We start from the raw sequence: 55,715 nt of genomic DNA, 5'->3' as shown, positions 1-55,715 counted from the left end.
GGTCCTCCCGGTGCACCAGGAGGCCGTTCTCCGCGTGCACCACGGTGGTGCGCCACACCTCGTCACGATCGGTCACCTGGTCGATGACGGCCCAGTCCGCCAGACGGGGCACCACCAGGTGCACCAGTCGCCTCAGCGCCTCGTCCACGTCCAGGGTCGAGGTCAGCTGGGTGGTCGTCTCCGCCAGCAGGGCCAGGCGTTGCAGTTCGGAAAGCGGCGCCGTGGCCGGCTCCGGCTGGTTACGGGGGGCGTCGCCGTGGGCGGACGAGTGGAAGAGCACCAGCGTGCCCGGTCCCAGGTCACCGATGTCGTACGGGGTGACCAGCCACCGCACCGGCATCACGAAGCCGTCCCCGCGGGCGAACCAGACGTCTCCGGACTGCGCCGTCTGCCGGCCCAGAAAGGCCGGTCTCATCGCACACTGGGTTCTGGGCACCGGCTCCCCATGGCTGTTGCGGTGCAGCAGATCGTGGGCGTCGTGCCCGAGGAGTTCACCGGAAGGCCGGAGCAACAGGTGCTCGGCATGGTAGTTGACGGCGAGGATGCGTCCCTCCTCGTCGACGACGTAGGCGCCGGTACCCAGTGCGTCGAGCGCTCCTGTCAGCGACTCCCGAACGGTTCGCCGCCAGGGCCCGTCGACCGCGTCCGCCCCTTTGAGGTCCGCCACCCTGACCCTCCTCCGCCGTGCCGTGGCCAGCGATGCCGGCCCGGCCCACTCGGGCACGGACGGCTGTCGCACTTGCTGACCGATATTCTCACCGGCTTCCCGGCCGTCACGCCCGCATCGGTCACTCCTCGAGGTGAATTCTTCCGGGCCCGGCCCCGGGGCCGGGTGACGAAAGGCGGTGCCGGAGCGCGTAGGACTTCTGCCCATGGGTACCGGAGAGGGGTCGCGCTCCACGGCTCGCCGTGGAGGTCCCCGTGCAGCGGATGCCGGATACCGGATCCGGGACACCGGCCTCCGACCTCGCGACATCTGTCCGCGACGGCATACGAAGCGTCGGCCCGGGCGACAGCGGAATCCGGACACATGCGACCGGCGCCCCCCGTGCGGCTGCGAACCGCGAATCGGCGAGGGGTCACCTTCGGTCCTCGTTCGTGCCGGGCGATCGCCCCCGGCCGTGGACGCCCAACGGTCGCAAGCCCCGCCTCCCCCGCCTTCGGCGCTGCGATCGGATGAGGACGTCATGAACGCACACCAGGAATCCACGCCCCACCGCCTCGCCCGTGCCCTGGGCTGGGGCAGCCTCGCCCTGGGAGGGCTGCAACTCGCGGCTCCGGACACCGTCCGGAAGCTGGCGGGCGTCGACGACTCCCGGGCATCCCGGACCCTCGTGCCGATGGCCGGTGTCCGCGAACTCCTGCACGCCGGGCCCCTGCTGGTCAGCCGTGAGCCGGCCCCCTGGGTCTGGACCCGCGTCGCGGGGGATGTGATGGACCTGGCGGTCCTGGGCCGGGCCCTGGGCTCCCGCAGCGGTGGGCGCGGACTCCGGACGGGCGCCGTCACAGCCGCCGTGGCGGCCCTGACCGCGCTCGACGTGTACACCGCGGCCCGCGGAGCGGGCGCCACGGCGCACCGGCGGGACGAAGACAACGCGCTGGAGGCGCACGCGGCCATCACCATCAATCGCCCGCGGGCGCAGGTCTACCGCTTCTGGCACGACTTCAGCAATCTGCCGCGGTTCATGGACCACCTGGAGTCCGTCGAGCCACGCGGCCAGGGGCGCTCCCACTGGAGGACCCGGGGGCCGCTGAAGCGGACCGTGGAATGGGACGCCGACATCGTCGAGGACCGGCCCGGGAAGCTCATCGCCTGGCAGTCGGTCGGACGCACCGCGGTGGAGAACCACGGTTCGGTGTGGTTCTCGGACGCTCCCGGCGGGCGTGGCACCGAACTGCGGGTTCACCTGGCCTACGAACCCCGGGCCGGCCGGCTCGGCACCGCCGTCGCGAAGCTCCTCGGCGAGCACCCCGACCAGCAGGTCCACGACGACCTGCGCCGGCTCAAGCAGGTCCTGGAGGCAGGGGAAGTGGTCCGCTCCGAGGGCAGCCCCGAGGGCACGCGCGCCATGCGCCTGCTCAGGCAGCGCCCGGCCCAGCCGCTGGTCTCGGGCTGACCACGGCCACCACGCGTCGACAGCAGCCGGAGCCCGGCTGCGGAAAGGACATCCGATGAAGGCCACATGCTGGACCGGGCGCAACTCCGTCGAGGTGACCGAGGTTCCCGACCCCAAGATCCTCAACCCCAGGGACGCGATCGTCCGGATCACCTCCACGGCGATCTGCGGCTCCGATCTCCATCTCTACGACGGCTACATACCCACCATGGAGAAGGGCGACGTCCTCGGCCACGAGTTCATGGGCGAGATCGTCGAGGTGGGCCCGGAGGTGACCGACCTCAAGGTCGGCGACCGGGTCGTCGTGCCCTTCCCCATCGCCTGCGGCCACTGCTGGGCCTGCGAGCACCAGCTGTACTCGGTGTGCGAGAACTCCAATCCCAACGCGGGTCTCGCGGAGAAGTTCATGGGCCACAGTCCCGCCGGCATCTTCGGCTACTCCCATATGCTCGGCGGCTTCGCCGGCGGCCAGGCAGAGTACGCCCGAGTGCCGTTCGCGGACGTCGGTCCCATCAGGGTCGACGACGACCTGCCCGACGAGCAGGTCCTCTTCCTCTCCGACATCCTGCCCACCGGCTACATGGGCGCGGAGATGTGCGACATCAAGCCGGGCGACGTCGTCGCCGTCTGGGGTGCGGGCCCGGTCGGCCAGCTCGCCGTCGCCAGCGCCTATCTGCTGGGCGCCGAGCGGGTCATCACCATCGACCGCTTCCCCTACCGGCTCGACCGGGTCAGGGAGTACACCGGCAGCGAGACCCTCGACTACGAGGAGGTCGACGTGCTGGACGCCCTGGCGGACATGACGGCCGGCCGCGGCCCCGACGCGTGCATCGACGCGGTCGGCATGGAGGCTCACCACCCCACCGGTCCGCTCCACGCCTACGACCGCGCCAAGCAGGCCGCACGGCTGGAGACCGAGCGCCCGCACGCCCTGCGTGAGGCCATCCTGGCGTGCCGCAACGGCGGAACGATCTCCGTGATCGGCACCTACGGCGGGTTCCTCGACAAGTTCCCCATGGGCAGTCTGATGAACCGGTCGCTCACGTTGCGCGGCGCCCAGTGCCATGTGCACCGCTATCTGCGCCTGCTGCTCGACCGCATCCGCGACGGCGACATCGACCCCAGCTTCGTCATCTCGCACCGGTTGCCACTGGATCAGGCTCCCCAGGGCTACGAGATGTTCAAGCACAAGGAGAACGAGTGCAACAAGGTCGTCCTCCAGCCGTAGCCGGGGCAGGCGGGCGGCGACCGGAACAGCGGGCATGGCGGCCGGCGTTACCGTGACGGCGGCACAGGAACGGTCAAGGCGGTCGGCATGCACGGCGAGTACAAGGTGCCCGGGGGCAAGCTGGTGGTGGTCGATCTCGACGACCACGACGGCGTGCTCCGCAATGTCCGCGTCGCGGGCGACTTCTTCCTGGAACCCGACGAGGCGCTGCTCGCCATGGACCGTGCTCTCGAGGGAGCCCCCGTCACCACGGACGCCGCCGAACTCGCGGTGCGCATCCGAGCGGGCCTGCCCGAGGGCACCGTCATGTACGGCCTGACTCCCGACGGCGTCGCGACAGCGGTCCGCCGTGCGCTCGCCCAGGCCACGGACTGGACCGACTACGACTGGCAGCTGATCCACGAGGAGCCCCAGCCGCCGGCCCTGCACATGGCGCTGGACGAGGTCCTCACGGCGGAGGTGGCCGCCGGGCGCCGGCCGCCGACCCTGCGGGTGTGGGAGTGGGGCGGCCCGGCCGTCGTCATCGGCAGCTTCCAGTCTCTGGGCAACGAGGTCGACACCGAGGCCGCGCGCCGTCACGGGATCACCGTCGTACGCCGTATCTCCGGGGGAGGCGCCATGTTCGTGGAGCCCGGCAACACGATCACCTACTCGCTCTCCGTGCCCGCCTCCCTCGTGTCGGGGCTGTCCTTCGCCGACTCTTACGCCTACCTCGACGACTGGGTGCTGGGTGCCCTGGACGACATGGGCATCAAGGCCTGGTATCAGCCCCTCAACGACATCGCCACCGACGCCGGCAAGATTGCCGGAGCCGCGCAGAAGCGCATGGTCGGTCCGGACGGCGGCCAGGGCGCGATCCTGCACCACGTGACCATGTCCTACGACATCGACGCCGACAAGATGCTCCAGGTGCTCCGTATCGGCCGCGAGAAGCTGTCCGGCAAGGGCATCGGCAGCGCCCAGAAGCGGGTCGACCCGCTGCGGCGACAGACGGGGCTGCCCAGGGAGGCCGTCATCGACCGTATGATCCGCTCGTTCGGGACGCGTTACGGCCTCGCCAGGGGCCGGCTCACCCCGCAGGAGCTGGAGCGGGCAATGGAGCTGGCCGCCACCAAGTTCTCCGCTCCGCAGTGGACCGCCCGCGTGCCGTAGCGGCGCTGTCCGCCCGTGCGCACGCCGGCATCAGTTCCACAGCGAATAGGTCACCACGCGGTCGAACCCGTCGGGCCTGCCGTCGGTGTAGACGAGGCTCATCTGTGTGTAGTGCTGCACCCGCGGATTCTTCTTCCATGGCTGCGGGTGGTCGAGCCGCACGGTGACCGGATACGAGTGGAACCTGCCCGCCGCGCAGTACGGCTTGCAGTCGTTGACCACGTTGACGCCGCTGGCTGTCGCCGAGCCCTGATCCCAGTGCGACCAGCGGAGCGAGGACAGGCTGCTGTTGCCGTCACCGCAGGCGATCATGAAGTCGGCGGGACGCACCTGGGGGTGCCAGACGCAGTCGACGATCACGGGATGGGCGGGCTGCGGGTGGGGGGTGCGCCCGGCCGGTGGGGCGGCGGAGGCCGTTCCCATGGCTGCTGTGAGCAGGGCGACGGCACCCAGCGTAACCGCCGTGTTCACCTTGTGCATCCGCATGTCGACTCCCGGCCGTGAGTGCAGGCGCGTCTGTACCGACGCTACGACCCCGGCAGGCCAATGCACCACTCGTACGCGCAGTACCACTCGTACGCGCACCGGTCGGTCACCAGAGCTTGTCGACGTGCCCTGGAAACAGACCGACACGGCTGTCGTGGAACGACGTGCGGTGCTGCCGTGCCCTGGCCGAGAAGAAGTCGCCGAGGGTGACCTTGCCGAAGCCGGGCCGGTCGCTGGGGAACGGGTCCTGCGGTGTCCCGCCGATCAGCACCGTACCGGGAAGCACCTGCCACCCGGCACGCTCGTAGAAAGCCCGGAGCGGGCGGTCGCAGGTGAACAGCCCGAGATCCAGGTTTCGGGCGATCATCGTCTCCCTCGCCGCTGCCACCAGGCGCCCACCGTGTCCAAGGCCCCGGCTCTCCGGCCGCGTCACCACCGTGCTCAGTCCGCCGGCGGCATAGCGCTGCCCCGCGTGGGAGATCTCCTTGGACAGAATGTCCAGAGCGGCCAGCACCGTCCCCTCGTCCACGAGCAGCATCGACCACGGCCGCAGCAGGGGATCGTGGGTCGGAGCGTCGGCCGCGGCGAGAGGACCGTCAGCGGACGGCCATGCCTGCTCCTGGAGGTCGCGCACCTGTGTGCGCAGCTCGGGCGGGGTGGACTCTTCGGGAAACGACACGATCGGCACGCGCCGATTCTCTCGGCCCGGCACGGGAGCGCAAGCGGTTTAGTTCCGGGCCATGCCGCACGGAGGGGGAGGACGGTCTCCAGAGGCTCCCGAGGAGTCGAACCGTCCCGCCCAATTCACCCGATCGGATCATCCGAGACGAGTTGTCGAATATTCCACTATTGCGTCTGCATTCTTGTCCATGTCGCGCCGGAGGGGCTTGGGAAGCGGCGCCGAGAGAGCCGCAGGGCGCGTTTTCTTGTCGCGTCCGGGTCACGTTTTGCGCGGGTTCGGATTCGGTGCCCAGAAGCCGTGGTATGGCCGGTCGGCGCCTGCGTAAACCTCCCATCCGGGTGATTGTCGCCCACTTCCACGATGCAGTGAGCCCAGGAATACCGGTCCGTTGAGCGCTAGTGTCGAGTTGTCGAGATCGAGTTCGAGTGGCCACCGGATCGTGGCCGACCGACACTGAAGCGGCACGATTTTCGCGATCAGACGGGAGAGGCCGCGACGTCGGGGCTTCCCGGATCACCGGTCCGGTCGCTGCCGGCCGCGGGGACATGGGTCTGGCCGTCGCAGAGTGATGGTCAGCGATATTTCCGCAAGGAGTTAGCATGGGAGAGAAGTCTGCCGAGGTCGTGATACCCGGGCCGGACGAACCTCCGAGCACCAGGCGAAACAGCGCAGGCCCGTCAATCATGGAAACCGAGAGGAAGCTCGCCGAAGTACTGGCTGAGGTCGTGTGCGTCGAACGCGTATCGGCCGACAGTCACTTCTTCGAAGATCTCGGCGCCAACTCCTTGGTGATGGCCCAATTCTGCGCACGCGTCAGGAAGCGGTCGGACCTTCCCTCGGTGTCCATGAAGGACATCTATCGGAACCCCACGATCCGGCACCTGGCGGCGGCACTCGCGGACGCCATTCCCACCCCTGTCGACGGACAGCCCCTGACGCGGCCGGCGCCGCCGGCGGCGCTCGCTCAGCCCACCCGGGCCAGCACGACGAGTTATGTCCTGTGCGGAACACTCCAGTTGCTGGTCTTCCTGGCCTATTCCTTCCTCACCGGGCTCGCCACCGCCCGCGGCTACGAATGGGTCGCCGAGGGCAAGAGGCTGAGCGACATCTACGTCCGGTCGTTGTTGTTCGGGGGAGCGGGCTTGGTCGCCGTGTGTGCCTTCCCGATCCTGGCCAAGTGGATCCTCGTGGGGCGCTGGAAGCCCGGTGAATTCCCCATCTGGGGCCTGACCTATCTGCGGTTCTGGATCGTCAAGACGTTGCTCCACGCCAATCCGATGGTCTTCCTCGTCGGCAACCCGCTGTACGTGCTGTACCTACGGGCTCTCGGCGCGCGGATCGGCAAGAGAGTCACGATCCTCTCCCGCTCCGTCCCGGTCTGCACCGACCTGCTCACGATCGGCCCGGACACGCTCGTCCGCAAGGACTCGTTCTTCCTTTGCTACCGGGCGCACGCCGGGCGTATCCAGACGGGCCGGGTCACACTCGGCCGCGATGTGTACGTCGGTGAGAAGACCGTGCTCGACATCGACACGTCGATGGGCGACGGCGCCCAGCTCGGCCACGCATCCTCCCTGTACCGGGGCGAGTCCATCCCGGCCGGTGAGCATTGGCACGGATCTCCGGCGCAGCCCACGGACTTCGACTACATAAGGGTCGAGCGGGCCGAGTGCGGCACGCTGCGCCGGGTCTGCTTCGGCCTCGCCACCCTGCTCCAGCTCTTCCTCCTGTACATCCCGCTGGCCATCGGCGGTCTGTACATGGTGTTCATCGCGGTGCCCGCGCTCGGAAAGCGCGTGGAGCCGACCGACGTCAACTCCGTCTCCGAGCTTTTCGCCGACGCGCTGATCACGTCCCTGGTGCTGTTCTTCGGTATCGTCGTCATCGGTCTCGCCGCGCTGTTCATCGGGCCCCGGCTGCTCAACCTGGTCATCAAGCCCGACAAGGTGTATCCGCTCTACGGCTTCCAGTACGGGGCGCAGCGGGCCATCGCCCTGATGACGAACATCCATTTCTTCACCTGGCTTTTCGGGGACAGCTCCTACATCGTGCATTACCTGCGGGGCCTCGGATACGACCTGACGAATGTGGAGCAGACCGGCTCCAACTTCGGCACCGAAGTGGTGCAGGAATCCCCGTTTCAGGTGTCCATCGGCAGGGGCACGATGGTGGCCGACGGTCTCTCCATCGTCAACGCGGAGTTCTCCAGCACGTCCTTCCGGGTTTCCCGGGCGACGATCGGGCCGCACAACTTCATCGGCAACAACATCGCCTTCCCCGCAGGGGCGAGAACGGGCGACAACTGCCTGCTCGCGACCAAGGTGATGGTTCCCCTCGACGGCGAGATCCGCGAGGGCGTCGGGCTGCTCGGCTCGCCGAGCTTCGAGATTCCCCGGTCGGTCGAGCGCGACTCGCGGTTCGACCACCTCAGGAGCGGCGCTGAACTGCGCCGTCGACTCGCCGCGAAGAACCGCTACAACCTGCGCTCCATGGCCCTGCTCCTGGGCCTCCGGTGGCTGCACACCTTCGCTCTCACGGCGCTCGGCCTGGCCTTCCTCAATCTGTACGGGGCACTCGGGTACCTCCTGATCGCCGTATATCTGGCGTTCACGCTCGGGTTCACCGCCGTCTACTACGCCGTGGTGGAGCGCTGCATCGCGAGGTTCCGCAGGCTGCGGCCCCAGCTGTGCTCCATCTACGACCCGTACTTCTGGTGGCACGAGCGCATGTGGAAGGTGCCGGAACGGCATTTCATGGTATTCAACGGCACCCCCTTCAAGAACGTGCTCTGGCGGATGCTGGGCGTGCGCATCGGCCGCAGGGTCTTCGACGACGGCTGCCATGTGACGGAGCGGACGCTCACCGCCATCGGGGACGACTGCACCCTCAACGTCGGCACCAAGATCCAGTGCCACTCCCAGGAGGACGGCACCTTCAAGTCCGACCGCACCACCCTCGGTGCGGGCTGCACCCTCGGCGTCGCCGCACATGTCCACTACGGCGTGATCGTGGGAGACAACGCCGAGCTGGCACCCGATTCCTTCCTCATGAAGGGCGAGGAAGTGCCCCCGTACGCACGGTGGGGAGGGAACCCCGCCGCCGAGAACCCCGACGCCCCCGGCTGGCCCTTCGGCGTAGGTCCGGCGACGGCGACAGCGACGTCCCCGGCACCCGGTGCCGCGCCGACGGTGAGTTGAGGAAGGCCATGCGATGGAAGCGCACGTGAACGCGGACCGGGAGTTCTGGAGCCGTGTGCTGGCCGCCGGCGGCTCCACCGCGATTCCCCGGTGGGCGCCGGATCCGGCGGTGGGCGTCGCCGCGTACGAGACGGTGGTACCGGGAGACACCGCGGAGGCGGTGCACGCGCTGGCGGGGGAGCTGGAGGTGCCGGTCAGCGCGGTCCTGCTGGCCGCGCACGCGAAGGTGCTGGCCGCGCTGTCGGGTGAGCAGGAGGTGGTGACGGGCTACGCCTTCGGGGCGGACGGCGGCCCGCTGCCGTGCCGGCTGACCGTCGCTCCCCCCACCTGGCGTGAGCTGGTCTCGACCGTCCATCGCAGCGCGGCGGAGCTGCTCGCGCACCGAACGTACCCGGTGGAGGAACTGCGCCGTGAGCTGGGCGTGGCCGGTCCGTCCTACGAGGTGGTCCTCGACCCGGCGGGCGCCGGGAACGCACTCGCCGACACCACGGTGCTCGCGGTGGACTGGGAGGAGCGAGGCGGGCGGACGCTGCTGCGCCTCCGTTATCGCACGGAGGCACTGAGCGCCGACTGCGCGGCCCGGATCGGCGGCTATCACCTCACCGCGCTCAGGCTGATGACGGCCGATGCGGAGGCCGAGCACGCACGGCAGAGCCTGCTGTCGGAGGAGGAGGTGCGGCGTCAGATCGACGGACTGGCCGGGCCCCGGCGGACCCTGCCGGAGCATCGGGTGCACGAGCTGTTCGAGCAGCGGGTTCGGGCCCACCCCGAGGCGGTGGCCGCTGTGCACGGCGACCGTACATGGACGTACGCGGAGCTGAACTCCCGCGCGAACCGGCTGGCCCGGGCGCTGCTGGTCCGAGGGCTCGGCCGGGAGGGCGTCGTCGGTGTGGTCACCGAGCGCAACCTCGACTGGCTGGCCGCCGTGCTCGCGGTCTTCAAGGCAGGGGGCGTGTACCTGCCGATCGAGCCGCATTTCCCGGCCGGCCGTATCGAGGCGACACTGGCGCGTTCCGGATGCCGGCTGGTGCTGACCGAGTCCGGCAGCACGCACACGCTCGACAAGGCCCTGGCCCTGCTGCCCGACATCGAGAGGCTGCCGGTCGAGACGGCGTACGCGGAACAGCAGGCCGACAGCGATGTCTCGGTGAAGGTCACGCCCGACCAACTGGCCTACATCTACTTCACCTCCGGCTCCACCGGCGAGCCGAAGGGTGCGATGTGCGAACACGAGGGCATGCTCAACCACCTCTACGCCAAGATCGACGACCTGGGCATCGGCGAGGGGCGGGTGGTGGCGCAGACGGCCCCGCAGTGCTTCGACATCTCGCTGTGGCAGTTGCTCGCCGGGCTGCTGGTGGGCGGGCGGACCCTCCTGGTCCGGCAGGACGTGATCGTCGACGTCGAGCAGTTCGTCGACACGCTGGCCCGCGGCCGGGTCGGTGTCCTCCAGGTCGTTCCCTCCTACCTCGAGGTGGTGGTGTCGTACCTGGAGCAGCACCCCCGCGAACTGCCCGACCTGACGTGTGTGTCCGTGACCGGCGAGGCGCTGAAGCGGGAGCTGGTCCAGCGCTGGTTCACGATCCAGCCGGGGATCAAGCTGGTCAACGCCTACGGGCTGACCGAGACCTCCGACGACACCAACCACGAGGTCATGGACCGGGTGCCGGAACGCGTGCTCCTGGGACGGGCCGTCAACAACGTGCGCGTCTATGTCGTCGACGAGCATCTGTCACTGGTGCCGCTGGGCGCCCCGGGCGTGATCGCGTTCTCCGGGGTGTGTGTGGGCCGAGGGTACGTCAACGACCCCCAGCGGACCCGCGAGGCGTATCTGGACGATCCCTACCGGCCGGGCGAGCGGCTCTACCTGGGAGGCGACTGGGGACGCTGGCACCCGGGAGGCGCACTGGAATTCCTCGGCCGCCGGGACCACCAGGTCAAGATCCGGGGCTTCCGCATCGAGATCGGAGAGGTCGAGAACAACCTGCTCAGGGTGCCCGGAGTACGGGACGGTGCGGTGGTCGTCGCGGAGCTGGCGGGCCGCAGCGCGCACCTGATCGCGTTCTACACCGGCCGGTGCCAGCCCGCGGACGCGTTGCGGCAGGCGCTGAACGCCGTGCTGCCCGCCTACATGGTTCCCTCGGCCTTCCACTGGCGGCAGAGCCTGCCGCTGACGGCCAACGGCAAGATCGACAGGAAGGCCCTGACCGCGATCGCCCAGCAGACCGCCTCGGCCGCGGACGCCGGCCCCGCCGGGAAGCAATTCCAGGAACCGCGCACCTCCTCCGAGCGGAAGCTCGCCGCGGCCTGGGCGGAGTTGCTGGGCGTCCCCCAGGACCACATCGGCCGGCAGGACCACTTCTTCGACTCCGGCGGCACCTCCCTGTCGGCGGTGAAACTCACCATCGCCCTGGGCCGGGCGGTGTCCCTGAAGGACATCACCCGCAACCCGGTGCTCGCCGATCTCGCCGCGCTCCTCGACGGCGCGGCCCAGCGGCGCGCCGAGCTGCTTCAGCCACTGTCCGCGCCCGACGGTGCGCCGGACTGCGCCCTGGTGTGCTTCCCCTACGCGGGCGGCAACGCCGTCAACTTCCAGCCCATGGCCGGCGCCCTTGCCGGCAGCGGGACGGCGGTCTACGCCGTCGACCTGCCCGGCCATGACCTGGCCGCGCGGAACGAGCCGTTCGCGCCGATCACGCGGGTGGTGGAGCGGGTCAGCGCCGAGATCGAGGGACGGGGCCTCACCAGGGTCATGCTCTGGGGGCACTCCTCGGGCGCCGCTCCGGCGCTCGAGACGGCGAGGAGGCTGCTGGAGGCCGGGGTGGACGTCCCCCGGGTGTTCATCGGCGCCCAGCTGCTCGGCACCGCCGCCGAGCGGCGCTCGGCCATCGCCGAGCTGACGGGGCGGAGCAATACCGAGATCGCCGCCCGGCTGACCGCCGACAGCGGCTACACCGAACTGGGGGAGCTGACTGCGCAGCACGCCGAGCACGTCGGTGCCGCCTACCGGCACGACTGCGTGTCCGCACACCGCTACTTCGCCGACGTCCTGGAAAGTCCCCCGACGGCGAAACTGTCCGCGCCGGTCACCGTGGTCCTCGCCGCCGACGACCCGTACACGTCCGGGCCCCCCGACCGCCACCGGGGCTGGCAGCTCCTGGTGGACCGCGTCGACCTGCACGAACTCGCCGAAGGAGGCCACTACTTCCCGCGTACCCGACCGGCCGAAGCGGCACGGGCCGTCCTGGGCGTGGCGGAAGTGCTGACCTCCTCCTGATCCTCCCCGAGTCCGCGGGGGGCAATCGAAAGGAAACCGAGATGTCCTCCTCATCCCCGGCATCACTGCTCGAGGTGGAGCTGCCGCCGGACAGGCCCCCGATCCTGCACGTCGACCCGCCCGGCGATCCGGCCGGCTGGGCGGCCGGGCACCGCGACGCACTGCGCGGGCAGGTCACCGAGCACGGAGCGCTTCTCGTCCGCGGCCTCGGACTACGGGACACGGGCCAGGTGGGCGCCGTCTTCGCCGGACTCACCGACGGTCTGATGACGGAGAGGGAGGCGTTCGCCCCCCGGCAGAGCCACGGCCCCGGGCTGTACTCCTCCGCTGCCTGGCCGGACAACCAGCCCATGTGCATGCACCACGAACTGAGCTACCGGCTGGAGGTTCCCGGCCTGATGCTCTTCGCCTGTCTGAGCGCGCCCGACCAGGGCGGCGCGACCGCCGTCGCCGACGCGGAGCGCATGCTCCAGGCGCTGCCCGCCACGCTGACCGAACGCTTCGAACGCGAGGGCTGGCTGCTCACCCGCAGCTACAACGACGAGATCGGGGCGTCCCTGGAGGAGTCGTTCGGCACCGACGACCACGCCGCCGTGGAGCACTACTGCCTCACCCACGCCATCGAGTTCGCCTGGCAGCCGGACGGGTCACTGCGCACACGGCAGCGCCGCAGCGCAGTGGTGCGGCACCCGGGCACCGGCCGGCGTTGCTGGTTCAACCAGATCGCCTTCCTCAACGAGTGGACGCTGGCCCCGGAGGTGCGCGAGTACCTGGTGGACGTCTACGGCGCGGACGGGCTGCCGTTCAACACCCGCTTCGGCGACGGCAGCCCCATCGGCGAGGACGTCATCCAGCTGATCAACAGCACCTACGAGGAGCACACCCGGCGCGAGCCCTGGCAGCCCGGGGACCTGATGCTCGTCGACAACATCCGCACCGCGCACAGCCGCGAGGCCTTCTCCGGAGAGCGCCGGGTGCTGGTCGGCATGGCCGAACCGCAGCGCCTCCCCGACAGCGACCCCACCCCGGAGGTGAGCCAGCGATGACGACCCTGCCGTCCTCCGCCACCGAGGCCGCGCCGCCGCGGGGCCCCGCGCCGACCTTCGCGGTGATCTCCGGTGCCCAGGTCCAGCAGACACTCGCCGGACGCGAGAAACAGATCGTGGAACTGGTCGAGACCACCTACCGATTGCACGGCGCAGGGGACTCGGTCAACCCACCCTCGTACTTCCTGCGCTTCCGCGACCGCCCGACGGCCCGGATCATCGCCCTGCCGGCCTCCATCGGCGGGTCCGTGCGGGTCGACGGCGTGAAATGGATCTCCAGCTTCCCGGGCAATGTCTCCGCCGGGCTGCCCAGGGCCTCCGCGGTGCTGATCCTCAACGACCCGGAGACCGGCTACCCGCTGGCCTGCCTGGAAAGCTCCATCATCAGCGCCACCAGAACCGCGGCGTCCGCCGCGCTGGCAGCGGACTGGCTCAGCCGCACCCGGCCGCGCCCCGCCCGAGTCGGATTCTTCGGGGCGGGCCTGATCGCCCGGTACATCCACTCCTTCCTCATCGGCACCGGCTGGGCGTTCGACACGATCGGTGTGCACGACCTGTCCGCCGACAGCACCTCCGGCTTCTGCGGCTATCTGCGGCAGTCCCCGTCCACCGGGCAGGTCACCGTCCACGACAGCGCCGAGGACCTGATCCGCTCCAGCGACCTGGTGGTCTTCGCCACCGTCGCCGGCAAACCCCATGTCACCGACCCGGCGTGGTTCAGCCACAATCCGCTGGTCCTGCACGTGTCCCTGCGCGACCTCGACCCCCGGATCCTGCTCGCCTCGGCCAACTACGTGGACGACGTCGAGCACTGTCTGAAGGCCGACACCTCGCCCCATCTCGCGGAGCAGGCCACCGGCAACCGCGACTTCCTGGACGGCACTCTCAACGACGTCATGACCGGGCAGGCGACCCCGCCGGCCGACCGAACGGTGATCTTCTCGCCCTTCGGGCTCGGCGTCCTCGACCTCGCCGTCGGCAAGTACGTCTACGACGAAGCCGCCCGGGCCGGACACCTCCACCTCATCGACGACTTCTTCCACGAGCTGCGCCGATACGGCTGAAGGCGCCTTGCTTCAGCCCTGGCACCAGGAGGCCACCGTGCCCGTGATAACCGTTCCTCACGCCTTCAACGAAAGCCAGCTGTACGTCGACCTCGAGCCGATCTTCGGGCGTTCTCTCTACCTGAAGTGCGAGGGCTTCAACTTCGCGGGCTCGATCAAGCTGAAGGCCGCCATCGAGATGGTGGAGACGGCCGAACGGGAAGGAGTCCTGAAGCCGGACTCGATCCTCGTCGAGTCCTCGTCCGGCAACCTGGGCGTGGCGCTCAGCATGATCGCCGCCAGCAAGGGCTACCGGTTCCTGTGCGTCACGGACTCCCGATGCAATCTGTCGACCCGACTCCTGATGGAGGCGCTGGGCAGCCAGGTACACATCGTCGCCGACCTGGACGCCAACGGCGGCTTCCTCGGCGCGCGCATCGACTACGTCCGCGAGCTGTGCGCCTCCGACGACCGGTATGTGTGGCTCGGTCAGTACACCAACCCTGGCAACTGGCGGGCGCACTACCGCACCACGGCGCCGGAGATCGCCGAGCACTTCCCGGAGCTGGACGTGCTGTTCATCGGGGCGGGCACCACCGGGACGCTGATGGGCTGCGCGCGCTACTTCCGCCAGTGGCGCAGGCCCGTGCGGATCGTCGCCGTGGACAGCGTCGGCTCGGTGGCCTTCGGCGGCAAGCCGGGGCGCCGGATGATCCCCGGCCTGGGCATGAGCATGCGCCCGCCGCTGCTGGACGAGTCCTTCGTGGACGACGTGATGCGGGTGGAGGAGGCGGACACCATCCGTGCCTGCCACCGTCTGGCCCGGCGAGGGTTCCTGTTCGGTGGCTCCACCGGGACGGTGGTCAGCGGCGCGATGGACTGGCTGACCCGCCACGACCCGCACGGTCTGACCTCGGTGGCCATCGCCGCGGACCTCGGCGAGCGCTACCTCGACACCATCTACCAGAGCAACTGGCTGGAAGCCCTGTACGGCGACCGGATCCTCCTCGACTCCGAAGGGACCATGAAGGATCCCCGGGGAGGCCAGCCCATCCCGCGGGCCTCGCGCCGACGCCCGGAGACCTAGGTCTACGCCGGCCCACGAAGTGCTGCCCGACGACACCGGCCGTCGGATCTGTGACCAGCGGGGCTTACCGCCCCGCTGGACCAGACCTACGGCAAGGTCGAACGCCCCCACCGCATACTGCCGTGAAACGGCGGGGCAGGGATCGCGTCCCAGCCGTTCCCGAAGGCCTTCGGGACCTCGTCGCGGATGTGCGCCGGTCCCGGCGTCACTTCACGCAGCCCGCAGGGACCACAGGGCTGCGCTGGCAGTTGGTGTGCGTGTTGTTCACGATCCGCGAACGCAGCGTCCCGACCCGGGTGTCGGTCCATACACCGGCCGGCGCCTTGGCGGCGGAGTTACCGATGATCCGCGCGTTCGACAGGGTGACGTGGCCACCGAGGTTGTAGAGGCCCCCGCCTTGGGACGCGCTACCGGTGACCGTGTTGTTGCTGACCGATGTGTCCCGCAGGGACAGTGAACCGTCGTTGTAGATGCCTCCGCCCCCGGGCTGGGTCGAGATGATGCCGGCGCGATTGCGGTCGACGGTCGAGCGGAGGACCTGCAGGTCGGCTCCGCTGTAGATACCACCGCCGCCGTCGCCGGACGTCGCGGAGTTGTGATCCACGTGGCTGTCGCGGACGAGGGCGGTCCCGCCGCCGAACTCCAGGCCTCCGCCGTCGAAGCGCGCGACGTTGTACCGGATCTGGGATTTGATGATCGTGGTCCTGGAGATGGAGCCGAACTGGACGAGGCCGCCACCGAACGTGGCCGTGTTGGCCACCAGCTCGGAGTTGCTGATGGTCGCGGTGCCCATCACGGCCACCCCGCCGCCGTTGCGCCCGGAGGAGTTCTGGCTCACCCTGCTGCGGTACAGATTCAGATTGCCCATGGCCTGGACCAGGATCCCCGCACCGAGCTCTTGGGTCCCGGCGACCTTCCCGCCCCGGACGGTGACGTCCCGCACGTCCAGGCTCCCGCCCGAGGCCACGTGCAAGATCCGGAAGCGGCCGGATGCCGACGCGTCTCTCTGGATGGTGGCGCCGTTGCCGAGGACGGTGATCCGCTTGGTGATGGCCGGGAGGCCGTCCTGGCGGGAGTAGGCGGCGGTCAGGTGGTAGGTGCAGTGCGGGGCGAGCGCCAGCCTGCCGCCTGTGCCGCTGTTCGCGGTCTTGATCGCGGAGATCAGGGAGGCGGCGCTGCACCGAACCTGTGTGGCGCCGACCTGCCGGCCGGATCCCGGTGCGGCGGCAGCGTGTGGAACGGCGAGGGAGGCGACGACGGCGGCTCCACCGAGGTAGCAGGCGGCCTGCCGGGCGACGGCGGCACAGTTGGGCATGGGTGTGTTCCTTCCGGAATGGGGACGGTCGAGGAGGGGACGCGTGGTCGTCCAGCTTCCACGAGAGATGACGGCCTCAGGGCCGGGCCACACCCGGGCCCCGGTTGCCTGTCCCCCGCCGGGAGGACGGATGCCCGCCGCCGACTACTCCGCTCGGCCGACCGGCCTGGTGGCCGGTGTCCGGCGCGCGGACATCACGAGGAGGGCGCGTTGTGCCGTCCGTGTGCCTCCTCGGCGAGCACGCCGGCCGTGGGCGGCCCGTCCTGGGGGGTGTGCTCCGGCGTGGGAGTGTGCCCGCCGCGCAGGGCCGAGGCGGCCGCGGAGACCAGGGCCATGGCCGCGGCGACGCCGAAGACGATGGTCAGCCCGTGGTGGAACGGCCCGGAGACCAGCCGGGGGAAGAAGCCGTGGCCGGTCAGCGAGGCCTGCTGGGCCGCCGAAAGGTGGCTGAGCGTCCCGCCGGAGGCGAGCAGGTGCTCGACGGGGTTGTTGCCGAGGAACGTGGCGAACAGCGTGCTGACCGGCGGCAGGGACGCCGCGTGCCCGGCGGCGCCGGCCGGGACGCCGTGCGCCGTGAGTCCGGCCCGTAGGGACGCGGGCAGCGAGGAGGCCAGCCCGGAGACCATCAGCGAGAAGAACACGCCGATGGACAGGGCGGTGCCGGAGTTCTGGAAGGTCGAGCGCATCCCCGAGGCGACGCCCCGGTACTCCGGCGGCACACTGCCCATGACCGACGACGTGTTGGGCGAGGAGAACATGCCCTGGCCGAGCCCGTTGAGCAGCAGCAGCGCCGCGAACACCCCGTAGTCGAAATCGACCGGCAGGGTCAGCAGGCCCAGGAAGGAGGCAGCGACGACGACCAGACCCGCGGTGGAGAACACACGGGCGCCGAACCGGTCCGACAGATAGCCGGACAGGGGACCGGCGATCAGGAAGCCCAGCGTCAACGGCAGCATGAAGATGCCCGCCCACAGCGGGGTGTCCTCGAACGCGTAGCCGTGCAGGGGCAGCCATATCCCCTGCAACCAGATGATGAGCATGAACTGCAGCCCGCCGCGCGCGATCGCGGTCAGCAGAGCGGCCAGATTGCCCGCGGCGAACGCCCGCACCTTGAACAGGGCCAGCTGGAACATGGGCTCGGGGACCCGCGTCTCCGCGTAGCAGAAGAGCAGCAGCAGCGCCGCGCCCCCCAACAGACCCGTGAGCACCCAGGGGTTGGCCCAGCCGGTGGCGCTGGAACCGTAGGGCTGGATGCCGTACGTGATGCCGGCCAGCAGGATCCCCGCGCCCGCCGCGAAGGTGATGTTCCCCAGCCAGTCGATGCGGGCGCGCCGGCCCGCCGCGGTCTCGCGCAGACTCAGATACGACCAGATCGTCCCGGCGGCACTCACCGGCACGCTCACCCAGAACACGGCCCGCCAGTCGACGGCGGCGAGCAGACCGCCGGCCAGGAGTCCGAGGAACTGACCGGCGAGCGCGGTGATCTGGTTGATGCCCAGGGCCATGCCGCGTTGCCGGGTGGGGAAGGCGTCGGTGAGGATGGCGGCCGAGTTGGCGGTGAGCATGGAGCCACCGAAGGCCTGCACGATGCGCCACAGGATCAGCCACAGGGCTCCCGCGCCCGCCCGGAACGGGTCCAGGGACAGCGCGATCGACGCGCAGGCGAAGACGAGGAAGCCGAGGTTGTAGATCTTGACCCGGCCGTACATGTCGCCGAGCCGGCCGAGGACCACCACGAGTACGGCCGACACCAGCAGATAGCCCAGGATCATCCAGAGCAGATAGCCGATGTTTCCGGGCGCGAGCGGGTCGAGGCCGATCCCGCGGAAGATCGCGGGCAGCGAGATGATCACGATGGAGGCGTCCATCGTCGCGATCAGTACACCAAGCGTGGTGTTGGACAGGGCGACCCACTTGTAGCCCGGGCCCGGGGGCAGTTCCCGCCGGCGTGTGGTGCGCGCCGTACGGACGGCGGACGGCCGGCCGCCCACCGCGCGGTCCCCAGGCCGGTCGCCGGTGCCGGAGGCGCCCGCGCTCACAGCCGTGCCGCCAGTCGGTCGAGGAGGGGCAGCGCCGCGGCGAGCGTCTCGCGCTCCTGAGCCGTGAACTCCTCCAGGGCGGACGAGAGACGGTGGACGGACTCGGAGTGCCGCTCCGCCAGCATGGCCCGTCCCTCCTCGGTGATCGCCACGACGGCCCGCCGTCCGTCGGCCGCGTCGGGTGTACGACGCACCAGCCCCCGCTGTTCGAGCACGGTCAGCGTGCTCGCCATCGCCTGCGGCCGTACGCGCTCCAGGTCGGCGAGGGACCCCGGCGAGCCGGGACCTTCGGCCGCGAGCCGCGCGAGCACCGACACCCCGGAGAGCGACACATCCCCGACGGCGTGCGCCTGACGCAGCCGCCGGGTCATCCGGCCCACGGCCAGCCGCAGACCGGAGGCGAGGCGGGCGGTGTCCTCCGCGGTCGCGATGCGATCGGAAGCCGTGTCCTTGTTCACCATCACAGGTACTAACACTAGGTTTATCAGCCTGAGCTGTTCAACCCGATGTTATTAATTGTCGGGTCCTCCTGGGCTGATCCGGTAAACACACCCCGGACGCCTCAGCCCCTTCGTTCCCCTTCGCGCTCTTCGGCCCGTTTTGCTGGCTCCTGTCCTGGTTACCCGCCCGGTGAAACCGACGGCCGACATGGAGAGGAGGGCGCTGCCATGAGCGACGCGACGATGGAACGCGAGCAGGCGGCGCGGCTTCCGGAGGGCGACGTGGTCCGCATCCTGCTGTTGCAGCACGCCCGGATCCGCGACTTGTTCGCCGAGGTCAAGAGCGCGCAGGGGGAGCAGAAGAAGTCGATCTTCGACGAGCTGAGGGCTCTGCTGGCGGTCCACGAGACCGCGGAGGAGATGATCCTGCGGCCCACGGCCAAGAAGACCGCGGGGCAGGCGGAGGCCGACGCCCGCAACCATGAGGAGAAGGCGGCCAACAAGGTCCTCGCCCAGCTGGAGAAGATGGACGTCAGCAGCCCCGAGTTCGACGACAGGCTCGCCGCCTTCGAGCGGTCGGTGATCGCCCATGCCGAGCACGAGGAGCAGGAGGAGTTCCCCGCCGTGCGTCAGGGCTGCGACGAGGACCAGCTCAAGCGGATGGGCGCCCAGCTCCAGATGGTCGAGAAGATGGCACCGACCCACCCGCACCCGACCGCGGCGGGATCGCCCGCCGCCCAGTGGATCACCGGGCCCTTCGCCTCCCTGGTCGACCGGGTGAAGGACGCCGTCACCCGATCCCGCGGCGGCACCTGACACGGCGAGGCCGGCCGTGCGGCCGTACGACCGGCTGCGCTTCGACGGCTGGATCGCCGGCATCGGTACGTCGTCCGGGACCCGTGTGGTGGTGGGGCGCTGGGTACGCACGCCGTTCGGGCCCTTCGACGACGTCATGCTCGAGCGGCAGGACGGGCACCGCCTCCTGCTGGCCCCCTCCGCGCAGACGGCGGACTTCATCGCGGGCACCTACGCCTTCGACGAGGTACGGGTGACGCCGGTCAGGGTGGATATCGCCGGGCGTCACTGGACGGTGACCGCCCCGTGCCTGCATCTGCACTTCACCCTGGGCCGCCGGGGTGCCCTGGGACGTCTGCTCAGGGCCGTGCCCGGGCCGCTCTCCGCCCGTCCCGCCTGGGCCGCGGCGGTGGCCCTGCCGGCGCGGCTGCTGCTGGGCGCGCGGACCTGTGGCAGCGCGGGCGCCGGCCGGTACGAGTGGTACGGGGCGAAGGACCTGCATCCCGTCACCGCCGCCGCGGCCCGCTACGAGGGCGAGGACCTGGGCTCCCTCGCCCCGGTCGAACCGCCCGTGCGGTTCGGGTTCGGATCGACCCCCCGGGCCCCCTGCGTCGTACGCCTCACCACCACCGTTGCCATGGGCGCCCGGCACGAGCCCTGCGGTTCGCCGCCCGGCCTTGCCCGACCGTGAACAAGGTGTGGCCAAAGTTTGAGTCGTGCTCGGACCCCTCCTGCGGGAAGGTGGAAGGGTGACAGCGGGCACTACGGAACTGGCCCAGGAGTGCGAGCGGCTGCGGGTGGAGAATCGGCATCTGAAGCGCGCGGTGGTTTCGCACGCCCTGGTCGACCAGGCCATCGGCGCGGTGGTCGTACTGGGGCGGATCCCGCAGGACGAAGCCTGGGGGGTGCTGCGGGACGTCTCGCAGCACACGAACACCAAGCTGCGGCTCATCGCCGAACACGTCCTCAAGTTCGCCCAGGGCGGCGACCTGCCGCAGCCGGAGCTGGACGAGTTCAGAAGGGCCCTGGACCGCACCAGGATCGCTTCCCGCACCCGTCCCTGAACCCGGGACCGCGGCCCCCGGACCCTCCCCGTACGTCGAACGCCGGGGGCTGCATCAGTGGAAGATCGCAGCGGACGGGTCGGGCGAGCGGACCGGGACGGCCGCGGACCGCTCCGCCGGTTCGTCACGGCCCCGCGACACCACCGACGCGCCACAGCGGATTCCGCGCACCGACGGGCAGCGCGATGGCAGTATCCCTCCGGAGCAGGTGGAAGACGCGGCAGCCGCCCTGCTGCCCCGGCACGGCCGGCGGGCTCCGGGCGGTGATCAACGCAATCGGTCTCGTGCTGCACACCAACCTCGGCCGGGCCGACGGACTGCCGAGCTGGACCTGTGCACAGGCGTACGCGCCCGCCGAGGGCGCACGGCTCTGCGGGACCCTGCACGACCGGGCCCCGTCCGCCGCGGCGGTGCACGTCGTCGACAACGGTGCCGCCGCGCTCGTCCTCCTCGCCACCGCGCCGGCCGCCGGCAAGGACATCGTCGTCAGCCGGGGGAGATGGTGGTGGAGATCGGGGACGGTTTCCGGCTCCCGGACCTCGTATCCACCGGGGCCCGGCTCCGCGAGTTCTGCACCACCCACCGCACGACCGTCGCCGACTACGCCGCCGCGATCGGCCCGGACACCGGCTTGGTGCTGAAGGCGCGCCTCTCACAATCGCTCGGGGGAGCTGAACAACCGTCACAAGGTCACCGGCGGGCGGTTCGAACAGGCCGTGCCACGATCACGGTCCTCGGCCGTGGCCGCCGCGCAGACCTCCGGCCAGTTGCTCGTCGCCGGTGCTGCAGCCGTTGCGACCCCAGTGGCAGGGCAGGCCCACCAGGTGCAGGCTGCGCCCGTGCACCGGTCGGCGGTGACATCGGGTCGGTGACCGGCACCCGCGCCTGGATCACCCGTGCCGACCATCGTCGCCCATGCGGTGTGCGCAGGGCCCCGCTCGGGTGGGGGCGGTTGCAGGGGTTCGGGTGCATCAACTGCCGTACGGGGTGCGCCGCATGCAGTGGGCACAGGCTCATCCCCTTCCCCACGGCCGCTGGTGAGTACCCGTGACGTGCCCGGCCGAACCGGTGTCCGTCCCGGCGAGGAGGTGTGAACCCGGGCTGCCGGGGGACTCCGGCCTGCGGTGTGTCCCCTCGCGGAGCGCACACCGCGCCCGTAATGTCCGGGTGGCTCGGTGATCGGATTGCTTGCCGGTGACCGTGGTGAGTTGCCTGACGGTGGCGGTGACGGTGACGGTGGCGAGACGACGACGTGTGAAGAACTCCGGGGCCACAGGGTTCCGGGGTACCGGGGTGAGCGGCTCACCCGGAGGGCGGCGCGGTGACACAGCGACACATCTTCGGCGACGTGTTCGCCCTCTTCGGCTATGCGCTGATCGCCCGCCGGGCCGGCCGCGGGACGGGCGCCTCCAGACGGCCGGAACGCCCGAGGCTCGAGGCGTACTGCATCAGCGTGCTGACCGGGTTCGCGGTCTTCCTGGTGGCGTGGACCGCCTGGCAGAACCACCGGGAGCACCGGGCGGCCGGCGCCGCGCCCGTCCGGGTCGACGTGACCGGCTTCCAGTGGTGCTGGGACTTCCGCTACCCGCAGTCCCCCGACCGGCGCAGAGTCTCCGCGAACTGCCGGGCCGGGAAGCTGCCGACCCTGGTGGTCCCGACGGGGCGTCCCGTCCAGCTGCGGCTGACCTCCCGTGACGTCGCACTTCGTCTACGGCCGGTGGCTGCTGGCCCTGGCGATTCCACTGCTGGCCCTGGCGGGCGGACTGGCGCTGCGCGGCACCGCGCCCCGGGAGAGGTGAACCGGCGTGCACCACACGGCACACCCGGACTCTCTGGCCTCCGCGGCGGCGATGGCCTGTTCCGGCCTCGTCCTGGCCGCGCTGGTCCCCGGCGCGCTCTGGCTCGTGCGCCGCGCGCCGCTGTGGGAACGGGTGAGCCTGCCCGCGGGCGTCGCCCTGCCCCTGCTGGTGCTGACGCACGCCTGGGCGGTGCTCGGCGACATGGTGGGCCTGACGCCCCCCGGCGGGGCGTTCCTGACCGAACCGGCCCTGCTGGCGGCCGCAGTCGTCTTCCGGCTCCCCGTCCTTGCGCACACCCGGCACCGCCTGAGCGACCCGGGCCGCTGCCTCTGTCTGTTCCTGGCCGCTCCGCTGCTGGATCTGCCCGCGGTCGGAGTCGTGGCCGCCGGGCACTCCCTGGAGGGTCTGGCCATGATCGTCGCCATGCTGCCCGTCGGCGGCGCCGCGGTGGCCGTCACCTGGGCATGGGTCAACCGCGAGGAGCGGATGGCCGCGCACGCTCTCGCACTGCCGGCCGGGGACGGTGATCTGCGTGCTCCGTGACACACGACTGCCCCTTCTCGTCTTCGACGTCAACGAAACGCTCACGGACATGGGCCCGCTCGCCGCGCGCCTGGAGGACATCGGCCTGCCCGGGCGTCTGCTGCCGGTCTGGTTCGCCGGAGTGCTGCGCGACGGATTCGCCCTGACTCTCGCGGGCGGTCACGCCTCCTTCGCCGCTGTGGCCCGGGACGTGCTGCTGACCCTGCTCGCCCGGGAACGGCCCGGTGCACCGGACCCCGGAGCGGCCGTGGACCACGTCCTGGCCGCTCTGCCCGGGCTGCCCGTGCACCCGGACGTGCCCGACGGCGTACGGGCCCTGTACGCGGCCGGACATCGCCTGGTGACCCTGACGAACGGCTCGGCCGACACCACCCGCGCGGTCCTGGACCGGGCCGAACTCGGGGACTGTTTCGAGGAGCACCTCGACATCGAGGGCGCGGGCAGCTGGAAGCCGGCCAGGGCCGCCTATGCGTACGCGCTGCGCGCGGTGGACGTACCCGCCGCACAAGCCATGCTGGTCTCGGTGCACCCCTGGGACGTCGACGGCGCCGGACGGGCGGGTCTGTCCGCCGCCTGGCTGCGGCGGACACCCGTTCCCTACCCGGCGGCGCTGCGCCCCGCCGACCGGGAGGCCGCCGGGGTCGCCGATCTCGCGCGCCGACTGGCCGCCGGGTGAACCCGCGTCGGGCCGGCCGTCAGCGGAGAGCGCCTCTCCAGCCGCTCCCGTTGCGGCACGACGGTGTACTCGGGGTCCTCGGCGGACGCCACCCCGGCGTGGAACACCCCGAACCGCAGGGCCGCCGACCCGGTCATCAGGGACGGCCGGTGCCGTAGCAGGAGAAGAACTGCGCCTCGCGCGCCATGGGTTGCCCGCTGCGTCCGCGACGGCGCCGGCGGCGACCGGTGGACGCACCGGTGAGGGCTGCGCGTCCGGGCCGTGCCCCCTGCACCCCGTCGTGGGTGACATCCGATCCGCTCATCCCGGCGAGACGGTCGTAGCACAGGGTGCACCAACCCCTTGCTCGGCTTGCTCAGCTCTCATCGCCCTCGTCCGCCTCGCCCGGACCGGCCCGCACCACATCGATACGGCCGCGCTGCCACTCGGCGGCGGGCATCTCGACCCGCCGGCCGAAGTACCACCGGCTCAGCGCGTTGCGGATCCGGTGCTTGCGGAACCAGCGCCAGACTTCCGTCCCGTAGGCGAGCGGCCGGGGCTCGTCGCGCACGAGGACGCGGTACACCTCGGCCGCGGGCAGCAGCGTGCGTGCCTCCTGGTACCCGCCCCGGGCCGTGCGCCGGACTGGTACCCGCCCCGGGCCGTGCGCCGGAGTCCTCGGTGACCTGACTCTCCAGCAGACGGCGGCGGTCGGCCGCCTGCAGGCCCAGGCAGGCCCGCTTGGTGACGTGATAGGTCAGGAAGGGCACGACGAACAGCGCGCTGCGCTGCTCGGTCTGACCGGGGTCCGCTGTGCGCGCCCGGCCGCGGTGGGCGCGGTCTGGGACGAGGCCCTGGCGACGGCGGGGCCGACCGTACTCGAGTTCGTCGTGGACGGAGAGATACCGCCGGACTGGGCGGCGGCCGAGGGAGCACGGCGCGACGAGGACCGGTCGCTTCCCGGGATCTCCGGCGGGATTCTGCGCCGGAAGGTCCAGGCGGCGATCGGGGATCTCTTCCGTTCGCCGTAAACGGGCGGAGAGGGGCCGGCCGCGAGCATCACCCGAATGGCGTGCATGCCGCCGTTTCGGTACCGCGAGGCGGGAAACCCAGGAAGCGGCGCCGCGGCGGGATGGTCGCGGCGCCGCACGAACCCAAGGAGTTGGTCCCTTATGGCGGCGAAGTCAGGTCCCAAGCGGGAACGGCAGTACGAGCACATCAAGGAGAGCGCCCAGGAACGCGGGGCCTCGACCGGGCGGGCCAAGGAGATGGCGGCGCGAACGGTGAACAAGCAGCGAGCCCAGTCGGGCGAGACGAAGTCCTCCCGGTCCTCCTCGAGCAGAAGCGGCTCCTCGGGCGGATCGTCCCGGTCCTCGCGCGGCGGTTCGTCGCGGTCGGCCCCCACCCGCGACGAACTGTACGAAGAGGCCAAGCGCAAGGGCATCGAGGGGCGGTCCACGATGAACAAGGAACAGCTCTCCAGGGCCCTCGGGCGCTGAGCGGAAGGCGGGTCAGGGATCCATTCGCCGCTGCCGCCGCAGCCGTTCGTTGTGCCACGCGACGGCACGCCGGATCTCTGGCTCCTGCAACCCGGTGCGGCACGCGAGCTCCAGCAGGGACAGCACGGGCGGGCCGGTGGTCAGGGACCGGGTGATCTTGGCCGCCCAGAGCTCTTCCACCACGAAGGGGCGATGCAGATACGTCTCCCGAACCGCCTGGAAATGAGCCTCGCTGCACGCGGTGACGAGACGAAGACCGTCGAACCAGTCGTCACCCGGCTGCGCGGAGGAGGAGTCCGGAACGTAGCCCCGCACCGCGTCGCCGCCCGGGAAGGTCGCGGCGCACAGATCGCACAACTCCACAGGAAACGCCTCGGCGGGCGGTGCGCCCTTCTTCCGCTTTCTCATCGCGGCCTCCCAGGAAGGAGAACGACCCGGTGCGCACCGCCCGCCGTGGGGCCGCCGACTCCACGGATCGGTCGAGCTTACGAGTTGCCCGGCGCGCCGACGGTGAAACGGACCGGCCCACCCTCGGTGGGCGCTGATGGGCCGCACGGTCCGGCGTGAGAGGTCGCCTCGAGAATTCCCCATTTGCCTCATTTGATATGTCCAGGAGGAAGTCCATGGCCGAGGCCAACCCCGTCAAGCGTGCGGCGCGGAAGCTCACGGGCAGCGTGCACGGCAGCGACGGCGCTGGGCCGGAGGAGGGTATTCCGGGGAAGCCCGGCCCCGAATCGCCGCCGTTCGAGGAGCCGACGGAGCCCCGTGACCCCCTTCCGCCGAAGCCGGACCAGAGCGGTCCCGACACCATGTCTCCGACCGGCCGGCCCACGGGTGCCGACCAGGCGGCGATGGCCCAAGGCGGCAGCTATCTGACGACCGCGCAGGGCGCCCGGCTGTACGACACCGACCACTCGCTGAAGGCCGGACCCCGTGGTCCCGTGCTGCTTCAGGACCACCACCTGCGTGAGAAGGTCATGCACTTCGACCACGAGCGCATCCCCGAGCGGGTGGTGCACGCCCGTGGCGCGGCAGCGCACGGTGTCTTCCAGAGCTACGGCACGGCGGCCTCCGTGACCAAGGCCGCGTTCCTGGCCAAAGACGTCGAGACCCCGGTGTTCGTCCGGTTCTCCACGGTGCTGGGATCCCGCGGATCGTCCGACACCGTCCGCGACACCCGGGGATTCGCCACCAAGTTCTACACCGGCGAAGGCGTCTTCGACCTGGTCGGCAACAACATCCCGGTGTTCTTCATCCAGGACGCGATCAAGTTCCCGGACGTCATCCACGCCGGCAAGCCGCACCCCGATCGGGAGATCCCCCAGGCGCAGAGTGCTCACGACACGTTCTGGGACTTCGTCACCCTGCACACCGAGGCCACCCACCACACGCTCTGGAACATGTCCGACCGCGGCATCCCGCGCTCGTTCCGCATGATGGAGGGCTTCGGCGTTCACACCTTCCGCCTGGTGGACGCGAAGGGCGGGACGACACTGGTGAAGTTCCACTGGAAGCCGAAGCTCGGCGTGCACTCCCTGGTCTGGGAGGAGGCGCAGATCATCAACGGCGTCGACCCCGACTTCCACCGCAGGGACCTCGCCGATGCCATCGAGGCGGGCGCCTACCCCCAGTGGGAGCTCGGTATCCAGACCTTCCCCGACACCCCGGAGCAGACCTTCGAGGGCATCGACCTGCTGGACCCGACGAACATCGTCCCGGAGGAACTCGCCCCCGTGCAGCCCGTCGGGCTGCTCACCCTGAATCGCAATCCGTCGAACTTCTTCGCCGAGACGGAGCAGGTCGCCTTCCACGTGGGCCACCTCGTTCCCGGCATCGACATCACCGACGACCCGCTGCTCGCGGGGCGGCTCTTCTCCTATCTGGACACTCAGATCACGCGCCTGGGCGGTCCCAACTTCCCGCAGCTGCCCATCAACCGCCCGCACGCCCCCGTGAACGACATGCTGCGCGACGGCATGCACCAGACGGCCGTCCACCGCGGCGTCGCGCCGTACCGGCCCAACTCCCTGGACGCCGGTTGTCCGTTCGCCGCGGGAGCGGACAACGGCGCCTACGTCGAGGCGCCGGTGCGTGTTCCGGAAGCCACGAAGGGCCGTCAGGCCCCGGAGTCGTTCGCGGACCACTTCAGTCAGCCCCGCCGGTTCTGGCTCAGCATGAGCCCGGTGGAACGCGAGCACATCATCGGCGCCTACACCTTCGAGTTGGGCAAATGCTACGAACAGACCGTCAAGGAACGCGCGTTGCAGGTCCTGGCCAATATCGATCCCGAACTGTGCGCGCAGGTCGCCACCGGCCTCGGGCTCCCGGAGCCCAAGCCCACCGTGCCCCTCGCCGAGGTCGAGCCCAGCCCGGCACTGTCCCAGGTCGGCCACACCTGGCCCACGAGCGGACGCATCATCGGCATCGTGACCGGCGCGGACGGCGACCTCGACGGTGTCCGCGGCGTGCGCGACGCGGTGCTCGCAGCGGGCATGGTTCCCCTGGTGGTGGCACCCACCGGCGGCAAGCTCGAGGCCGGCGACGGCGCGTTGACGGTGCAGCGCACCTACGTCACCGCGCGCTCCGTCGAGTTCGACGCCGTCCTCCTGGCCGGAACACCCGGCGTGGGCAGCGACGCCTATGGTGCGCGCGACGCCAAGGGCGCCCCCGCTGCCACCCGGCAGGCGACATGCGATCCGCGGGTCGGCCTGCTGCTGTCCGAAGCCTTCCGCCACGGCAAGGCCATCGGCGCCTGGGCGGGCGGCGAGGCGGCTCTGGAGGCGGCCGGTGTACCCACGGACGCGCCGGGAGTGGTGATCGGCGACAGCGGCACCGCCACTCTGCAGCAGCTCACCGGCCTCCTGGGCGCCCACCGCGTCTGGGAGCGCTTCGTCTCAGAAGGCTGAGGGCTGCCGCAGACACCGGCCCCGGCGCCCTCCGTGGCTGCCGTGTCCGTGACCGGCGGAACTCCGCCGGTCACGGACACGACGGCGGTGGGCACGCCCGGTTGGGCCGGAGGTGCCTGCGCGCCCGGCAGTACGCGAGTCCCGGGCCCAGGGGCGGCCCGCACGCGGTGCCAGTCAGGAGGCCTTCCCTCGCAGGGTCGTCTGCGGCGTGCGGCCGTAGGCCCGGCGGTAGAGAGCGGAGAAGCGTCCCGGGTGGTGGAAGCCCCAGCGCGCCGCGATCCCGGTGACCGTGGCGCCGCTGTCGGCGGCGGCCGAGCGGAGGTCCCGGTGGGCGTGGGCGAGGCGGACCTGGCGCAGATAGCCGAGGGGGGTGGTGTCCAGATGCCGCCGGAAGGCGTACTGCAGCGTGCGGATGGTGACGTGGGCGGCCGCGGCGATGTCGGCGACCGTGATGTCCTGGTCGGCGTGGTCGTCGATGTAGGCGACGGCGCGCCCCAGGGCCGGGGGACGGGCGTCGGCGCGGTCGGCGGCGGTGGGATCGGTCAGCGCGTTCGAGGGGAAGGCCGCGAGGACGCTGGCGGCCAGGTGCTGGGTGGCGGTGGAGACGACCAGGGGCTGCCCGGCGAGGGCCGGTTCCGAGAGGATGGTCCGCAGGTGGGCGATGGTGCTCTTCAGGTGCTCGGCGGCGGCGGGGGAGTGGGGCCGGTGGCCGGTCAGGCGCACCGGCTCCGGACGTGAGCGCGGGGCGAGGTCGGCGACGTCGGTGAGCAGGCCGGGGTCGAGCATGGTGATGTTGTAGCGGGCCTGGCGGATACGTCCGCTGTAGGGGAGCTCCGGCGGGGCGAAACACACGAGGTCACCCGGGCCGAAGTCGTCCCGGACCCCGTGGAAGGTGTGCTCCTCGATGGTGCCGGTGTGCACGACGCAGAGGCAGAGCCTTCCGAGCGGGGTGACCGAGTAGTCCATGTCGAAACGCAGGTCCAGCTCGTCGGTGCTCACTCGGTCCGTGGCGTGACGGACCAGCCGCGTACGGCTGCCGTCGCCGCTGCCGCCGATGCGCATCCTCGCGTATGCCTGGCTGAGGAACGCCTCGGTCTCTCCCAGGTCGTCACTTTCGCAGGCCAGCGTGTCCATGGCCGGTGTCTGCCCTCTCTTCGCGGGCCCATGTCCTCGGGGCAGGCGGCCGGCCGGAAACGAGCTCACGCAAGGGTGCGACGCACGGCTTTTCGAGGCACCGGCGGAAGGCGGGCGCGGCAGCGGCAGGCCACTCGGCGCGGCCGGCGGGCCTTGCTTTCGTTCCCTGTCCTGCGCGGCATGAGCTTTTCGTTTGCCGTATCGCGACGCGGGCCCGTCGAGTGCAGAGTGGGCCGGGAAGAGATCGTCACGTTCCGTGTCGACGGCCGGTTTCGCGCGTCCCCGCCCGCCCGGAAGGTGTTTCCATGGCGTTCTTCGTCCTCTCCGGGCGTCACCCCCTGGAGCTGCTGCCGTGACGGACCTCGCCCGGGACGTCCGGCGGCTCCGTGCGGAGAACGAGCAGCTTCTGCGCGCCCTCAAGGCGGATGCCACCCACCATCAGGCCGTCGGCGTCCTCGCCGTGCTGGGCCGGATCGCGCCGGAAGCCGCGTGGCGGGTCCTGCGGGACGTGGCGCAGCGCACCGGCACCGACCTGGACGACCTTGCCGAGGGCGTGCTGACGTTCGCCCAGGGCGGCGACCTTCCCAACCCGCAATTGGGCGAACTGCGACGGGCACTCGACCGAGACGCGATCGATTCCGGGGCGGAGACCTCAGTCAGGGCCTGATCCCACGGCGACCCGAACGGCCGGCCGCTCGAACACGGGCGGGAGCGGCGGCCCGCAAACGTCTCGCGTGCGCAGCTCACCCGAGCGGGCGTACGGCGCCACTCCTTCGGTCCGGTCCGGCGGGCCGGGTGGCGGCGACCACTGAAGGCTCGCTGCGGAAGAACCCCTCGGAAGGAGGAGCCCATGAGCGCCACCCGACGCTCTCGCCGCCTGCGCAAGCCCCTGTCCGGCCTGACGGCGCTGGCCACCACCGCAGCCCTCGCCGTCGCAGTCCCGGCCCTGGCCACCCCTGCCGCCGCCACCACCCAGGCGACCTGCGGCGACCCGCAGCAGAGCCTGGAGCCGACCGCACAGGAGTTCCTCGACAAGCTCGCCGCGGCGGGCGGCCCGCCGATCCAGGACCTCACGCCCGAGGCCGCCCGCAAGGTACTTCTCGACCTGCAGGCCGCGTACCCGGTGGACAAGCTCCCGGCCGACATCACGACGCGCACCATCCCCGGCGGACCCACCGGCTCGGTCTCGATCCGCATCGTGCGGCCGCACGGCGTGTCCGGCTCGCTGCCCGCGGTGATGTACTTCCACGGCGGTGGATGGGTGCTCGGCGACGCCTCGACGCACGACCGGCTCGTACGTCAGATCGCCAACGGCGCCAAGGCAGCCGTGGTGTTCGTCGACTACACCCGGTCACCCGAGGCCAGGTACTCGGCCGCCAACGAGCAGGCGTACGCCGCCACCCAGTGGGTGGCCCAGCACGGGAAGGAGATCGGCGTCGACGGGTCGCGGCTCGCCGTGGCCGGTGACAGCGTCGGCGGCAACATGACCGCCGCCGTCACCCTGATGGCCAAGCAGCGCGGCGGCCCCAGGCTGGCGCAGCAGGTGCTGTTCTACCCGGTCACCGACGCCTCGTTCAACACCTCCTCCTACCAGCGCTTCGGCACGGGCTGCTGGCTCACCGCCGCCGGCATGAAGTGGTTCTGGAACCAGTACGCCCCCGACACCGCCGTCCGCACCCAGCCCACCGCCTCTCCGCTGCGCGCCACCGCCTCCGAGCTCAGCGGCCTGCCGAAGGCACTGGTGATCACCGACAGCGATGTGCTGTACGACGAGGGGCGCGACTACGCCGCGAAGCTGCGCTCGGCGGGCGTTCCCGTCACCCACGTCCACTACGAGCACATGATCCACGACTTCGTGATGCTCAACGGGCTCGCCGGAAGCGACGCTGCCAAGTCCGCGGTCGCCCAGGCCACGAACGCCCTGCGCAACGCCCTGTACGGCTGACACGCGCCCGCGCCGCCGGCGTTTGGTCACGCCGGCGGCCCCGTTCGGTCGCACCGCACGCCCCTCATCGGCTCGGGCACCGCTTCCTGATGTGGGCCTCGTGGAGGTGGCGGCCCAGCAGGGCGCCTCCGAAGACGACGAAGCCGACTCCGATGAGCCAGGACTGGACGACGAGGACGGTGCCCACGGCGCCGTAGGTGACGGCGTTGTTCACGATCAGCGGGGAGAACACCTGGTAGGAGAACCAGCGCAGGCCGACGAGCCCCAGCATGGTGGCCGCGGCCCCCGGCAGCAGCGCCCGCCAGCTCACCCGGCTGCCCAGCAGGAAGTGCTGGCCCCACCAGAAGAACAGCACGCCGAACACGACGGTCAGGAGGATGCGGACGGCGGACTGGAGGATTCCGCTCCCCAGGATCGCGCCGCTCTGCACCTCGGCGAACAGATAGGCCGTCAGGGCGGTGAGCCACACGGCGCGGCGCCACACGGTGTGCCAGCGGCCCGCGGGCAGGTCCCAGACCCTCTCGTAGCCCGTCTGGACACTCGAGGCGAAGGTGAGTCCGAACAGGGCGAGGGCGACCACGCTGAAGGCGCTGGTGGCGCTGAGCACCGTACGCGGCGCACCGAACAGGTGGTCGACGGCGTTCGCGGGCCGCCCCGTGAGGCTCATGCCGTCGGTGACCCAGGAAGCGAAGCCGCGCTGCTGGAAGGGTGCCGCGGCGGCGACGACGATCAGCAACGGCGCGAGGGTGACCAGGGCCAGAGCGGCGAAGCCCATGGACCGGTGCAGCAGTTCCATCTCGCTGCCGTGCTGCCAGAACCGCCCGGCGGCCGAGTTGTGCCAGCGGGTGTGCCGTCCGCGGTGCTGGGGCCGCTCGTCCGGCGGCGGGCCCGGGGAACCCGTCATGCGTCCCCCGGTTCCCGAGCCGCACTCGGCCGAAACCCCCTGGTCCCGCTGATCACCCGCGGTGCGGGAACGGCCGTACCGTGGCGGGCCGGGATGTGCTGCCGGTGCGCTACACTCGATCTTGTGCACGGCGCTGAACGACGGTGCCGATGCCATGCGTTGGTGGTCCAAGGAAAGACGCCCCGCTTCCTGCGGGGAGATGCAGGTGCAAGGCCTGCCCGGCGCTCCACAGGACCCCGCCTCCGGTATGCCGGAGGCGGGGTCTTCAGCGTGTTCCTGGACGTTCCTGGACCCATGGAGCCCCCGCGTTCGGCGTACTCCGCGGGGCGGTCGGGCGTCACCGGTCGTTCCGGGGCGTGACACGCATGCAGGGGCAGCGCGTTGGGACGGATCTGCACATGCTCGACGGCGTGGACACGATGCCGGGGGAGCGGGTGGAGCCGCCGACGCGCCGTGATGGCCGCCAGCGTGATCCGCATCTCGTGCCAGGCGGAGTGTCGCCGATGCATTTGCGGTTCCCGGCCACGAAGGGGATATAGGCGCCGCGCGGCAGGTCACGTTCCGTCAGATGCGGCCAGCGGCCGGGGTCGAACCGCAGGGGATCGGGAAAGGCGGCCGGGCCGCGGTGCAGTGCGGCCGCGCTGAGGATGAGCTCGGCGCCTTCGGGGAGCGGTACCGAGCGGATGGCCGTCGGCCGTGTGGTGCGCCACATCATGAACCAGTTGGGCTGGTACAGGCGCAGGACTTCGGTCAGGTGCTGGAGAGCCTGCGGACCTGACGGACTGACCCGCATCACGCTGCCGTACATCGGCAAAGTCTTCGAGTTCGCCTATGACGCCGTCCAGCAGTGGCTCACTTCTCGCGCAAACCTCCCGTAAGAGTGGCGGGTGCGCACGGACATGCGCGGTCCGAAACCGCCATGTCGGGCTGCCGAGCACCGTGCGCACCGGCTGAGCGCAAGGTCAGGACGGAGACGGTCGCCGTCTCCCACTGGTGTCCGTGGCGGGCGGCCCGGGAGGCATCCCGCTCGGTCGGCCGGTGGTCTCCGTGGTGTCCGCCGATCGTCACTGACCCCTTCCCGCGACGGGTGCGGCTGCCTGGAGTCCCGTCCCCGGAGCGCCGGAGCCGACCCGGGTGTCCGCGGGCGGACGGTGACCGGACCAGGACTGATGGTCTTGCAGTCCGGACAGGCGGGCCGGCGTCGCCGTGGGCGTGCCGTAGGTCCGGGTGGACCGGCCGCCACCGGCCGTCGCCTCGGCCAGGGCCAGGGCGAGCTGTTCGAGGCGGTTCTCCAGTGTCCGCAGTACTTCCTCGTCCCGCTGGCGCAGTGATCCGAGCAGGTTCATGGCGCTCTCGTCGTCGGCGAGCGCCGCGACGCTCTCACCGGCGCGGCAGGCCGCCAGGGCCTGGGCGGCGGCGGCGTACTCGCACTCCGTGATCCTCAGCATCTGGCGGTCGGTGGCCGGGCGTCCGCCGAGCAGGACACCGTCCGCGATCACCGCGCCGGCCTCCAGAGGGATGCGCGCCGCGCGGACGGCGACCGACGCGAGCGTCCGGACGAGGGCGGTGGCGTCGGTCAGCAGCCGCCGGGGCCGCAGGGCGCGGACATGGTCGTCGATGCGGTCGATGTGCGCCCGTACGTCGGCGAGGAGGTGTTCGAGTGTGTGGCGGTGCGGATGTGCGGGGGTGACAGCCAAATCCGCTCGCAGCATGTGGATGAGCGCGGCGTGGGTCTTCCGGGCGTCTTGTAGCACCGGAATGAGCGCGTCCGTCGTCACTGCCATTGCGCATGCTCCCTTGTGTGGGGTCGTGGGACGGCGGGAGGGGCGGACCTGCCTGTGGAGCGGATGTCCGGCGTGGGCCGGCCCTGGGATCAGCGTGTGCGAACGGGCCGAAGATCGCGCGGTGGCCTGGTCCATCCCGGGTGCGGCCGACGGTGGCTCCTTGCGGTGACAGCCGCACGGGGGCACATCTGACGACACGCCACCTGGCTAGCCCGTCCGGGTGGCGGTTACGCCATGCGGCGCATACCCGTCGAGGCTCGCTCGGGGATTCGGCGGGCGCCGGGCGTTGAGCCGCGGTGTCCCCGAGCGGCGGATCGATGCGCCCGTGCCGGGCCCCGGCCGGGGCGCGGTTGTCCCCGATCCGTCGCCGGCCGATGACCGGCCGGGGTGATGTGCCGCTCCCCGAGGCGTTGTCAGTGGTCGCCACTATGTTCAGCCGTGTCCCGCCGATCCGGCGTGGAAGTCCCCTGGGCGCAAAGGAGATGGTGCGTTGTCGCATTGGGAGAAGTCGAGCACGGCACGCGTGACACCGCCCGCTCGGCCGCGCAAGCTGGCCAAGGTTCCGTTCGTCGAACTGGCCGACGGACGTCTGCAGGGTGTGGTGTCCAGCGGCTCGGACATCGAGCGGGTGTACGTCTCGTCGGTCGCGGCCGGGACCTACGCGTTCGCCTGCAGTACCAACAACAACCGTCCCTGCGGTGGCGCACGGGGCTCTTTCTGCAATCACATCCGGGCCATGATCAACGAGGCCGTGCTGCAGTACGGCGCCGAGCGCGTCGCCCGTTATCTGCGTGTGGAGATCTCGGACGAGGGTCCCAGCGCGGACACCGTCGTCTCGGCCATGACCGGCGCCCGGCCCCCGCAGGCGGACACCAAGGCCGCCGCCGCCGTCTTCAGCCGGTTCCTGCGCCACCTGGCCTATCTGCAACTGGCCCCGACCACCGCCCCTTTGCCCGAGATGCAGTGGTTCCCGCCGACGAGGGCGGCGGCGACGGGGGTGCCCCCGCGCGAGCCCGGTTCGGGCGAGGCGGAGCGCACCGGCCCGCTCGCCGAGCCCGTTGCGGGACTGGACGATGCCCTGACGGCCGTCGACGCCTTCGACCGGGCGCTCGTCGGCGGACTGCTCCGTCCGCGACCCGACCAGGCCGTGGCTCTCGGTGAACTCGCCGACGCCGTCGCGGGGACGCCGCTGGCCTCCAGGGTCGCCGAGGCCGCCGGGAAGGCCGCCGCCGGAGCGGCCGGCGAGGACGACTTGGTCGCCCTGGCCGCCGCCCGCACCGCGCTGCTGGGCGCCGTGCACGATGCGCTCATGGCGCGTGTCGCGGAGACGACCGGCCGGGGGCACGGCGAGGCGGAGGCGGTCCCGGAGCCCGGTGCGCAAGCGACGGCGAACCTGCCGGCCGCCGCCCGCGCCTGGCTGTGCGATCTGGCGCGCGCCGGATGGCAGGGCATCGACCACGAGACGGTCTCCGGGGCGGCACAGGTCGTCTCCGCGATGCTCCCGGACCCCGCCCTGCGCCGCCTGGGCACCCTTCTCGACGGCTTCGCCGCCGAACTCGCCGCCTCCTGCCCCGGCGCGTCACTCGAACGGATCCCGGTACGCCGCTGGGGCGACCTGTGGTCACGGGCGATGCTCCTGACGCTGCCGCACGCCGCCGGCACCCCCGCGGCCGGTACGGTCACCGGCCGACTGCTGCCCCTCGGCGTGGATGTGCAGGAACACGCGACCGCGGCCCAGGCGCAGGTCCACGCGGTACTGGAACCCGCCGACGGCAGCGCGCCACGGCTGGTGCGGGCCAGTATCTCGGTGCCCAAGCCGGACACGGTTCTCGGAGCCGGTGTCTGGCAGCTGATGCGGCCGCACATGTCGCTGCTGGCCGCGGCCGGCGAGGGCCGCTCCATGGATCTCGTGGACATGCCGATCACCGCCGAAGGCGATCTGATCTGGAGCGAGGAGCACGGACGTCCGGGTGAGCCCGCCGACGCCTTCGCCACCGCCCGCGTCGCCCTGCCCGCGGCGACGGCCGCGCCGGCCGCGCCACTGGACCGGCACCCGGCCCGTATCGCCGTACCCGTGCTGCTGGAGGGATACGCCGTCCAGCGGGACGAGGACGCGCTGACGTTCACGGTCGCCGGTCACCGGCTCGCCGTCGACGCCGACCGGGCGCCGGGTGCCGGACCGCTCGGGGCCGAGGAAGTGGCGGCGTCGAGGGCCTGCATCGGCCTGCTGCGCTGGGACGCCGGTGCGTTCAGCGTGCAGCCGCTCGCCGTGGAGACGACCGTGCGGAAGAAGGCGGTGGCGGTGCACGCCGGGGCATGGGCCGGCGGCACGGCCGACAAGGCCGGGATCAAGGCCGAGAAGGCCGCCACCGATGCCGTCGCCGCGCTGCGGGAGCGCGCCGGGAGGCTGCTGCGGAAATGACCGGGCAAACGACCGAGCAAGCCACAGGGCGGCCGACCGAGCAAGCCACAGGGTGGCCGACCGAGCAAGTCACAGGGCGGACGACCGGACATACGGTTCCGGCGGACCACGGGTCGGCAGCCCACGACAACCGTCGCCAGGTTCTGTACTGGCGGCTTCTCGCCCGCCTCTTCGACCACGAGGAGCAGGCGACGCTCGAGTCGGCGAGCCTCGCCGTCGTCGAGGACATAGGCCTGCCGCCCGCGCTGCTGGACCCGGCGACGTCAGTCGACTCGATCGTGCAGCGCCATCCGGAGCTGACCGAGGAGTTCGAGGGCCTCATGGTGCCGGAGCCCGACGACGACGGCGCACGTGACCACGCGGCAGAGGTGCGGCGTGCGGCACTGGTGTCCAAGGTGCTGCTCAACGTCTTCGCCGCCGGCTCCGGTACGGTCACCGCCGCACAGCTGTCCCGCTGGCAGTCCGACGCGGGCTGGCTGGAGCGGGCGTTCGGCTGCAAGCCGGGCGACCTGCGCGGCGGCCGCGGCGCTGGGGGCGGCGCCGCGGGCCCGGGCGTCACCCCGACCGGCTCCGGCGGCCGCGGTACGACGCCCGATCTCAGCCGGCTGATCCCGGCGATCGGCCCGGAACTCGGCTCCATCGAGGCGGACCTCGTCAAGAGGATGCACCTGCGCGAGGTTCTCGCGGACCCGCAGCTCGCCTCCCGGCTGACGCCGAGCATGTCGCTGATCGAGCAGCTGCTGCGGGACAAGAACAACCTCTCCGGTGTCGCCCTGGCCAACGCCAAGGCCCTGATCCGCCGCTTCGTCGACGAGGTCGCCGAGGTGCTGCGTACGCAGGTGGAAAAGGCCACGGTCGGCGCCCTGGACCGTTCGGTGCCGCCCAAGCGCGTCTTCCGCAACCTGGACCTGGACCGCACGATCTGGAAGAACCTCACCAACTGGAGCCCGGAGGAGGAGCGGCTCTACGTCGACCGCCTCTACTACCGCCACACCGCCCGCAAGACGACGCCCCAGCGGCTGATCGTGGTCGTGGACCAGTCGGGCTCGATGGTCGACTCGATGGTCAACTGCACCATCCTGGCGTCGATCTTCGCCGGGCTGCCCAAGGTGGACGTACACCTCATCGCCTACGACACACAGGCGCTCGACCTCACGCCGTGGGTGCACGACCCCTTCGAGACCCTGCTGCGGACCAACCTGGGCGGCGGCACCGACGGCACGGTCGCCATGGCGCTGGCCCAGCCGAAGGTCGCCGAACCCCGCAACACCGTGGTCGTCTGGATCTCCGACTTCTACGAATGGCGCACCGAGCAACTGTTCGAGAGCATGTCCGCCCTGCACCGCTCGGGGGTCAAGTTCATACCCGTCGGCTCGGTGACCAGTTCCGGCCGCGGCAGCGTCAACCCATGGTTCCGGGAGCGCTTCAAGGATCTGGGCACGCCGGTGATCTCCGGTCACATCCGCAAGCTCGTCCAGGAACTCAAGACGTTTCTCGCCTAGTCCTTCCGGTTCTCCACTCGGTCTTCGTTCGTCATTCGCTCAGTCATCCACTGTGAAAGGCCCTGTCATGTCCGACCTGTTGCGCGCCCCTGCCGAGATCAAGTACGCCGAGGAGCTCGACTGGCTGGAGTCGATCGACGACGGCCCCAAGCCCTTCGCCTGGCGCCTGTCCCCGAAGATGGTCCGGCTGTTCATCCTGGGCTCCGAGCGCTCCGACGGTCTCGACCGGGACATACCGCAGAAGTGGTTCGGCGACCGCAGCTTCGTCGAGCGCTCCATCGTCACGCTGGCCTCCGACCGCGGTCTGCTGCTCATCGGCGACCCCGGCACCGGCAAGAGCTGGCTGGCGGAACTGCTGTCCGCCGCGATCTGCCGTAATTCCACCCTGGTGGTGCAGGGCACGGCCGGCACCACGGAGGACCACATCAAGTACTCCTGGAACGTGTCGATGGTGATCGCCAAGGGCCAGTCGCGCGAGTCGATGATCCCCTCGCCGATCATGACCGCGATGGAGTCCGGTGCGATCGGCCGCTTCGAGGAACTCACCCGCTCCACCAGCGACGTCCAGGACGCCCTGATCTCGATCCTGTCGGAGAAGTACATCTCGGTCCCCGAGCTGGACAGCGACAACATCGTCTTCGCCAAGCCCGGCTTCTCCGTCATCGCCACCGCCAACAGCCGTGACCGGGGCGTCAACGACCTGTCCTCGGCCCTCAAGCGCCGCTTCAACTTCGTACGCATCCCGGTGGTGACGAACAAGAAGAGCGAGGCGGAGATCGTCCGTTTCCGCACCGAGGAACTGCTGCGCCGCCACCGCATCGAGCTGGACGTGCCGCCGACGCTGCTCGACGTGCTGCTGCAGAGCTTCGCCGACCTGCGCGCCTCGGCCGCCGCGGCGGCCGGCGACGACGAGAGGCTGGAATCCGCGCTGTCCACCGCCGAGCAGATCGGTGTGCTGGAGGATGCCATTCTGCACAGCAACTTCTTCGGCGAGCGCACGCTGACCGCCCGCACACTGGCCTCCTCGCTCGTGGGATCGCTGGCCCGCCGCGAGCCGGAGGACCTGGCCATCCTCAACAAGTACCTGCACGGGGTCGTCGAACCGCGCAGCAAGGAAGAAGGCGGATCCTGGCCGGAGTTCCTCGAGGGCGGCCGCGACACGATCGCCACCCTGTCATGAGCGGCAAGGGAGAGGGGACGTTCGACGCGCTGCGCTCACAACTGCAGCAGGCGGCAGCGGCGTTCGCCGACGGGCCGGACGCCCTGGAGGGCATCCTGCTCGGCATCGTCGACGACGTCGACCGAGCGGTGCGGGAACCACTGGAGATCTTCCCGGTCTGCCACCACTCGCCCGCCTCGGCGACCGCGATGGCGCGCCGGCTGCGGGAGAAGCAGCCGAAGGTGGTGTACCTGGAGCTGTGCGAGGACATGGCACCGCTGCTGACCGAACTGCGCAACTGCAGACTCCCGGTCGCGGTGCAGGCGTTCGCGACCGAGGTCGACGGCTTCCCGGCCGACTGGGCGCCCTTGTCGGTGGTCGCGCCGATCACCGAGGCTTCGGCGGAGTACCAGGCGATCGCCTACGCGCTGGACACACCGGGTGTCGAGCTGGTGCTCGTCGACCGCTCCTCGGACCATGTGTTCCAGTGGGAGCCGCGCGACACGGCCTCCGCCGAGCCGGCCGATCCGGACGCGCCCCCGGCCGAGGAGGAGGCCGCGCTGCACGGCGACGCGGTCGGCGTGGAGATCGGCGATCTCAGGCCGCGCTTCGCCGAGCTGGAGGAGCATCTGCTGCGCCACGGCCGGGTGCGGCACTGGTCGGAATGGTGGCACCAGTACGTCGAGCTGCCGCTCGGCGACTGCGACCACGACACCTACCGGCAGGTCATGCTTCTGATCGGCAGTCTGTTCCGGCGCCTCGCCCCCGGCGATCCGCGACGGGTGCGCGTGGACGAGGACCGCGAGCGCCATATGTGGACCAGGATGCGCGCACACCTCGCCGCGACCGGGACCGATCCCGCGGACTGCCTCTATGTGTGCGGTGCGTTCCACGCGGCCAGCCGGGTCGCGGAGTTCGGCGTCCACGGTGCCGACACCTTCGAGATCAGCCCATCCAGCGCCACCAAGTGGCAGTACGGCCTGATCCCGTCCAGCCACGCGGCGATCGAGGCACAGTTCGGTCTCGCCGCCGGCTCCGTGTCGATCGCCGCCACGGTGTGGGCGAAGAACCTCAGGCGCACGGGGATACGGCCGTACCGCCTGGACGGTCAGGCGGGCGCGAAGAAGACCGCGGCAGCCAGGAAGACCAAAGCGACCGGGAAGAACGCGACAACCGGGACGACGGGCGCGGCGGCCGTACCCGAGCCGGCAGCCTTGTCCACGGACAGACTGTCCGGCTTCCTCCAGCGGCCGCCGGTGCTCGACCGGCTGGACGAGGCGGAACTGCTCGGCTGGTCGGTGGAGATCGTGCGCGCGGCACGCCGCAACGGCTACCTCGCCTCCACCGCCGACGCCATCGCGGTGTTCGAGACGTCGATCCTGCTGGCCGGGATGCGCGACCGGGCCAAGCCCACGCCGTACGACTTCCAGGACGCGGCGGTCACCTGCATCGAGAAGGACTCCGTGCCGGGCCGACGCGATGTGCGCCGCCTGGTGGAGATCATGATGGGCGGCGACCGGATCGGCCAGGTCGGCTACGACGCCCTGCCACCCCTTGCGCGCGACGTGCACGACCGGCTCGCGCCGCTCGGCCTGAAGCTCGGGCAGCGCGGTGTGCAGCGCGCCTTGCTGGACATCGCCTCCCGGCCGGAACTCCAGCAGTGCTCGGATGTGCTGTGGATGCTGCGCCGTCTGATGCCCCAGGGCGCCGCGCGGCCGATCATGGGCGAGCGGCGGCTCGGCGAGCGGTCCATCCAGGAGTCCTGGGATCTCGCGCTCGGCACCCACCAGCGGGCGCTCATCGAACTCGGCTACGAAGGCGTCAGCATCGAGCAGGTCCTGGAGCAGCGCCTGCGGCGCACCGCGTACGGTCCGCACGCCACCGCGGCAACCGTGCTGGAGACGGTGGAGGACGCGACGCTGTATCTGCGCAGCCGCCGCCTCGCCGACGAGCTGGGCACACACGCCCTTGAGGTGCTGTCGAGAGAACGGGGCGTCGACGGCGCGCCGGAGGTGCTGCGCCGGGTACGACGGCTGCTGGCCTACTACCGCACCGGCGAACCGGTGCTCCCGCCGTGGATCGAGTCCTTCGTCAAGGCCGGCTACGCCCACTACTGCACCCTGTTGCCGACGGCGTTCACCGACGAGGAGGCGACGGTCCGTCAGGTCGCGGCGACCATGGGCTTCCTGTTCGGCATGGAGAGCCTCGCGCTGTCGCTGGGCTGCGACCGGACCCAGCTGGAGCTGGCAGTCGCGCAGTCCCACCCGCAGGAGCCGTCGAAGACGGCCCTGTTGTGGGCGGCTCAGGTGCAGCTGGGACATCTCTCCCGCGCGGAACTGCGGGCCCGGTGTGAGGACCTGCTGGACAACCCGTTGGTCGTCCCCGCGTATCCGCGTTATCTCAGTGGATTCCTGCACGCGCTGGAGCCGGTTCCACAGCTGGCCGACTTCGTCGTGGAGGCCGTTTCGAACGCGTTCGCACGGTTGCCGGACCCGGTGCTGCTGCCCTGGCTGCCGACCTTGATCACCACATTGCGGTCCGACGGTGCCGAGCTGGCTCCGCTGCTGATCCGTGAGGCCGGGCGCATCTTCCCCGGCCGGCTGCCGGTGCTGGACGCATGGGTTCCGCCGTGGCGGGACCAGCCGGGCCCCCGAGCCGATCCTTCTGCCGGGCGCGCCGGGGAGAACCGTGGCGTCGCACTGCTCGCCGCCCACCCGGCCACATGCGATGCGGTGGCGGGGATCCTGGGCTGCGACGAGGCCTGGGAGCGGGCGGAACCGGGACCGTCCGGCGTGGCGCTGCTCGGACACCACCCCGACACGGCGGTCGCGCTGGAGGCGTTGCTGGCCGCCTCCTGACGCATGCCGGGCCATGGCCCCGGTGACCGAGGGGGTGTGTCCGGCCGCATGCGGCACGGCGGCTCCCGCAGGAATACCTCGCCTCCAACCGAACGTTTAGTCGGTTGTAGGCGAGGTGTCATGGGTGCCATGGGTATTCCGCACGGGTTTAGCCATCAGGTCCGGCCGGGCGGGCGCGCACAGGCAGCCGGCCGACCGGTCCACCGCCGTGCATGGCTGTTGTGTCACCGGCCCGAGGCCGCGGGGCTGGCCCGTCGGCGTGCCCGGACCTTCCTCGAGCGCCGGCGGATGGACCAGCACACCATCGACGGGGTACTGCTGCTGGTGTCGGAACTGGTCACCAACGCCGTGGAGCACGCCCGGCCGCCGATCGTGCTGCACCTGCACGTCGGACCGCGTGGCATACGGGTCGAGGTCACCGACAGCGGCCCGGCCCGGCGCGAGGCCGCGTGGGCGGCGAGCTGCGGCCCGGAGGAGCGCGGACGAGGCCTGCGCATCATCGACGAGGTCGCCACGGCCCACGGCGAGGGCCGTGCACACCACCGCGCCCTGCACTGGGCGGACCTGACCACCGCCGCCTGACCCGTGCCGCAGTACTGCCGTGCGCTCCGAAGGCGGCACTGCGGCACTGCGGCACGGCAGCACTGTGGCACGGCGGTACTCGCTTCCGCCGCGCGGGAGACCAGCGGGCCGGCACCAGGGGTGCGGGGCCGCTCCGGGTGTTCCGGTACGTGCCGCCCGTCAGCGGCCGCCCGGGTCCTCGCCGAGGACCTCCTGTGCGCTCTCCACAGCGGTGGCGCGGTCGTCGGGAACCAGTCCGATGCGGGTGCGGCGGTCCAGCAGGTCGGCCGTGTCGAGCGCTCCTTCATGGCGTACGGCCCACAGCAGTTCGGCGCGGGTGACCGGGTGGCCCTCCAGGACCGGCTCGGCCAGCCGGGGGTCGCTCACGGCCAGGGCGTGCACGGCCGGCGCCTCGGTGCCGTACCGGCTGACCAGACGCCGCGGTGCGCGCAGGGCGCCCAGCACCTGGGGCGACGCGGCGCCGACCAGGGGAAGACCGGCGGTGGGCGAGGGCCCCGCGGCCAGACGGCGGGCGGCGATCGCGGCGTCGACGGCGTCCTGGGCCATCCGCCGATAGGTGGTCAGCTTGCCCCCGACCACGGTGACCACGCCCTCTGGCGAGGTGAGGACGGCGTGCCTGCGGGAGATGTCGGCGGTCCTCGGTGCCGCGCCGGAGCCCCCGGCCGGTGTGGTGTCCAGCAGGGGCCGCAGTCCGGCGAAGGCACCCACCACGTCGTCGCGGTGGATCGGGATCTCCAGGGCGGAGCCGAGGACGTCGAGCAGAAAGCCGATGTCGGTCTCGGGCACGGAGGGCACGTCCGGCACGTCGTCCACGGGCTCGTCGGTGAGGCCGACGTAGACCCGGCCGTCGCCCTGGGGCAGGACGAGAACGAAGCGGTTGGTCTCGCCCGGGATCGGAATGTGCAGGCCGGCGGGCAGGAAGCCGAGCCGGTCGGCGCGCAGTACGAGGTGGGTGCCGCGCGAGGGCCGTATACGGACCCCGTCCACCAGGCCGCCGGCCCAGACGCCGGAAGCGTTGATCACCGCGCGGGCCCGGATCTCGCCCTCGCGGCCGGTGAGTTCGTCGCGTACCCGGGCCCCGGACGAGGTGAGTTCCAGGGCCCGTACACGGGTCAGGATCCGTGCGCCCCGTGCCGCGGCGGTGCGCGCGACCGCGGTGACCAGGCGGGCGTCGTCGGTCACGCGTCCGTCCCAGGAGAGCAACCCGCCGCGCAGGCCCGCGGCACGCAGCGCGGGAGCCAGATGGCGTGTCTCCGCCGCGGAGAGCCTGCGCGGCGCGGGCAGCGTCGACCGGGCCGTGCGTGCCGCCAGGCGCAGCGAGTCACCGGCCCGGAAGCCGGCCCAGGCCAGGGCGGCCTGACCGCGGGAGACCAGGGGGGTGAGCGGCAGCACGAACGGCTGGGCACGCACCAGATGGGGGGCGGTGCGCTCCATCAGGATGCCGCGTTCGAGTGCGCTTTCGTGGGCGACGTCGAACTGCGCGGAGGCGAGATAGCGCAGACCGCCGTGAATGAGCTTGGAACTCCAGCGGGAGGTGCCGAAGGCCAGGTCGTGGGCGTCGATCGCGGCCACCGTCAGTCCACGGGCGGCGGCGTCCAGGGCGGCGCCCGCGCCGGTCGCGCCGAGGCCGACGACCAGGACGTCCACGGGCGGCCCGCCGACGGTCTCGTCCAGTTCGCGCAGGCGGCGGGCGGCGGTCAGGGACGTGCCCGGAGCGGGCTGTCCCGAAGGGGCCGGGCTGCTGCTGGAGCTCATGGTGTGAGGGTCCTCTCGAGGATGGTCCGCAGTTCTCCGTAGAAGGCCTCGGTGCCCAACTCGGCGTCGTCCTCCTCGGTCATGGTGCGCAGCGACAGGGTGAAGGACTGGGCGACCAGGAGCAGGGACCTGGCCTGCCGTTCGGGGTGGCCGGGGCGTACCGACCCGTCCGCGTGGCCCTCCTGGAGGGCTTCGGTGAGCAGTTGGAGGAGGGCGTCCTGGCTCGCTCCCCGCCGGTCGAGCACATAAGGGAGGAGGAGTTCCGGGTCCACGTCGACGATCTTGCGGAAGAGCGGATGGCGGCGGAAGGCGTCCACGCCCTTCGCAAGTCCCTCCACGATCAGGGAGCGCGCGTCCGTCCCGCGGCCGCGCTCGGGCATCGCGCCGGTGGCGACCGCGATCCACTCCCGGGTCATCAGGTCGCCGACCAGCGACCGGACATCGGGCCAGCGGCGGTACAGCGTCATCCGGGAGACGCCGGCTCGGCGCGCCACGTCGGTCAGGGTGGTGCGCCGGACACCGACGGCCAGGACGCAGTCGCGGACCGCGTCGAGCACCGGATCGTTGTCCGAGGCGTTGTGACGAATAGGCGTCATGTGTAACAGTGTAACGCCCCCTGCGGCAGCGCAGGAGACGGCTCCTTTCACGACGACCGGTGAGGACAAGCACCATGGACATGCTGTGGAGCGGCTGGGGCGACCCGGCCCGGGCCACGCCGCTGCCCGACACGGTGATCGGGCTGCTGCGCGACATGCTCGGTGTGAAGCCGCGCGGCGCCGAGCCGGTCGCCCTGGACGAGATCACCGTGCCGGAACCTCCCCTGGATCCCGCCGCGCACCAGGCGCTGCTGGCCGCCGTCGGCGCCGAGGAGCACCTGCGCACCGACGCCGAGTCCCGCATCCGGCACACCCGCGGCAAGTCCACCCCCGATCTGCTCCGCATCCGCGACGGCGACGTGGGCGACCTCCCCGCGGCCGTGGTCCTCCCGGCCAGCCACGAGGAGGTCCTCGCGGTGATGGAGGTCTGCGCCGGCCACGACCTGTCCCTCGTCCCGTTCGGCGGCGGCACCTCCGTCGTGGGCGGCCTCGCCCCCGAGCGGCGGCGCCCCTTCGTGGCCCTGGACCTGCGCCGCCTGGACGGCCTGCTCGACGTCGATCCGGTCTCCCGCACCGCCACCCTGCAACCCGGCCTGCGGGCCCCGCAGGCCGAAGCGCTCCTGGCGGAACACGGCTTCACCCTCGGCCACTTCCCCCAGTCCTATGAGTGGGCCACCATCGGCGGGTTCGCCGCCGCACGCTCCAGCGGACAGGCGTCCGCCGGCTACGGCCGCTTCGACGAGATGGTGCTCGGCCTCACCCTCGCCACCCCCACCGGGACCCTCGAAGTGGGCCGCGCGCCGCGTTCGGCCGCCGGACCCGACCTGCGTCAGCTCGTCCTCGGCTCAGAGGGAGCGTTCGGCGTCATCACGTCGGTGACGGTACGGATCTGCCCCGTCCCGCACAGCCGCGTCTACGAAGGGTGGCGCTTCGACTCCTTCGAGGAGGGTGCCGCCGCCCTGCGGCGCCTGGCCCAGGACGGGCCGCGCCCGACCGTGCTGCGCCTGTCGGACGAGACCGAGACGCTCATCGGCCTTGCCCAGCCCGACGCCATCGGGGCCTCGGGTCTGCCGCAGGCCGCCGGATGCCTCGCGATCGTCGGATACGAGGGCACCGAGGAGGACACCTCACACCGACGGGAACGGGCCGCGGCCGTGCTGCGCGACTGCGGTGGCACCCTTCTGGGCCAGGAGCCGGGGGAGCGCTGGGCCCACGGCCGCTACTCGGCGCCCTACCTCCGGGACGCGCTGCTGGACGCCGGAGCGTTCGCCGAGACACTGGAGACCGCCGCCTTCTGGTCGCGACTGCCGGGGCTGTACGCCTCCGTCCGTGAAGCGCTCACCACGACGCTCACCGACGCGGGCACACCGCCCCTGGTGATGTGCCACATCTCCCATGTCTACGAGAACGGCGCCTCCCTGTACTTCACCGTGGTCTCCGCGCAGGGTGACGATCCCGTGGCGCACTGGGCGCCGGCCAAACAGGCCGCCAACGAGGCGATCATGGCGGCGGGCGGCACGATCAGCCATCACCACGGTGTGGGCACCGACCACCGCGACTGGTACGTCCGGGAAGCCGGGCCTCTCGGCATCGGCGCCCTCCAGGCCGTCAAGCGCCGGCTGGACCCCACCGGTCTGCTCAACCCCGGCGTCCTTCTGCCCGCCGACTGACCCCCGCCCGCATCCCGCGTACTCTCCTCCCACACACCCCTCCCTCCCGCACACCACCCGCATGGTCCACGACCGTCAGGCGCCCCCGGAGGCACACCGATGCGACAGTTCACCGCGATCGTCAACCCCGCCGCCGGCGGATCCGCCGGGGTCGCGGTACTGCTCCGGGTGGCCCGGGTGCTGCGGGAGGCCGGGGCGGAACTGGAGACCGAGTACAGCCGCAGCCTGCCGCATGCCCAGGAACTCGCCCGGGAGGCCGGACAGCGGCAGCGGGTCGTCCTGGCCGTCGGCGGCGACGGCATCGTCGGCGGCATCGGTGGCGCCCTCAGCGGCACGGACACGCTCTTCGGCCTGATCCCGGCCGGCCGTGGCAACGATTTCGCCCGCGCGCTCGGCCTGCCCACCGACCCGGAGGCACTGGCCCGGGTGCTGCTCCACCACGTTCCCCGTTCCGTCGACACCATCGAAGTGGAGTCCGCCCACGGCCGCAGCGTCGCCCTCGGCAGCGTGTACGCGGGCGTCGACGCGCTCGCCAACCGCCACGCCAACCGCTCCACCGTCCTGAAGGGCGCCGCTTCCTACTACGCGGGCGGACTGCGGGCCGTCGCCGGCTGGCGGCCGGCCGGCTACCGGGTCACCGTCGACGGCGAGGAACTGACGCACCGCGGCTACACCGTCGTCGCCGCGAACTCCGCCTACTACGGCTCCGGCCGCATCATCGCCCCCGACGCCCGTGTCGACGACGGGCTGCTCGACGTGGTGATGATCCGTGAGGCGCCGCGCCGGCTCTTCTTCGCCCTGATGAACGAGCTCAAGTCGGGGGCCCATGTGCACCGGCCCGAGGTGCGGATCGTGCGCGGCACAGAGGTCCGTATCGAGGCCGACCGGGATGTCCCGTTCGGCGCCGACGGCGAGGTCGACACCGTCCTCCCCGTCACCGCCAGGGTGCTGCCCGGAGCGCTCGCCGTGCTGTGCTGACAGCGCGCGGGGTGGTGAAGTGCGCGATCCCGGGAAAACGGCCGAAGTGATCTTCGAGTCGAACCCGTGAGGGGGAGTGCACCACGTGGCCACGCCCGTCCGCCGTACCCGACCGATGAACCGGCGCTCTTTCGACCTCCGCTCCACCGCCCTGTTCTTCGGTCTTCTCGGGGCCGTGATCGCCCTGCTGGGGCTGGCGGCTCGTACGGCGATCAGGGTCGTCGAGTACCGCCCCGCCTGGGCCGTCGTCCTCGGAGTCCTCGCCGTCGCTACCGCTCCGGCTCTTCGAGGGCGCCGACGGAACCGGATCTCCGTGGCCCGGACGGTTCGCGAGGCGACCGCTGCGCTCGACGAGGCGACAAGAACGGCGATCGACGCGCTGGACGAGCCGTCCCTTCCCGGCCTGGAGCCGGCCGTGTCGCCCACGGCGGTGGCTGCGCCCCTCGCCCCGGATGATCCGGCCGGGGCCGACGGGCCGGCCGCCGACCACCGCGGCGCCGAGGCCACCGTCATTCTCACGCCCGGGATGCCTGACGCGGTCACCGCCGCCCCGACGGCCGAGGTCGTCGACTACGACGCCTTGGGCCCCGACGAGTTCGAGCAGGCGATAGCCGCTCTGTGCGAGCGCGACGGATGCGCGGGGGTGGAGGTCGTCGGTGGAGCCGGGGACCTCGGCGCCGATGTCGTGGCCACGGCCCCGGACGGACGGCGTCTCGTCATCCAGTGCAAGCGCTACGGAGACGGCAACCGGGTCGGCTCCCAGGACCTCCAGCGCTTCGGTGGCACCTGCTTCGCCGTGCACGGGGCGGACATCGCGGTCGTCGTCACCACCAGCGGCTTCACCGCCCCGGCCAGGGAGTACGCCGAGCAGTGCGGGATCGTGTGCTGGGACCGGGAGGATCTGGAGGCCTGGGGCGAACGAACGGGGCCGGAGCCGTGGCGGGCGCACACGGGCGGCGGCGAGACGGGGTGACCCCGTCGGCGATACACACGTACACCGGCCTCCACCAGCCATTCGCTCCGTTCATGAACCTCATGAGGCGTGCCCATCACCGGCCGTGGTCCTGACGGTCTCCCCGTGGTGCGATGGGCACATGGAACTGCGTGAGCCGCATGCCTTCGTCGCGGTGGTGGAAGAAGGCGGTTTCTCCGCCGCGGCCCGTCGGCTGCACGTCAGCGGGCCGGCGCCGTCGCCGACGGTCGGTTGCCCGGAGCGTCAGCTCAGGCTGAAGCTGCTGGTGCGCGGCAACACCGCGTGCGGCCCACCGACGCGGGTGCGGCGCTGCTCGGGGATGCGCGTGTGGTCCTTGGGCGGACGATCAGGCGCTGCGGATGATCGCCCGGTACAGCGGAGGGGGAGGCGGCGTCCTTGCTGGTCGACCGGGAACGGCAGGGCGTACTGCCGGCCGCGGAGCCGGCCGAGGCCGAGGGGATCGCGCTGGATCGGCTGGCCGGTCTGCAGTGGGTGGCCTTCCCCCGCTCGGACAGCCCCGCCTGGTGCGACGAGCTGACCGCGATCCTGCCCAGCCACGGCCTCGACCCGGGGGGCCACAGGCCCCGGAGGGGCAGCGGCCGATCGCGGAGGTGAAGCCGGCGGCCGTCGGTGCCGGCCGGGCCTTCGTGCTGGCGCCACCGGACTGGTCGTAGCCCATTCCCGACGGTGTGGCCTGGTCGCCACTGATCGGCCACCGCTCATCCGCCGGACATGGGCGGTGTGGCCGGCCGACTCACGGCGGCAGGACCTGGGACGCCTCATCGCCGCCTTCGAACAGCCGGCCGGTGACCGATCACCAGCTGACTTTCGTCATTGACAGTCAGCCCGGCGGCCGGTTAGCGTCGCAAGGCGAAGTCGGAACAGGGAGGCCCCGGGGCATGGGAAGATCACGTACGTACGAGTGGGACGACCCCGCGATCACCGCGGAGGCCGCGGGCCGCACGTCCGGTCTCGAACTGCTGCACGACATGCTCGCCGGGCGTCTGCCAGCCCCGCCCCTCAGCGCGACGCTGGGCATGGCGCTGCTGGAGGTCGAGCGGGGTCGTGCGGTGTTCTCGCTGGTCCCGGGTGAGGAGCACTACAACCCGATCGGCAGTGTGCACGGCGGCGTCTACGCGACCCTCCTCGATTCCGCGGCCGGATGTGCGGTCCACTCCACCTTGCCCGGGGGCATGGGCTACACCTCGCTGGATCTGACGGTGAAGTTCCTGCGCCCGGTCACCGTCGACACGGGCGAGGTGCGGGCCGTGGGCACCGTGCTCAGCAGCGGCCGTCGCACCGCCCTTGCCCAGGCCCAGCTGTTCGACGGAGCGGACCGCCTGCTCGCCCACGCCACCAGCACCTGCGTCCTGTTCCCGACGTCCGGGTCCTGAGCGGCCGCGTGGTCTGCTCGCCCACCCGCCCGCTCATGGGCCGAGACGCGGCGGATGCCCCGGTCCGTACCCGGGGAAGAGCGAGCGCGGGTCCGGGAGCGTCGCCGCGCCGGTCACGGTGACAGCGTCCGCCTCGGGCCGGTTGCGGCCGTAGACGAGGCGCAGCATCGCCTCCGCGGAACCGGAGAGGGCGCCGGTCGGCTCGGCGGGCTCGCACGGGTAGATGTGCAGTTCGGAGCCCAGAAGCAGACACAGGGTCCGCTGCGGGTCGGTGGGCCGCACCGCGATGCGGCCGGGGACGAGCCGGCCGAAGGCCTGCACGTCCCGGAAGCGGGTCGCCACCAGATCGAGCCGCTCCCACAGCAGATCGACCTCCGCCGTGGGGATCAACGCGGTTAACTAACCTCGCGCTCCGCACCGCGGCCGGCACCCTGTCCGGGCAGTCAATCGGCCAGCAGGTCGAGGAGAAGGACGTCGAGACGGTCCTCGACCACCTGAGGGCTATCTGGCCCGACGGCGTCGAGACCGTGCACTCCCACCGGCTCGTCGAGGCCCTCGCCACCTACCGGGCCGACCTCTACAAGCCGTGGACGGAGATGGACGCGGCAGACGCGTCCACGGCGCTCAGCGCGGCTCTCAAGCCGTTCAAGGTGTCCACCCGGCAGCTCACGATCCGAGAGTGCTGCGGCGGCGCCAAGGGCCTCCGCTACACCGACCTGCCGGCCGTCGAGGACGGCGAGTAGGGGCCCTTGAGCCGGTTTCGGGAAGGGGTTGCGGTTTCACCCACCCCGAAACCGGTTTCGCCCCTGATGTCGGCTCTGAGCTGGGAAGTTTCGAGCTTCGGGCAGTCCAGCGGCCTCCCAAAATCGGATGCCACGAGGCCGTCGTCATACCTAGTGAGCCGAATCTGCTCCATCACTAGGGGTCCGGCCGCCCGTCACAGCGGCACTTCCAGCGCCACGGGATCGTCCTGCCCATCCCACGTCACGTAGATCGTCGTTGGAACGGGCATGCCCATCGCCGTGAGGATCTGGAACTCATGCCCTTCGCCGGGCTGCAGCGTCGCCCCATCGGGCAGGCTTCTGCACTGGCCTGGCTTTCCGGCCCGGACGACGGTCACGTTGATGGCAGCCCCTGTACCGACGTTCCGTAGGACGTACTGAACGCCGCCCGTCCGGGTCACCCTCAAGTCCGGCTTCGGCCGCGTCGCTTCAGCTTCCGCGTTCCGCCGCTCCTGCGCTTCGCGCCGCATCTCGGTGAGCGCGGCCTCGTCGGCCGCAGCCGACCGCTCCGCCGCCGCCGCGGACCGGTCAGATGCGATCGCCGATTGCTCCGCGGCTTCGGCCGACTGCCTGCTGTGCTTCAGGGCTAGGCCGCTGAACACGGCCGCCACGACCGCCACCACCAAGGCCCCCCAGGCCGGGACGTCTCCCCAGTTCATGCGGGGACGATAGCCCGCATCCCCCAACTGGCCACAGTCTCTGCGCAGTACAGCTACGCTTCCGCCACCGATCACGTCTCGGGGGGACCTTCATGTCGCCACGCCGCACCCGCGGTTCATCCTGCATGTTCTACGTCCTCGTCGCCATATGGGGCGTCGGCGTCCCGCTCGCGATCCTCCTCCAGTTGGTCAAGCACGAACCGGCCCTCGGTATCCCGCTGCTTCTCGCCGCGTTCGCCGCCAGCGGTGCCTACGTGGTGCGCCGCGCCCGCAAGGCCGAGCAACGCCGCCTCGATGCCGCGCGCCTTGCGCAGATCCGCGACGTACAGTCCCGCGAGGTCGCCCGCTACCACACCATGAGCCCGAACGAGTTCGAGCACGCCATCGCCTACCTGTGCCGGCGCGACGGCTGCACGGACGTCAGGGTCGTCGGCGGAGCCGGAGACCTGGGAGCCGACGTCATCGCCACCGCCCCCACCGGCCACCGCATCGTCATCCAGTGCAAGCGCTACGGGCTCACCAACAAGGTCGGCTCCCCGGACGCGCAGCGCTTCGGCGGCACCTGCTACAGCGTCCATGGCGCCCACATCGCCGTCATGGTCACCACCAGCACCTTCACCCGGCAGGCCATCGGCTACGCCAACGCGCAGCGCATCCGCCTGTATGACGAGCACGCCCTCGCCGGCTGGGCCTCGCAGACCGGCCCGGCCCCGTGGCATCAGGCAAGCGTGCCAGCCGCTTAGCCATCAGGTACGTCGCAACGGGCCCGGCAAAGCTCTGCGGGTCAGTGGAGTGCTTCGATGGCCTTCACGATCAGGGCGCGGGCGTCTGCCCCGTACACGGCCAGGCCGCGCAGGCCATCGAACGCCTTTACGTACAGGGCGATCTCGGTGGGCTGTGTGATCTGCACGCGGGCGGCCAGCAATTCCACGGACACAAGGCTCTCGTCGTACAGGTGGAACAGCTCCTGCGGCCACATGGGGCGCGCGATGGTCGCGCTGGGGATGATGCCCAGCGACACCTGCGGCAGCGCCCCAGCCGTGAGGAGGTAGCCAAGCTGAGCAGCCATCGCGTCCTGGTCCCCCAACTGATAGTGGAGGACCGGTTCTTCGATGACCAGCGAGAACCGGCGGCCGGGCTCGTGGATGATGCGGGACCGCTCGAGCCGGGCGGCGACGGCGTCAGCAACGTCGTCGGGGATGCCGCGGAAACGGGTGATCGAGGACATGAGTCCACGGGCGTAGCCCTCGGTCTGGAGCAGCCCGGGGACCATGGTGGGCGAGTAGACCCGGAACAGCTTCGTCGCCTTGAACAGCGGCACGTAGCTCTGCTGCAACTGCTTCAGCCCGGTGCGGGACTTGCGCCGCCACTCGGTGTACATCGACTGGGCGGTGCGTGACTGGGCGATGATGTCGTCGGCCTGGCCTGCGGCACCGCAGGCTTCGCACCAGCGGCGGATGTCGTCGGCCGACGGCGGCGTGCGGGCGCCCTCGATCCGGTAGGTCTTGGGGTGGGACCAACCGCAGCGGGTGGCCAGCTCAGGCCCTGTGATCCCGGCGTCGGCCCGGAGTTCCTTCAGGCGCTGCGCGACAGCTTCGCGGGCGACCTGGGCCGAGGAGGACGGGGACATGGGCATGAGCTGGCCTGACCTTACTGGCTGATCGTGTACTGGTCGTGCGGGATGGCGCGCGCCCACACCTCTTCGAAGGCGTCGGCGCACAGCTTGGCGGCGGCCGGGTCCTCGCTGATCTCTCCGCCCGCCGAGGCGCCCTCGCCGGTGAAGTGGTTCCACCGGACCAGGCGGCCGTCGATCAGCCAGAAGTCATTGCCCGGCAGCGGAATGTCGGAGGCGCGGCGGCGGGGGAGCCAGCGCACCTGCTCGCCGGCGGCCACGTTGGTGAAGGTGCCGTCGTAGAGGAACCGGGTGTACTCGCTGACGGGCTCGGACACGATCCGGGCGCGGCGGACGATGACGCCGCGACCCACCGTCTCTTGGATGAGGTCGAGCCACGGCCGCCACCAGGACGCGCGGTCCGCCGGGTCGTGGCGGAAGCCGGCCCGCCAGGCGGCGAACGGACCTTTCTCGTAGTCGACGGCGTAGGAGTCGCGCATCTCCAGGTGAATGGCCGTGCGGGTGGCCGAGCCGAGGAGTTCAGGCCAAGTCGGCACGCTCGACGGCATCGCACGCCTCCCTGATCATCGGCACCATCCTGGCGGGGATCCGGATTACGGCTTCGTGGTCCGGGATCCCCACCGCGTGCCCGGGTACCTCGAACGCCGCGCATGCGGCCTCGAGGTCCGGCTCCGGCTTCCAGCCCTGGAGCACAAGCTCCTTCGCCTCCTGGTCGACCCACACGGTGGGGCTCTCGCCATCCCCGGTGTTTGGGTCGATCCCGATGAACTGTAGATCCACAGTCGCCTCCGATGCTCGACGTGTTCAGGGATGTACACCACCATTGTGCGGAGAGCATGGCAGGCAACACCATAAACAGGACGCGTGTACATCAGTGCACACTGCTGGCTGTGACGGTGTGCACGCTTCTAGCGTCGGCAGCCACGACAAAACCCCGATGAGGCGGTGGAGCCTCCCGGGGCGTGGCCAACGCTGTGAAGGAGCGTCGACGCCATGCACGCCACAGCCGACCCGACCACTGCGGCAGAACAACGCCCACAGAGGGAGCGTGACGCGCTCGCCCGGGCCGCCAAGGCCTTCACCGCGAAGCCCTCCTACGCGGCCTACAAGGCGCTCATCCAGCACTACGGCCACTGCCCCGCCTGCGCGCACAACATCGCCCCCTGCGGACCGGGCAGGCAGCTGCAGCAGGCATGGAAGGCGGTGCGCTGGTCATGATCGACACGACGATGAGCGCGCCCGTCGACCTGCCGTTGCCCCTAGAATGGCCCGCTCCCGCGCCGCACTGCCGCGTGTGCACGGCTCTGGCCAAGCAACGCGCAGAGGCTGCGGAGGCCAGGGACTACTCGAGGGTCTCGGACTGCAACGTCGAGATCCGCGAACACAAAGACGACCACCCAAGGCGGCGGCCGTGAGTCGCGCAGGTTGGGCGTACGTGCCCGCGGGCAGCGGCCGCGGCCGCCTGCAGCGCATCGCCAGCAACAGCCGGGAAGCCCGTGTTCAGCGCGCCTATCGGACGTACATAGACCACTGCCGCGGCTGCGCCGTCTGCGCCGTCGACAGCGCCCTGTGCCCGACCGCCGAGGAGCTGTGGGGCACCTACCAGGCGGCCATCAAGCCCTCATAAAGCTCCGCCCGTCCCGTACCCCATGCACCGGGGGACGGGCGGCCCCTGCGACCCGCTCCGGGCACGCAGGAGAACACTCCGCACATCATCACTCCAAGGAGACGATCATGCGTACAGCAGCCCTCCCGTTCGGCGTCCGCGCCGAGCGCACCCCCTACACCGTGACCCTGAAGGCTGGCTCGTTCGCGTACGACCGCGCCCGCCAGGTCAACGTGCTGACCGACGGCTCCGGCTCTCTGTGGAGCCGATCCACATCGCTGAACGGAAGCTGTACCAACACGAACTGGGACAGCCAGAACGACGACACCGCCGACCCGTACGTCATTCGGTGACACAGCACCTGTCCGGCGGCCCGGTGCTGGTCGTCACCAAGGAACTGGACCCCGCAGCGGACCTCGTGGTCGACGAACTCTCGGCCCGGCACGTGTCCGTGATGAGGTTCGACATGGGGGACTTCCCCCTCTCCATCTCGCTCTCCGTCGAACACGCCGCGGCACCTTGGGCGGGGGTCCTGGCTGACGAGTTGCGCTCCGTGCGGCTGGAGGAGGTGAGGGCCGTCTACTACAGGCGGCCCCGCCTTCCCGCCGTCTCCGAGGAGCTGCAGGAGCCCCACCGCGCGTGGGCCAAGGAGCAGGCTCTCGCTGGGCTGCTGGGCACCCTGTACGCGCTGCCGGTGGCGTGGGCCAACCGGCCGGACGTGGACGGCATCGCCTCCCACAAGCCGGGCCAGCTCCCCGTGGCGGCCGCGCATGGGCTCCGCACGCCTCGCTCGCTCATCACCACCGACCCGGCCGCGGCCCGGAAGTTCTGCCAGGACGTGGGCGGCCGGGTGATCTGCAAGCCGCTCATGGGCGGCCCGCTGGAGTACCCCGATGGCCGCCGCACCGGGGTGCCGACCCACTTGGTCGACCCCGACACCATCGACGACTCCGTGACCCTGACGGCCCACCTGTTCCAGGAATGGATCCCCAAGGCCCACGAGGTGCGC

The 55,715-nt window shown here is 71.1% G+C and carries 54 protein-coding genes and 2 pseudogenes (2 of these 56 cut by a window edge); 36 read left to right on the top strand and 20 right to left on the bottom strand.

All coding sequences use genetic code 11. The features are described from left to right. Positions 1-667, bottom strand: partial view of a SpoIIE family protein phosphatase gene (locus LZ604_RS21575; RefSeq protein ID WP_372482174.1) — the beginning only. Its footprint begins 1,055 nt before the window's first position; 667 of the gene's 1,722 nt are visible here — the first part of the coding sequence; the start codon lies at positions 665-667; its stop codon lies off the left edge, out of view. 520 nt (positions 668-1,187) lie between these two features. Here LZ604_RS21575 and LZ604_RS21570 point away from each other — a divergent pair. The 3 genes from LZ604_RS21570 to lplAB all read left to right on the top strand — a co-directional run bounded on the left by LZ604_RS21570 (position 1,188) and on the right by lplAB (position 4,497). Then, positions 1,188-2,117, top strand: coding sequence for an SRPBCC family protein (locus tag LZ604_RS21570; protein WP_234517064.1), 930 nt, complete (start codon positions 1,188-1,190; stop codon positions 2,115-2,117). Between the two features lie 55 nt (positions 2,118-2,172). Continuing rightward, complete coding sequence (locus LZ604_RS21565) at positions 2,173-3,345, top strand: zinc-dependent alcohol dehydrogenase (protein WP_234517063.1); 1,173 nt, start codon at positions 2,173-2,175, stop codon at positions 3,343-3,345. An 87-nt stretch (positions 3,346-3,432) separates the two neighbouring features. Beyond that, positions 3,433-4,497, top strand: a complete 1,065-nt coding sequence (gene lplAB / locus LZ604_RS21560; RefSeq protein WP_234517062.1) for a lipoate-protein ligase LplAB — start codon at positions 3,433-3,435, stop codon at positions 4,495-4,497. A gap of 30 nt (positions 4,498-4,527) precedes the next feature. On the opposite strand, the gene LZ604_RS21555 is transcribed toward lplAB, so the two are convergent. Both LZ604_RS21555 and LZ604_RS21550 read right to left on the bottom strand, forming a co-directional pair. After that, complete coding sequence (locus LZ604_RS21555; protein ID WP_234517061.1) at positions 4,528-4,983, bottom strand: hypothetical protein; 456 nt, start codon at positions 4,981-4,983, stop codon at positions 4,528-4,530. Positions 4,984-5,089: 106 nt separating this feature from the next. Then, positions 5,090-5,671, bottom strand: coding sequence for a GNAT family N-acetyltransferase (locus LZ604_RS21550; RefSeq protein WP_234517060.1), 582 nt, complete (start codon positions 5,669-5,671; stop codon positions 5,090-5,092). A 593-nt stretch (positions 5,672-6,264) separates the two neighbouring features. Here LZ604_RS21550 and LZ604_RS21545 point away from each other — a divergent pair. From LZ604_RS21545 to sbnA, 5 genes are read left to right on the top strand one after another with little or no spacing between them, the layout of a single operon-like run. Beyond that, entirely contained in the window at positions 6,265-8,862 is a 2,598-nt protein-coding gene (locus LZ604_RS21545; protein WP_234517059.1) for a Pls/PosA family non-ribosomal peptide synthetase, read from the top strand. 13 nt (positions 8,863-8,875) lie between these two features. Continuing rightward, a complete protein-coding gene (locus LZ604_RS21540) occupies positions 8,876-12,139 on the top strand; it encodes a non-ribosomal peptide synthetase (RefSeq protein ID WP_234517058.1) in 3,264 nt (1,087 codons plus the stop codon). A 41-nt stretch (positions 12,140-12,180) separates the two neighbouring features. Continuing rightward, on the top strand, positions 12,181-13,185 hold the full coding sequence (locus LZ604_RS21535) for a TauD/TfdA family dioxygenase (RefSeq protein ID WP_234517057.1): 1,005 nt from the start codon (positions 12,181-12,183) through the stop codon (positions 13,183-13,185). Further along, positions 13,182-14,249, top strand: coding sequence for a 2,3-diaminopropionate biosynthesis protein SbnB (gene sbnB / locus LZ604_RS21530; RefSeq protein ID WP_234517056.1), 1,068 nt, complete (start codon positions 13,182-13,184; stop codon positions 14,247-14,249). The genes LZ604_RS21535 and sbnB overlap by 4 nt, the downstream gene beginning before the upstream one ends. A 37-nt stretch (positions 14,250-14,286) precedes the next feature. Further along, complete coding sequence (sbnA, locus tag LZ604_RS21525) at positions 14,287-15,315, top strand: 2,3-diaminopropionate biosynthesis protein SbnA (protein WP_234517055.1); 1,029 nt, start codon at positions 14,287-14,289, stop codon at positions 15,313-15,315. Positions 15,316-15,520: 205 nt separating this feature from the next. Here the strand turns inward: sbnA and LZ604_RS21520 are convergent, their stop codons facing one another. From LZ604_RS21520 to LZ604_RS21510, 3 genes are all read right to left on the bottom strand, one after another. Continuing rightward, positions 15,521-16,630: a right-handed parallel beta-helix repeat-containing protein gene (locus LZ604_RS21520; RefSeq protein ID WP_234517054.1), complete on the bottom strand. Its 1,110-nt coding sequence runs from the start codon at positions 16,628-16,630 to the stop codon at positions 15,521-15,523. Positions 16,631-16,824: 194 nt separating this feature from the next. Beyond that, positions 16,825-18,498, bottom strand: a complete 1,674-nt coding sequence (locus LZ604_RS21515) for an MFS transporter (RefSeq protein WP_234517086.1) — start codon at positions 18,496-18,498, stop codon at positions 16,825-16,827. 167 nt (positions 18,499-18,665) lie between these two features. After that, complete coding sequence (locus LZ604_RS21510) at positions 18,666-19,130, bottom strand: MarR family winged helix-turn-helix transcriptional regulator (protein WP_234517053.1); 465 nt, start codon at positions 19,128-19,130, stop codon at positions 18,666-18,668. 207 nt (positions 19,131-19,337) lie between these two features. Between LZ604_RS21510 and LZ604_RS21505 the strand changes: the two genes are divergently transcribed. The 6 genes from LZ604_RS21505 (at position 19,338) to LZ604_RS21480 (ending at position 23,986) form a co-directional block, all read left to right on the top strand. Further along, positions 19,338-19,925, top strand: a complete 588-nt coding sequence (locus tag LZ604_RS21505) for a hemerythrin domain-containing protein (protein ID WP_234517052.1) — start codon at positions 19,338-19,340, stop codon at positions 19,923-19,925. A 16-nt stretch (positions 19,926-19,941) separates the two neighbouring features. Next, a complete protein-coding gene (locus LZ604_RS21500) occupies positions 19,942-20,595 on the top strand; it encodes a hypothetical protein (protein WP_234517051.1) in 654 nt (217 codons plus the stop codon). 58 nt (positions 20,596-20,653) lie between these two features. After that, a complete protein-coding gene (locus LZ604_RS21495; RefSeq protein ID WP_234517050.1) occupies positions 20,654-20,968 on the top strand; it encodes an ANTAR domain-containing protein in 315 nt (104 codons plus the stop codon). Positions 20,969-21,467: 499 nt separating this feature from the next. Next, positions 21,468-22,019, top strand: a complete 552-nt coding sequence (locus LZ604_RS36305) for a hypothetical protein (protein WP_372482173.1) — start codon at positions 21,468-21,470, stop codon at positions 22,017-22,019. Positions 22,020-22,773: 754 nt separating this feature from the next. Then, positions 22,774-23,310 (top strand): hypothetical protein, encoded by a 537-nt coding sequence (locus LZ604_RS21485; RefSeq protein WP_234517049.1) that lies wholly within the window; start codon positions 22,774-22,776, stop codon positions 23,308-23,310. Beyond that, positions 23,300-23,986 (top strand): haloacid dehalogenase type II, encoded by a 687-nt coding sequence (locus LZ604_RS21480; RefSeq protein WP_234517048.1) that lies wholly within the window; start codon positions 23,300-23,302, stop codon positions 23,984-23,986. Before LZ604_RS21485 ends, LZ604_RS21480 begins: the two co-directional genes overlap by 11 nt. On the opposite strand, the pseudogene LZ604_RS21475 reads toward LZ604_RS21480, so the two are convergent. Together LZ604_RS21475 and LZ604_RS21470 are read right to left on the bottom strand one after the other, a co-directional pair. Continuing rightward, positions 23,908-24,129: pseudogene (locus LZ604_RS21475) on the bottom strand (hypothetical protein); the annotation flags it as partial. The gene LZ604_RS21480 and the pseudogene LZ604_RS21475 overlap by 79 nt on opposite strands. Before the next feature lie 212 nt (positions 24,130-24,341). After that, a complete protein-coding gene (locus LZ604_RS21470; protein ID WP_234517047.1) occupies positions 24,342-24,536 on the bottom strand; it encodes a hypothetical protein in 195 nt (64 codons plus the stop codon). 178 nt (positions 24,537-24,714) lie between these two features. Between LZ604_RS21470 and LZ604_RS21465 the strand changes: the two genes are divergently transcribed. Both LZ604_RS21465 and LZ604_RS21460 read left to right on the top strand, forming a co-directional pair. Next, on the top strand, positions 24,715-24,996 hold the full coding sequence (locus tag LZ604_RS21465; protein ID WP_234517046.1) for a hypothetical protein: 282 nt from the start codon (positions 24,715-24,717) through the stop codon (positions 24,994-24,996). 141 nt (positions 24,997-25,137) lie between these two features. Then, positions 25,138-25,464: a plasmid stabilization protein gene (locus tag LZ604_RS21460; protein WP_234517045.1), complete on the top strand. Its 327-nt coding sequence runs from the start codon at positions 25,138-25,140 to the stop codon at positions 25,462-25,464. Positions 25,465-25,476: 12 nt separating this feature from the next. Here the strand turns inward: LZ604_RS21460 and LZ604_RS21455 are convergent, their stop codons facing one another. After that, the gene (locus tag LZ604_RS21455; protein ID WP_234517044.1) at positions 25,477-25,872 is read right to left on the bottom strand and encodes a hypothetical protein; all 396 of its coding nucleotides are present in this window, start codon (positions 25,870-25,872) and stop codon (positions 25,477-25,479) included. Between the two features lie 215 nt (positions 25,873-26,087). On the opposite strand from LZ604_RS21455, the gene LZ604_RS21450 reads away from it, so the two are divergent. Next, positions 26,088-28,370: a catalase gene (locus tag LZ604_RS21450; protein ID WP_234517043.1), complete on the top strand. Its 2,283-nt coding sequence runs from the start codon at positions 26,088-26,090 to the stop codon at positions 28,368-28,370. A gap of 174 nt (positions 28,371-28,544) precedes the next feature. Here the strand turns inward: LZ604_RS21450 and LZ604_RS21445 are convergent, their stop codons facing one another. Beyond that, positions 28,545-29,504: a helix-turn-helix transcriptional regulator gene (locus tag LZ604_RS21445; RefSeq protein WP_234517042.1), complete on the bottom strand. Its 960-nt coding sequence runs from the start codon at positions 29,502-29,504 to the stop codon at positions 28,545-28,547. Between the two features lie 352 nt (positions 29,505-29,856). On the opposite strand from LZ604_RS21445, the gene LZ604_RS21440 reads away from it, so the two are divergent. Continuing rightward, a complete protein-coding gene (locus LZ604_RS21440; RefSeq protein ID WP_234517041.1) occupies positions 29,857-30,171 on the top strand; it encodes an ANTAR domain-containing protein in 315 nt (104 codons plus the stop codon). 183 nt (positions 30,172-30,354) lie between these two features. Continuing rightward, positions 30,355-31,449, top strand: a complete 1,095-nt coding sequence (locus LZ604_RS21435; RefSeq protein WP_234517040.1) for an alpha/beta hydrolase — start codon at positions 30,355-30,357, stop codon at positions 31,447-31,449. A 64-nt stretch (positions 31,450-31,513) separates the two neighbouring features. Here LZ604_RS21435 and LZ604_RS21430 read toward each other — a convergent pair whose 3' ends face one another. The 3 genes from LZ604_RS21430 to LZ604_RS21420 form a co-directional block, all read right to left on the bottom strand. After that, positions 31,514-32,353 carry a YhjD/YihY/BrkB family envelope integrity protein gene (locus tag LZ604_RS21430; RefSeq protein WP_372482172.1) on the bottom strand — a complete coding sequence of 280 codons (840 nt, stop codon included), beginning with the start codon at positions 32,351-32,353 and terminating at the stop codon, positions 31,514-31,516. 337 nt (positions 32,354-32,690) lie between these two features. After that, positions 32,691-33,161: a cytochrome P450 gene (locus LZ604_RS21425; protein ID WP_234517039.1), complete on the bottom strand. Its 471-nt coding sequence runs from the start codon at positions 33,159-33,161 to the stop codon at positions 32,691-32,693. Positions 33,162-33,417: 256 nt separating this feature from the next. Continuing rightward, on the bottom strand, positions 33,418-34,137 hold the full coding sequence (locus tag LZ604_RS21420) for a hypothetical protein (RefSeq protein ID WP_234517038.1): 720 nt from the start codon (positions 34,135-34,137) through the stop codon (positions 33,418-33,420). Between the two features lie 997 nt (positions 34,138-35,134). Between LZ604_RS21420 and LZ604_RS21415 the strand changes: the two genes are divergently transcribed. From LZ604_RS21415 to LZ604_RS35775, 5 genes are all read left to right on the top strand, one after another. Further along, positions 35,135-36,559, top strand: a complete 1,425-nt coding sequence (locus LZ604_RS21415) for a hypothetical protein (RefSeq protein ID WP_234517084.1) — start codon at positions 35,135-35,137, stop codon at positions 36,557-36,559. After that, entirely contained in the window at positions 36,556-38,061 is a 1,506-nt protein-coding gene (locus LZ604_RS21410) for a VWA domain-containing protein (protein WP_234517037.1), read from the top strand. Before LZ604_RS21415 ends, LZ604_RS21410 begins: the two co-directional genes overlap by 4 nt. Before the next feature lie 67 nt (positions 38,062-38,128). Next, positions 38,129-39,241 carry an ATP-binding protein gene (locus LZ604_RS21405; protein ID WP_234517036.1) on the top strand — a complete coding sequence of 371 codons (1,113 nt, stop codon included), beginning with the start codon at positions 38,129-38,131 and terminating at the stop codon, positions 39,239-39,241. After that, positions 39,238-42,078, top strand: a complete 2,841-nt coding sequence (locus tag LZ604_RS21400; RefSeq protein WP_234517035.1) for a DUF5682 family protein — start codon at positions 39,238-39,240, stop codon at positions 42,076-42,078. Before LZ604_RS21405 ends, LZ604_RS21400 begins: the two co-directional genes overlap by 4 nt. A 3-nt stretch (positions 42,079-42,081) precedes the next feature. Next, positions 42,082-42,660, top strand: coding sequence for an ATP-binding protein (locus LZ604_RS35775; RefSeq protein ID WP_308283615.1), 579 nt, complete (start codon positions 42,082-42,084; stop codon positions 42,658-42,660). A gap of 159 nt (positions 42,661-42,819) precedes the next feature. On the opposite strand, the gene LZ604_RS21390 is transcribed toward LZ604_RS35775, so the two are convergent. Further along, positions 42,820-44,415 (bottom strand): glycerol-3-phosphate dehydrogenase/oxidase, encoded by a 1,596-nt coding sequence (locus LZ604_RS21390; RefSeq protein WP_234517033.1) that lies wholly within the window; start codon positions 44,413-44,415, stop codon positions 42,820-42,822. Continuing rightward, complete coding sequence (locus tag LZ604_RS21385; RefSeq protein WP_234517032.1) at positions 44,412-45,011, bottom strand: TetR/AcrR family transcriptional regulator; 600 nt, start codon at positions 45,009-45,011, stop codon at positions 44,412-44,414. Before LZ604_RS21385 ends, LZ604_RS21390 begins: the two co-directional genes overlap by 4 nt. 74 nt (positions 45,012-45,085) lie before the next feature. Here LZ604_RS21385 and LZ604_RS21380 point away from each other — a divergent pair, with 74 nt between their 5' ends. The 6 genes and pseudogenes from LZ604_RS21380 to LZ604_RS21360 all read left to right on the top strand — a co-directional run bounded on the left by LZ604_RS21380 (position 45,086) and on the right by LZ604_RS21360 (position 50,026). Then, entirely contained in the window at positions 45,086-46,681 is a 1,596-nt protein-coding gene (locus LZ604_RS21380) for an FAD-binding oxidoreductase (protein ID WP_234517031.1), read from the top strand. A 99-nt stretch (positions 46,682-46,780) separates the two neighbouring features. Next, positions 46,781-47,659, top strand: a complete 879-nt coding sequence (locus LZ604_RS21375; protein ID WP_234517030.1) for a YegS/Rv2252/BmrU family lipid kinase — start codon at positions 46,781-46,783, stop codon at positions 47,657-47,659. Positions 47,660-47,774: 115 nt separating this feature from the next. Continuing rightward, the gene (locus tag LZ604_RS21370; RefSeq protein ID WP_234517029.1) at positions 47,775-48,632 is read left to right on the top strand and encodes a restriction endonuclease; all 858 of its coding nucleotides are present in this window, start codon (positions 47,775-47,777) and stop codon (positions 48,630-48,632) included. A 121-nt stretch (positions 48,633-48,753) separates the two neighbouring features. After that, positions 48,754-48,894, top strand: a pseudogene (locus LZ604_RS36300) (LysR family transcriptional regulator); the annotation flags it as partial. Between the two features lie 134 nt (positions 48,895-49,028). Beyond that, positions 49,029-49,247, top strand: coding sequence for a type 2 periplasmic-binding domain-containing protein (locus LZ604_RS21365; RefSeq protein WP_234517028.1), 219 nt, complete (start codon positions 49,029-49,031; stop codon positions 49,245-49,247). Between the two features lie 284 nt (positions 49,248-49,531). Further along, positions 49,532-50,026: a PaaI family thioesterase gene (locus LZ604_RS21360; protein WP_234517027.1), complete on the top strand. Its 495-nt coding sequence runs from the start codon at positions 49,532-49,534 to the stop codon at positions 50,024-50,026. Between the two features lie 33 nt (positions 50,027-50,059). On the opposite strand, the gene LZ604_RS21355 is transcribed toward LZ604_RS21360, so the two are convergent. After that, complete coding sequence (locus LZ604_RS21355; protein ID WP_234517026.1) at positions 50,060-50,416, bottom strand: hypothetical protein; 357 nt, start codon at positions 50,414-50,416, stop codon at positions 50,060-50,062. Positions 50,417-50,553: 137 nt separating this feature from the next. Here LZ604_RS21355 and LZ604_RS21350 point away from each other — a divergent pair, with 137 nt between their 5' ends. Next, positions 50,554-50,769 (top strand): hypothetical protein, encoded by a 216-nt coding sequence (locus tag LZ604_RS21350; RefSeq protein WP_234517025.1) that lies wholly within the window; start codon positions 50,554-50,556, stop codon positions 50,767-50,769. A 194-nt stretch (positions 50,770-50,963) separates the two neighbouring features. Here LZ604_RS21350 and LZ604_RS21345 read toward each other — a convergent pair whose 3' ends face one another. Further along, entirely contained in the window at positions 50,964-51,467 is a 504-nt protein-coding gene (locus tag LZ604_RS21345) for a hypothetical protein (RefSeq protein ID WP_234517024.1), read from the bottom strand. Positions 51,468-51,592: 125 nt separating this feature from the next. Here LZ604_RS21345 and LZ604_RS21340 point away from each other — a divergent pair, with 125 nt between their 5' ends. Continuing rightward, complete coding sequence (locus LZ604_RS21340) at positions 51,593-52,210, top strand: restriction endonuclease (protein ID WP_308283614.1); 618 nt, start codon at positions 51,593-51,595, stop codon at positions 52,208-52,210. A gap of 41 nt (positions 52,211-52,251) precedes the next feature. On the opposite strand, the gene LZ604_RS21335 is transcribed toward LZ604_RS21340, so the two are convergent. The 3 genes from LZ604_RS21335 to LZ604_RS21325 are packed head-to-tail and all read right to left on the bottom strand — an operon-like array spanning position 52,252 to position 53,880. Then, a complete protein-coding gene (locus LZ604_RS21335; RefSeq protein ID WP_234517022.1) occupies positions 52,252-53,103 on the bottom strand; it encodes a helix-turn-helix domain-containing protein in 852 nt (283 codons plus the stop codon). A gap of 14 nt (positions 53,104-53,117) precedes the next feature. After that, positions 53,118-53,648: a DUF6879 family protein gene (locus LZ604_RS21330; protein WP_234517021.1), complete on the bottom strand. Its 531-nt coding sequence runs from the start codon at positions 53,646-53,648 to the stop codon at positions 53,118-53,120. Further along, complete coding sequence (locus LZ604_RS21325) at positions 53,620-53,880, bottom strand: hypothetical protein (RefSeq protein ID WP_234517020.1); 261 nt, start codon at positions 53,878-53,880, stop codon at positions 53,620-53,622. Before LZ604_RS21325 ends, LZ604_RS21330 begins: the two co-directional genes overlap by 29 nt. Positions 53,881-54,093: 213 nt before the next feature. Between LZ604_RS21325 and LZ604_RS21320 the strand changes: the two genes are divergently transcribed. The 4 genes from LZ604_RS21320 to tgmB form a co-directional block, all read left to right on the top strand. Continuing rightward, positions 54,094-54,318, top strand: coding sequence for a hypothetical protein (locus LZ604_RS21320; RefSeq protein WP_234517019.1), 225 nt, complete (start codon positions 54,094-54,096; stop codon positions 54,316-54,318). Positions 54,319-54,511: 193 nt separating this feature from the next. Further along, positions 54,512-54,727 (top strand): type II secretion system protein GspJ, encoded by a 216-nt coding sequence (locus LZ604_RS21310; protein ID WP_234517018.1) that lies wholly within the window; start codon positions 54,512-54,514, stop codon positions 54,725-54,727. Between the two features lie 107 nt (positions 54,728-54,834). Beyond that, complete coding sequence (tgmA, locus tag LZ604_RS21305; protein ID WP_234517017.1) at positions 54,835-55,059, top strand: putative ATP-grasp-modified RiPP; 225 nt, start codon at positions 54,835-54,837, stop codon at positions 55,057-55,059. After that, a protein-coding gene (gene tgmB / locus LZ604_RS21300; protein WP_234517016.1) for an ATP-grasp ribosomal peptide maturase crosses the window boundary here: on the top strand, positions 55,056-55,715 show its 5' portion. Its footprint extends 318 nt past the window's final position; the window shows 660 of its 978 coding nt (coding positions 1-660); it begins with the start codon at positions 55,056-55,058; the stop codon falls past the right edge of the window. The genes tgmA and tgmB overlap by 4 nt, the downstream gene beginning before the upstream one ends.

Origin of the sequence: Streptomyces glomeratus, from assembly GCF_021462825.1 — a bacterium.
GTDB lineage: Bacteria > Actinomycetota > Actinomycetes > Streptomycetales > Streptomycetaceae > Streptomyces > Streptomyces glomeratus.
The sequence above is the reverse complement of the archived record's forward strand: the minus strand, read 5'-3'. Positions and strand labels throughout refer to the sequence as shown.

What these genes read in the sequence shown, in the direction of transcription:
- LZ604_RS21570 (WP_234517064.1), top strand. Translation starts at nt 1,188, where the DNA reads ATGAACGCACACCAGGAATCCACGCCCCACCGCCTCGCCCGTGCCCTG.
- LZ604_RS21565 (WP_234517063.1), top strand. Translation starts at nt 2,173, where the DNA reads ATGAAGGCCACATGCTGGACCGGGCGCAACTCCGTCGAGGTGACCGAG.
- lplAB (WP_234517062.1), top strand. Translation starts at nt 3,433, where the DNA reads ATGCACGGCGAGTACAAGGTGCCCGGGGGCAAGCTGGTGGTGGTCGAT.
- LZ604_RS21555 (WP_234517061.1), bottom strand. Translation starts at nt 4,983, where the DNA reads ATGCGGATGCACAAGGTGAACACGGCGGTTACGCTGGGTGCCGTCGCC.
- LZ604_RS21545 (WP_234517059.1), top strand. Translation starts at nt 6,265, where the DNA reads ATGGGAGAGAAGTCTGCCGAGGTCGTGATACCCGGGCCGGACGAACCT.
- LZ604_RS21540 (WP_234517058.1), top strand. Translation starts at nt 8,876, where the DNA reads ATGGAAGCGCACGTGAACGCGGACCGGGAGTTCTGGAGCCGTGTGCTG.
- LZ604_RS21535 (WP_234517057.1), top strand. Translation starts at nt 12,181, where the DNA reads ATGTCCTCCTCATCCCCGGCATCACTGCTCGAGGTGGAGCTGCCGCCG.
- sbnB (WP_234517056.1), top strand. Translation starts at nt 13,182, where the DNA reads ATGACGACCCTGCCGTCCTCCGCCACCGAGGCCGCGCCGCCGCGGGGC.
- LZ604_RS21520 (WP_234517054.1), bottom strand. Translation starts at nt 16,630, where the DNA reads ATGCCCAACTGTGCCGCCGTCGCCCGGCAGGCCGCCTGCTACCTCGGT.
- LZ604_RS21515 (WP_234517086.1), bottom strand. Translation starts at nt 18,498, where the DNA reads ATGGACGCCTCCATCGTGATCATCTCGCTGCCCGCGATCTTCCGCGGG.
- LZ604_RS21510 (WP_234517053.1), bottom strand. Translation starts at nt 19,130, where the DNA reads ATGGTGAACAAGGACACGGCTTCCGATCGCATCGCGACCGCGGAGGAC.
- LZ604_RS21505 (WP_234517052.1), top strand. Translation starts at nt 19,338, where the DNA reads ATGAGCGACGCGACGATGGAACGCGAGCAGGCGGCGCGGCTTCCGGAG.
- LZ604_RS36305 (WP_372482173.1), top strand. Translation starts at nt 21,468, where the DNA reads ATGGTGGTGGAGATCGGGGACGGTTTCCGGCTCCCGGACCTCGTATCC.
- LZ604_RS21460 (WP_234517045.1), top strand. Translation starts at nt 25,138, where the DNA reads ATGGCGGCGAAGTCAGGTCCCAAGCGGGAACGGCAGTACGAGCACATC.
- LZ604_RS21455 (WP_234517044.1), bottom strand. Translation starts at nt 25,872, where the DNA reads ATGAGAAAGCGGAAGAAGGGCGCACCGCCCGCCGAGGCGTTTCCTGTG.
- LZ604_RS21450 (WP_234517043.1), top strand. Translation starts at nt 26,088, where the DNA reads ATGGCCGAGGCCAACCCCGTCAAGCGTGCGGCGCGGAAGCTCACGGGC.
- LZ604_RS21445 (WP_234517042.1), bottom strand. Translation starts at nt 29,504, where the DNA reads ATGGACACGCTGGCCTGCGAAAGTGACGACCTGGGAGAGACCGAGGCG.
- LZ604_RS21435 (WP_234517040.1), top strand. Translation starts at nt 30,355, where the DNA reads ATGAGCGCCACCCGACGCTCTCGCCGCCTGCGCAAGCCCCTGTCCGGC.
- LZ604_RS21430 (WP_372482172.1), bottom strand. Translation starts at nt 32,353, where the DNA reads ATGACGGGTTCCCCGGGCCCGCCGCCGGACGAGCGGCCCCAGCACCGC.
- LZ604_RS21425 (WP_234517039.1), bottom strand. Translation starts at nt 33,161, where the DNA reads ATGTACGGCAGCGTGATGCGGGTCAGTCCGTCAGGTCCGCAGGCTCTC.
- LZ604_RS21420 (WP_234517038.1), bottom strand. Translation starts at nt 34,137, where the DNA reads ATGGCAGTGACGACGGACGCGCTCATTCCGGTGCTACAAGACGCCCGG.
- LZ604_RS21410 (WP_234517037.1), top strand. Translation starts at nt 36,556, where the DNA reads ATGACCGGGCAAACGACCGAGCAAGCCACAGGGCGGCCGACCGAGCAA.
- LZ604_RS21405 (WP_234517036.1), top strand. Translation starts at nt 38,129, where the DNA reads ATGTCCGACCTGTTGCGCGCCCCTGCCGAGATCAAGTACGCCGAGGAG.
- LZ604_RS21400 (WP_234517035.1), top strand. Translation starts at nt 39,238, where the DNA reads ATGAGCGGCAAGGGAGAGGGGACGTTCGACGCGCTGCGCTCACAACTG.
- LZ604_RS35775 (WP_308283615.1), top strand. Translation starts at nt 42,082, where the DNA reads ATGCCGGGCCATGGCCCCGGTGACCGAGGGGGTGTGTCCGGCCGCATG.
- LZ604_RS21390 (WP_234517033.1), bottom strand. Translation starts at nt 44,415, where the DNA reads ATGAGCTCCAGCAGCAGCCCGGCCCCTTCGGGACAGCCCGCTCCGGGC.
- LZ604_RS21385 (WP_234517032.1), bottom strand. Translation starts at nt 45,011, where the DNA reads ATGACGCCTATTCGTCACAACGCCTCGGACAACGATCCGGTGCTCGAC.
- LZ604_RS21380 (WP_234517031.1), top strand. Translation starts at nt 45,086, where the DNA reads ATGGACATGCTGTGGAGCGGCTGGGGCGACCCGGCCCGGGCCACGCCG.
- LZ604_RS21375 (WP_234517030.1), top strand. Translation starts at nt 46,781, where the DNA reads ATGCGACAGTTCACCGCGATCGTCAACCCCGCCGCCGGCGGATCCGCC.
- LZ604_RS21370 (WP_234517029.1), top strand. Translation starts at nt 47,775, where the DNA reads ATGAACCGGCGCTCTTTCGACCTCCGCTCCACCGCCCTGTTCTTCGGT.
- LZ604_RS21360 (WP_234517027.1), top strand. Translation starts at nt 49,532, where the DNA reads ATGGGAAGATCACGTACGTACGAGTGGGACGACCCCGCGATCACCGCG.
- LZ604_RS21345 (WP_234517024.1), bottom strand. Translation starts at nt 51,467, where the DNA reads ATGAACTGGGGAGACGTCCCGGCCTGGGGGGCCTTGGTGGTGGCGGTC.
- LZ604_RS21340 (WP_308283614.1), top strand. Translation starts at nt 51,593, where the DNA reads ATGTTCTACGTCCTCGTCGCCATATGGGGCGTCGGCGTCCCGCTCGCG.
- LZ604_RS21335 (WP_234517022.1), bottom strand. Translation starts at nt 53,103, where the DNA reads ATGCCCATGTCCCCGTCCTCCTCGGCCCAGGTCGCCCGCGAAGCTGTC.
- LZ604_RS21330 (WP_234517021.1), bottom strand. Translation starts at nt 53,648, where the DNA reads ATGCCGTCGAGCGTGCCGACTTGGCCTGAACTCCTCGGCTCGGCCACC.
- LZ604_RS21320 (WP_234517019.1), top strand. Translation starts at nt 54,094, where the DNA reads ATGCACGCCACAGCCGACCCGACCACTGCGGCAGAACAACGCCCACAG.
- tgmA (WP_234517017.1), top strand. Translation starts at nt 54,835, where the DNA reads ATGCGTACAGCAGCCCTCCCGTTCGGCGTCCGCGCCGAGCGCACCCCC.